The sequence below is a fragment of the Leclercia sp. UBA2479 genome, assembly GCF_002341985.1.
Taxonomy (GTDB): domain Bacteria; phylum Pseudomonadota; class Gammaproteobacteria; order Enterobacterales; family Enterobacteriaceae; genus Enterobacter; species Enterobacter pneumoniae.
The window spans coordinates 1-55,260 of sequence record NZ_DDPB01000003.1 but is presented as its reverse complement, the minus strand read 5'-3'; the positions used below and the strand labels follow the sequence as shown (position 1 = coordinate 55,260).

The window sequence follows — 55,260 nt, the reverse complement described above, 5'->3', positions numbered from 1 at the left end:
AATACAGATGACAGGTTGGTTTCGAGAATATCGTCCCACTCATCATCTTTCATTCGCATCAGCAGGTTATCGCGAGTGATACCGGCATTATTTACCAGAATATCGACTTCGCCAAACTCTGCGCGAATATTTCCCAGAACAGATTCGATAGATGCAGGATCGGTCACATTCAGTACCAGACCTTTCCCGTTATCACCCAGATAGTCGCTGATGGCCTGTGCGCCATTCTCGCTGGTTGCAGTACCGATAACTTTCGCGCCACGGGCAACGAGCGTCTCAGCGATTGCGCGACCGATACCGCGGCTTGCGCCGGTGACCAGTGCGATTTTTCCTTCAAAACTCATGGTTTTCCTCTTTTATTGCGAGAGTGCCGCTGACATTGCTTCCGGCTCATTAATGGCCGAGGCAGTCAGGGTATCAACAATACGTTTAGTCAGGCCGGTGAGGACTTTACCCGGGCCAACTTCATACAGGTGCTCAACGCCCTGCGATGCCATAAATTCAACGGTTTTGGTCCACTGAACCGGGCTGTACAGCTGACGTACCAGCGCCTGGCGGATCGCTTCAGGTGCGGTTTCAGCCTGCACGTCAACGTTATTCACCACCGGAACAGACGGTGCGTTGAAGGTGATTTTTTCCAGTTCCAGCGCCAGCTTATCTGCGGCGGGTTTCATCAGTGCACAGTGAGAAGGTACGCTGACAGGCAGAGGAAGTGCGCGTTTCGCGCCTGCTGCTTTACAGGCTGCACCTGCACGTTCCACTGCTTCTTTGTGACCTGCGATCACGACCTGGCCCGGAGAGTTGAAGTTAACAGGCGATACAACCTGCCCTTCGGCTGACTCTTCACAGGCTTTGGCGATAGACGCATCGTCCAGACCAATAATGGCCGACATACCGCCGGTCCCTTCAGGCACGGCTTCCTGCATGAATTTGCCACGCAGTTCAACCAGACGCACCGCATCCGCAAAGCCGATCACCCCGGCACAGACCAGTGCGGAGTATTCGCCAAGGCTATGACCAGCCATCATGACAGGGGCTTTCCCGCCCTGCTGCTGCCACAGGCGCCAGAGCGCGACGGAGGCGGTCAGTAACGCAGGCTGCGTCTGCCAGGTCTTGTTCAGCTCTTCAGCAGGACCCTGCTGAGTCAGTGCCCAGAGATCATACCCCAGGGCATCAGAAGCTTCACGGAAAGTCTCTTCAATAACCGGGTTGCTTGCTGCTAAATCAGACAACATGCCAACGGCCTGAGAGCCCTGACCCGGAAACACAAATGCAAATTGCGTCATTTTATTAATCCTTTTTAGAAACGAACCAGTGCAGAGCCCCAGGTGAACCCGCCGCCGAAGGCTTCGAGCAGCACCAGCTGACCCCGTTGAATTCGCCCATCGCGTACCGCTTCGTCAAACGCGCAAGGTACGGATGCCGCAGAGGTGTTGCCGTGACGATCAAGGGTCACCACAACGTTATCCATCGACATGCCTAACTTTTTGGCCGTGGCGCTGATAATGCGCAGGTTAGCCTGATGTGGCACCAGCCAGTCGAGCGCCGTGCGCTCCAGGTTATTGGCCTGCAGCGTCTCATCAACGATATGCGCCAGCTCGGTTACCGCGACCTTGAACACTTCGTTTCCGGCCATAGTCAGGAAAATCGGGTCGTCCGGGTTAACGCGGTTGGCGTTCGGCAGCGTTAACAACTCACCGTAGCTGCCATCGGCATGCAGGTGAGTAGAGATGATGCCCGGCTCTTCAGACTGACCAAGCAGTACCGCGCCGGCACCGTCGCCGAAGATAATAATCGTGCCGCGATCGTTAGGATCGCAAGTGCGTGCGAGAACATCAGAACCGATCACCAGCGCATTTTTAACTGCACCAGATTTCACGTATTGATCGGCGATGCTCAACGCGTAGGTAAAGCCTGCGCAGGCGGCCGCAACGTCAAAGGCCGGGCAACCTTTAATGCCCAGCATGTTCTGAACCTGACAGGCTGCACTTGGGAAAGCATGGGTCGCGGACGTCGTTGCAACGATAATCAGACCAATGTCGTTTTTATCGACGCCAGCCATGTCGAGCGCACGCAGAGCAGCTTCATAACCCATGGTAGAAACGGTTTCATCTGGCGCGGCGATACGACGCTCGCGGATACCTGTGCGTGTGACAATCCACTCGTCAGAGGTATCAACCATTTTTTCCAGATCGGCGTTGGTTCGCACTTGTTTGGGCAGATAGCTGCCGGTACCTAAAATCTTCGTATACATGTACGCTCAGTCACTTTTTGCTAATACAGATTCCAGGCGAGCGGCAATCCGCTGAGGAACTTGTCGCTGCACCGCCTGCACTGCCTGTTCAATCGCGACGGTAAAGGCTCGCTGATTGGCAGCACCATGACTCTTAATCACGATGCCGCGCAATCCTAACAGACAGGCGCCATTATACTGGTCGGGGTTGAGGTGACTGAATCGCCGCGTCAGGCTTTTTTGTAACCAACGCTTTAATAAAATCAGCCACCAGGACCGTTTTTTACCCTCGCCCTGCGATTTCAGCAGCGAGAGAAACATTCTGACGACCCCTTCCATGGTTTTTAACGTGACGTTTCCAGTAAAACCGTCACACACCAGTACATCCGTTTTTCCGGTCAATAATTCGTTGGCTTCGAGATAACCAATATAGTTGATGGTCGGAACAGTTTTAAGTCGCTCGGCGGCCTCGCGGATATTATCAAGACCTTTGGTCTCTTCTTCCCCGATATTCAGCAAGGCGACGCGCGGATTGGTGATGCCTACCACCTCTTCGGCCAGCACCGAGCCCATCACGGCGAATTGCGCTAGCATCACACCATCGCAATCGACGTTAGCACCTAAATCAAGCACCACCGTTTTGCCTTTCTGTTGATGCGGTAAAACCGTCACCAACGCCGGGCGCTCAATCCCCTCGATGGGTTTGAGCAGTAATTTGGCCAGCCCCATTAGCGCGCCGGTATTTCCCGCGCTCACGCAAGCCTCAGCTCGCCCTTCTTTTACCAGCTCCAGCGCCACTCGCATTGAACTGCCCCGGCTATTACGAATAGCCTGCGACGGGCGGGCATCACTGGCAATAACTGACTGCGCAGGAATAATCTGCAGACGTGAACGTTGTTCAAAGTCAGCTTTTGCAAGTAATGGCGTGATTGTGTCGGGATTGCCGACTAAAAGAAGTGTGAGTTGCGAATTAGAGTTCAGTGCCTGCAATGCTGCAGGCACTGTCACGGAAGGGCCAAAATCTCCCCCCATGACATCTAACGCCAGGGTTAGACGTGTCAAGGTATCGTCACAGCCTGGTTTGGTGTTTCCCCAGTTGCCCGGGGAAATCCTCACTAAGCTTCATCACGCTTGCGCGTGATTACTTAGTGATTACCTTGCGGCCACGGTAGAAACCGTCAGCAGTGATGTGGTGACGCAGGTGTTTCTCACCAGAAGTCTTATCTACAGACAGGCTGGTAACTGCAGTCAGCGCGTCATGGGAACGACGCATGCCACGTTTGGAACGGGTTGGTTTATTCTGTTGTACGGCCATGGACCTTACTCCTCAATTACTTACGCTTTAAGCTGGCTAATACGGCAAATGGGTTTGGTTTTTGCGCTTCATCAGGCAGTTCCCCAAAGACCATGTCCGCCTCGGACACTTCACAGTGTTCAGAATCATGCACCGGAACGACTGGCAAGGTGAGGATGATTTCATCTTCAACCAACGCCAGAAGATCGATTTCACCGAATTCGTTAACCTCAATCGGCTCATACGCTTCCGGGAGTGCTTCAGCCTGTTCGTCGGAACGAACCGGGCTAAAACAATACGTTGTGTGAACATGCTGTACAAACGGTTTCCCGCAACGCTGACATTCGAGCGTTACCGTCACCTTTGCATCACCGGTTAAAACGGCAAGGCGCTGGTTGTCGATAGCGAACGACATGGAGCATTCTACATCACTGTCCACACTGACTACGGATTCGGCAATACGCTCTGCCTGATCGGAAGAATAGATTCCTTCGTAATCGAGGCGTTTTTGAGCCGTACGGACCGGATCAAGAGTCAGGGGTAATTTTACCTTTTGCATAGGGCGCGCATATTAACTTTGTAACGTCATAGAGTCAAAGAAAAAGGCAACCAGAGCTGCCTTTTGCCAATTATTCGCACACATTGCGGCCTGTAGTTTAAAATGGCTGGCATCGATACGCTATATCTGGTGAAAAAAATATGCCGAATCTCATTCTTGCCTCCACATCTCCCTGGCGCCGCGCGTTGCTTGAAAAACTCGGTCTACCGTTTGAATGTGCCGCACCGGACATCGATGAGACCCCGCAGCCGGGTGAGTCCCCCCGCCATCTCGTTCTTCGTCTGGCACAGGAAAAAGCGCAGTGCCTCGCCGCACGTTATCCTAACCATCTGATTATAGGATCCGATCAGGTTTGCGTCCTGGATGGCGAGATTACCGGTAAACCTCACACGGAAGAGAGAGCACGCCAGCAGCTCATGAAAGCGCGCGGCAACATCGTCACCTTTTATACGGGGCTGGCGCTGTATAACACCGCGACGGGCCATCTACAGACAGAGTGCGAACCCTTTGACGTCCACTTCCGTCATCTTAGCGAGCAGGAGATCGACGACTACGTGCGCAAAGAGCGCCCGCTGAGCTGCGCTGGCAGTTTCAAAAGCGAAGGGCTGGGGATTGCGCTGTTCGATCGGCTGGAGGGGCGCGATCCCAATACGCTGGTCGGGTTGCCGCTCATTGCGCTCTGCCAGATGCTGCGTCGGGAAGATTACAACCCGTTAATGGCGTAAAAAAACCGGCCAATGGCCGGTTTCTTCTTTTAGCTCGCGTCCCGCAATACCTTGAGGCAACGTTTGAGCTGGTCGTCAAGCGGCGCTTCAACGCGCATGACCTCCCCCGTATTAGGGTGGGTAAACTTCAGTGCCGCTGCGTGCAGAAACAGGCGTGAAAGCCCGGTACCCGCCAACTGTTTATCAAATTCGCGATCGCCATAGCGATCATCAAAGGCAATCGGGTGGCCTGCGTGCTGGGTATGGACGCGAATCTGGTGAGTACGTCCCGTCACCGGGCTGCAACGCACCAGCGTTGCAAAGGCGTAACGCTCTTCAACCTTAAAACGGGTCTCAGACGGTTTACCTTCCTGGCTCACGCGCACAATACGCTCACCGCTTTGCAGAATATTTTTCAGCAGTGGCGCTTGAACCACTTTCACGTGAGATTGCCACTGGCCACGGACCAGCGCGAGATAATCTTTCTGCATCCCTTTTTCACGCAACTGTTCATGCAGGGAGCGCAGCGCGGAGCGTTTCTTTGCCACCAACAAGATGCCAGAAGTGTCGCGATCGAGGCGGTGTACCAGTTCAAGGAAGCGCGCTTCCGGGCGCAGGGCGCGTAAACCTTCGATCACGCCAAAGCTCAGCCCACTGCCGCCATGTACGGCAGTGCCTGAAGGCTTGTTCAGCACCAGGATATGATCGTCTTCATATAAAATCACATCCGTTAGCGCCGCGACTTTGTTGAGATGCGGCGAGACCGCCTGCTCTTCCCGCTCGGCGACGCGGACCGGCGGGATGCGGACTTCATCTCCCGCTTCAAGTTTGTATTCAGGTTTGATGCGCTTCTTATTTACTCGCACCTCACCCTTACGCAGGATGCGGTAGATCATGCTCTTTGGCACGCCCTTCAGTTGGGTGCGCAAAAAGTTGTCGATACGTTGCCCCGCTTCATCTTCGGTGATGGCAACGATTTTTACTGATGGAGTCTCTGTTTTCATGGTGGGCGATTCTAATTATCAGTCGCGGTTAGCGCCACTCATTTTTCTATGCTTATATATACCTTTGACCGGTTACTCTTTGCTTTACGCAATCGATTTGATGGTTATTAAACCGATCCTTTCGAAGAAGTGAAAAAACTGTGAGTAACCGGGTGATAAATGGTAAAAGTCAACTTGCTATAACCCAGGAAGCAATGGAATAATGTTGCTGTTTTCCGTGTTAAATCCTGGTTAAGTAAGGATAACGACGGAATGACCAATTTTGTCTGACCGATCATCCACGCAGCAATGGCGTAAGACGTATTGATCTTTCAGACAGTTAGCGGGCTGCGGGTTGCAGTACTTACCGGTAAATGGAATCTTCTCTGGAGAATTTTACCCAGGCTGTTCCCCTGATAATTGCGCTGTGTTTCCGTATGAAATACAGGCAACCGACACTTTGCGCCTCTTAAGCGAGCGACAACCGTGAGGTTGGCGACGTGAATAGACACGAGGCCATCGGTTCATACCCCGGAAAGCGTCATCTTGCCCGCAGCTTAGTCGTCAATGTAAGAATAATGAGTAAGTTACGATGAAAAGAATGTTAATCAACGCAACTCAGCAAGAAGAGTTGCGTGTCGCCCTTGTGGATGGGCAGCGTCTGTACGATCTGGATATTGAAAGCCCAGGCCACGAACAGAAAAAAGCGAACATTTACAAAGGCAAAATTACCCGCATTGAACCCAGCCTTGAAGCTGCATTTGTTGACTACGGTGCTGAGCGTCACGGTTTCCTCCCACTCAAAGAAATTGCCCGCGAATATTTCCCGTCCAGCTATAACGCCCATGGTCGTCCGAACATCAAAGACGTTCTGCGTGAAGGTCAGGAAGTTATCGTTCAGATCGATAAGGAAGAACGGGGTAACAAAGGCGCTGCGCTAACAACCTTTATTAGCCTGGCAGGCAGCTATCTGGTGCTGATGCCAAACAACCCACGCGCTGGCGGCATCTCTCGTCGCATCGAAGGTGATGATCGCACTGAGCTGAAAGAAGCACTGGCAAGCCTTGAGCTGCCAGACGGCATGGGCCTGATTGTTCGCACCGCGGGCGTCGGCAAATCTGCCGAAGCGTTGCAGTGGGACCTGAGCTTCCGCCTTAAGCACTGGGAAGCGATTCAGAAGGCTGCAGAAAGCCGCCCTGCCCCATTCCTGATTCACCAGGAAAGTAACGTCATTGTTCGTGCTTTCCGCGACTATCTGCGTCAGGACATCGGCGAGATTCTGATTGATAACCCTAAAGTGCTTGAGCTGGCTCGCCAGCATATCGCCGCGCTGGGTCGTCCGGATTTCACCAGCAAAATTAAACTGTACACCGGTGAAATCCCGCTGTTCAGCCACTACCAGATTGAATCCCAGATTGAGTCCGCCTTCCAGCGTGAAGTGCGTCTGCCGTCAGGCGGTTCTATCGTTATCGATACTACCGAAGCCCTGACCGCAATCGACATCAACTCCGCGCGTGCAACCCGCGGTGGCGATATCGAAGAGACGGCCTTTAACACCAACCTGGAAGCGGCAGATGAGATTGCACGTCAGCTGCGTCTGCGTGACCTTGGTGGTCTGATCGTTATCGACTTTATCGATATGACCCCTGTTCGCCACCAGCGCGCCGTTGAGAACCGACTGCGCGAATCCGTGCGTCAGGACCGTGCGCGTATCCAGATCAGTCATATTTCGCGCTTTGGCCTGCTGGAGATGTCTCGTCAGCGTCTTAGCCCGTCTCTGGGTGAGTCCAGCCATCACGTCTGCCCACGCTGTTCCGGTACGGGTACCGTGCGTGACAACGAATCGCTGTCCCTCTCCATTCTGCGTCTGATTGAAGAAGAAGCGCTGAAAGAGAACACCAAAGAAGTTCACGCCATTGTTCCGGTGCCGATTGCGTCTTATCTGCTGAACGAAAAACGTGCCGCAGTGAGCGCCATCGAAACGCGTCTGGGCGGCGTTCGTTGCGTGATCGTGCCAAACGATCAGATGCAGACGCCGCATTACTCCGTTCTGCGCGTGCGTAAAGGCGAAGAGACGGCCACCCTGAGCTACATGCTGCCGAAGCTGCATGAAGAAGCGATGGCCCTGCCGTCTGAAGAAGAGTACGCCGAACGTAAACTGCCAGAGCAGCCTGCGCTGGCCGCTTTCGTGATGCCTGAAGCACCGCCAGCACCTGCACAGGAAGAGGCAACCGCCAAACCTGCGGCGAAGAAACCAGCCGTTGTAGCAAGCACAGCCCCTGCTGAGCAAGGCCTGCTGAGCCGCTTCTTCAGTGCGCTGAAGAAGATGTTTGCCGGTGAAGAGGCGCAGCCTGAACAGCCGAAAGTCGAGAAAAAAGAAGAGAAGCAGGAACGTTCTCAGGAGCGCCGTAAACGTCAAAACAACCGTCGCGATCGTAATGACCGTGGCGATCGTAACGACCGTGGCGACCGTGGCGACCGCAATGAACGTCGCGACAACCGTGCTGACAACAACGAAGCGCGTGAAGGCCGCGAGGAGAACCGTCGTAATCGCCGCGAGAAATCGCAGCAGAACGCGGAAGAGCGCGAAATTCGCCAGTCTACCGGCACCGAAGCGGAAAAAACCCGTAACCGTGACGAGCAGCAGCCGCGTCGTGAGCGCAACCGTCGTCGTAATGACGAGAAGCGTCAGGCACAGCAAGAAGTTAAAGTGCTGAACCGCGAAGAGCAGCCAGAGCAGGAAACCGAGCAGGAAGAACGCGTTCAGGTGATGCCGCGCCGTAAACAGCGCCAGTTGACCAAATCTGTACGTATCCAGTCTCAGGCAGACGAAGCCGCAGCCGTAGAAACCGTTGAGGCACCTATTGCCCCGGCACAGAGCACCGAACTGGCGAAAGTGGATCTGCCAGCCGTGGTGGAAAACGTGCAGGAGCAGGACGACAACGGCGAAGCGCGTGATAACGCCGGTATGCCGCGTCGTTCACGTCGTTCCCCGCGTCATCTGCGTGTAAGTGGTCAGCGTCGTCGTCGTTACCGTGACGAACGTTACCCGCTGCAGTCGCCGATGCCACTGGCCATTGCCTGCGCCTCCCCAGAGATGGCGTCCGGTAAAGCCTGGATCCGTTATCCGGTTGCTCGCCCGCTGGAGCAAGAAGCGCAGATCGATGAGCAAACCAATGCCGTTGAACCTGTTGTGACCGACGCCACTACTGTTGCACCGGAAGAGGTGAATACCGCTGCAGTGATTGCTGTTGAGTCGCAGGTTGCGCCGGTGGAGACAACCCATCCGGAAGTGATTGCCGCGCCTGTTGCTGAACAACCGCAAATTATCGCCAATGAAGATGTCGTGGTCGCTAAAGAGGTGATTGAAGACGTCGCAGTAGCAGAGCCTGTTGTGGCTGAAGCATCCGAAGCGCCTGCTCAGGAAGCCCCTGCTGTCGCAGCCGTGGCCGACGTTGAACCGGAAATTGCGCCTGTTGTTGAAGCAGAGCCTGTGGTTGAAGCAGAGCCGGAAGTGAAAGCTGAGCCTGAAGTGAAGGCGGATGTCGCTGTAGAGAAAGCGCCAGAAGTCAACGCAGCGCCAGCCGCGAAAGCTGACACCTCACTGCACCATGCGACTGCTCCTATGACCCGCGCTCCTGCGCCGGAATACGTCGCAGAAGCACCGCGCCATAGCGACTGGGTACGTCCAGCCTTCAACTTCGAAGGTAAAGGATCTGCCGGTGGCCACAGTGCAACGCATCAGGCCACTGCGCCTGCAACGCGTCCGCAGTCTGTTGAATAAACACGCCGCGTAATAAAAAAGCCGACTTTAGGGTCGGCTTTTTTTTACCTTTTTTGCGCCAGCGGCTTACGCATACCGGCTATTTCTGGCATCACTTCACGCATCATTTCCAGAAAACGTCTTAAGCGCGCAGGATAATAGCGCGACCACGGATAGACCAGGTGCACGGGCAGTGCTGCAGGCTGCCATTCCGGTAAAAGATGCACCAGCCTCCCTGCCCGAATATCTTCCTCCACCGTCCAGCTCGACACCACCGCTACCCCCAGCCCGGTAAGTGCGCTTTTACGCGTCACGTACAGGCTGTCAGTGCTTAAGCGGGGAGAGATAGGGATACGCAACGGTTGCGTCTCTCCGTCGGTGTAGAGCTCGATATGTTGACGATAAAAGCTGTTCAATGCCACCCAGGGCAATGCGGATAGCGCCTGAGGTGACTGCACAGGATCGAAGCGAGCCAGGAGTTCCGGCGCGGCCACAATGCAGCGCGGCACCTCCGCCAGCAGGATTGAAACCGTTGCCGGATCGATCTCCGCCCCGACCCGAATCGCGCAGTCGATATTTTCACTCATAAAATCTGCCGAACGGTCATTCAGCATCCACTCGACCGTCAGCCGCGGGTAGCGATTCAGAAACTGTGTTAATGGCTCCAGTAACTGCTCCTGACCGAAGGCGTGCGGCGCCCGCACACGCAGCACACCAACGGGTTCATCTTCCGCATGGCCCATCTCATCTTCCAGCGCCAGCCAACTGTCTATCACCCTACCCGCGTGCTGATAGCAGCGTTCGCCGTCATCGGTCAGTTTCATGGCATGCGTGGTGCGTAAAATGAGTCGCACACCCAGCAGTGATTCAAGCGATTGCAAACGGCGGCTGACCGTCGCCTGGGTGGTTTCAAGTTGTTTCGCCGCCGCAGACAGCGAGCCTGCCTCAACAATGCGGACGAAGGTTCGCATCAACTCCACCCTATCTATACGCTCTGAACGCTGCATCTCACCCTCTGTTATACGTTTAACGTATAGGTGTTTTAACACCAGGCTGGCTACCACCGCAAGCGTGGGTGCGAAAGAATAGCCTCACATCCTGATTGAGGTACACACTATGAACACTACCCTCCCTGCCCACGCCATTAGCCGCTGGGTCATTTTACTGCTCGCCATTGGCGCTGGCTTTAGCGTCGCCTCGATTTACTACGCCCAGCCTTTGCTGCCGCTGATGGGCAGCGACCTGCACCTGAGTATTGAAGGGATGGGGCTGGTACCTACCCTGACCCAGGCCGGCTATGCCATCGGCATTCTGTTTCTGCTGCCGCTTGGCGATCGCCATGATCGTCGAACCCTGATTCTGCTGAAAAGCACGGCCCTGGCGCTGGTTTTGCTGGCCAGTAGCCTCGTCACGGAACTGCACAGCTTACTGATTGTTAGCCTGCTGATTGGTATGGCAGCCACCATGGCGCAGGATATCGTTCCGGCGGCGGCCATTCTTGCCCCTGAGGGCAAACAGGGGAAAACCGTTGGTACGGTGATGACCGGTCTGCTGCTCGGGATTTTGCTCTCCCGTACCGTTAGCGGCATCGTTGGCGAAGCCTTTGGCTGGCGCGTAATGTATCAACTGGCGGCGGCCAGTATTGCCCTCATCGGTTTGGTGATGTGGGCTGTTCTGCCCCGCTTCGCTATTCATTCCACGCTTAGCTACCCCGCATTAATGCGCTCGATGGCGCACCTGTGGCGCCGCTACCCCGCATTGCGTCGTGCCGCGCTGGCGCAAGGGTTCCTCTCAATCGCCTTTAGCGCCTTCTGGTCAACGCTGGCGGTGATGCTGCTGGAGCGCTATCAGTTGGGCAGCGCGGTGGCAGGAGGATTCGGTATTGCAGGGGCAGCCGGTGCGCTGGCGGCTCCGCTGGCCGGTGGGCTGGCTGATAAGCTGGGCGCAGGTAAAGTCACCCAGCTAGGCGCCGCACTGGTCACCGTCTCTTTTGCCCTGATGTTCCTGATGCCTATGCTGGGCGTTCATGGTCAACTGATTCTGATTGCCGTATCGGCGGTGGGGTTTGACCTGGGTCTGCAATCCAGCCTGGTAGCCCACCAGAACCTGGTTTATAGCCTTGAGCCGCAGGCGCGCGGGCGTCTGAATGCCCTCCTCTTTACCGTGGTATTTATTGGTATGGCGCTGGGCTCTGCGCTGGGTACTAAGGTGTATGCCCTTGCTGGCTGGCCAGCCGTAGTGGCCCTGGCTACCCTTACTGGCGCTATCGCACTGGTGATTCGCCTGACCGAGCGCACCGCAACGACCACCGCCGCTGCGCAAAACGGATAAAAAAAAGCCCAACCCGGGATGACGGGTTGGGCAGACAAAGTATGACCAGTTTCAAGCCATACTCTAAAGGTCAAAAATGTTATCTATTCAGCTGAAACAGAGACATTCCCTGCATATCACTGAACGCTTTATACGAAGCCTGAAGCGCCGCTTGCTGCATGGTGTAGGACGAAATGACCGAGTTCCAGTCAACATCAATCAGATCGCTCATCTGCTTAGTCTGTCCAAGCGTGCGTTCTGCGCCGAGGTCGTCCAGCTTGTCCAGTTCGTTCAGGCGGGTCCCCAGTTCGGCACGCACGGTCAGAATGTTATCCTGAACGTTACGCAGTCCCCGGTTAGCCACATCAATGCTCTCTTTCAACGCTGCACTCTTCGCGCCATCATCCCCAATGGGATCGTTCAGCGCTGTGATGGCGGTATCCAGAATCTTAAACAGGTTCGCTTCCCCGAGGGTGCCATCGGGCTCTTTCATCGCATTGCTGGTGAATTTGGCGAAGACATCACTGCCGATATGGCTCACTTCCATGTTACGCGCGGCGTCAACCTGCTGGCTGATTGGCGTAGTGCCACCATTATAGGTACCGGTGGCGCTATCAAACGCCGGCGCTTCGGTGTTGTAGCCCGCAAAGATATAGCGTCCGTTACCGTCGGTGCTGTTCGCCAGGTTCATCAGCTGATCGCGAAGCCCTTTCAGGTCAGTCGCCAGCGAGGCACGGTCATTGTCGGTGAAGGTCCCGTTACCCGCAGCAACGACTTTTTCCAGAGAGCTTTGCAGGGCGGTAGTCACCTGCCCCAATACACTCTCTTCCAGCGAGACTTTGGTGGTCGCAAAGCTACGCGCCAGCTCATATTGACTGTTCTGAGACTGCGCCTGAGAGAGCACCACCGCCTGAGACGCTGCAATAGGGTCGTCGGAAGGGCGATTGACGCGCTGACCGGTAGACATCTGCTGGCCATAGTTCAGCCACTTGCTCTGGGAATTGGTGATGCCCTGCATTTGCTGCTGGTACATCATCTGGGTGCTAATACGCATCGATTACCTCGTCCTTAGCGAATGTTAATTAACGCATCAAAGAGCGTACTGGCGGTCTGCAGTACCTGTGCGTTAGCCAGATAGTACTGCTGGTAACGTTGCAGGTTGCCGTACTCTTCATCAAGGTTAACCCCAGAGATGGACTGCTGTTGATTGCTCAACTGCGTGACCACGTTGGCTTTCGTTTGGCTGCTGGTCTTAAGGGAAGCCGTTGAGCTGCCCACGGTGCTCACCAGAGAGGCGTAAGCATCGTTAAAGGACTTGTTACCGCCTACCAGCTTACTGTTTTGCAGATCCAGCATCGCCTGGCCGTTACGGTTGTCGCTCTTGCCACCGCCGGTGGCTGAGGCCATCGCCAGCTTCGACTCATCTTTGACCAGCATGTTCATGTTGACGATCACATCCTGAACCGGTTTCAGGATGAAGCTGTCTTTCACGTTGGCGTCAGCATTATTGCTCACGTTGACGGTCAGGCCATCGAAGTTCATATCGCCGTTCGCGTCCGGCGTGACGGCGAAGCTGGTCTTGTCCGCAAGGCGGGTCACGGTCCAGCCGGAAGCAGTTTTTTCCAGCTGATAATCCGTTGCCTGAACTTTGGTGGTGTCATCAAAGGTCGCCGTGACGATCGCCGTTCCGGTGTTTTTGGCGTTGCTGGTGACCGCAGGCTTCCCGAAGGAGAAGAGCTCTGTGCCCGTGTCACCATTCGCGTCCAAACCCTGCTTTTGCTGATTGTTCATCGCATCGGCAAACGCCAGCGCCATCTGGTTCAGGTTATTACGCACCTTATCCAGATCCTGGGAACGGAAGGTCAACAGGCCGCCTAAAGAGCCGGAGTTCAGCTGCTTTTCCTGAATCTCTGATGTGCCGGTTGCGTCAACAAACGCGACCGCCACGCGGGACGGATCGGCGCTGGATGACACCGCCGCCAGCTGGTTCGAATTGCTACCCTGAACCAGGGTATAACCGTTACCAATAGAGATGTTATAGGTACCGCTATCCTGGACGGAGACTTCAACGCCAACGATCTGGTTTAACTCACTCACCAGCTGGTCACGCTGGTCAAGCAGGTTGTTTGGCGAAGCACCCGCGCCCACACCGGTCAGACGGGAGATCTGATCGTTGAGATTGGCAATCTGTTTCGCATAACCATTAATTTGATCAACGCTGGTGGTGAGCGCGATGTTGATCTGTTTTTCCTGGTCACGCAGATACTGGTCGGTCACTTTGAACTGGTTTACCAGGCCATCGGCTTTACCCAGTACGGTCTGACGCGCCGCTGGATCTTCGGCGTTACTGACCAGCGTTTGCAGGCTTTTAAAGAAGTCTTGCAGCGTGGTAGAGATAGAGTTAGTGGTATCAGAGAGCACGTCATCAATTTTTGACATCTGCTGATAGCGCGTCGTTAGCCCACTGCTGTCGGTTTGCGCCGCACGCAGCTGGTTGGTGATGAACGCGTCATATTCACGCTGTACCCCAGAAACATAAACGCCGTTTCCTACCCAGCCACCGCCTGTGAGGGTGCTGTTCGATGCGCCCAGCACTGTAGTCTGGCGGGTATACCCTGCCACGTTGTAACTTGAAATATTATTACTGACGGTATTCAGCGCTGCCTGTGCAGCACCGAGGCCACTCATGGCGCTGTTAATCAAACTGGACATGGGGGTTCCTTTTACACTTTCAGACACGAGTCCTGATGATGATTATCGGCAGACACCATCAGGACTTGAGAACTTTCAGAACAGATTTTCAAGATCTGTGCTATAGGCTTTACTGACTTTTTCACCCATTGCTTTTAGCTGCTGGATCATGCTGGTGAGCTTGCGGGCGTAGTTCGGATCGGTGGCATACCCTGCGCTCTGAAGCGCCTGTGCACCCTGCTCCGCCGTCGCCGCCTGGGTCACCGCAGCGTAGCGCGGATTGCGGGTGAGCAAGCCAACGTAATCTGAGAGTGCCTCCAGATAGGAGCTGTAAACGCGGAACCTGGCTTTAACCTTTTTCGCCTCACCGTTTTCGAACTCGGTGGTGGTGATCTCGGTCGTCGGCCCTTTCCAGCTGCCAGACGCTTTCACACCAAAGATGTTAAAGCTCGGCTCGCCGTTTTCCCGACGGATCTGGCGCTGGCCCCAACCCGACTCAAGCGCCGCCTGGGCCAGAATCAGGTGATGCGGCACGCCGCTCTGCTCGCTCGCCAGGCGTGCGGGCAGAGAGAGCTGCGCCAGGAAGTCTTTGCTGTCGCCGGATAACGGCTCATCGTTGCTCTCCGGCGCTTTCGGCACGGCCTTACGCACCATCTGGGTTAGCGCCTGGTTTTGATAACTGGTCACCGTTTGCAGGTCGAACTTCATCGGCACCTGCTGAGGCTGATCTTCCGGCTTAACTCCTTGTGCGGCTTCCATCTGCTTGACGATCATATCGGCAAGGCCAAGCCCCTTGCCGGAGGTCATCTGCTGGGCAATCTGTTGGTCATACATGCTGGTGTACAGCCGGGTTGAGTCGCTGCTGAAGATGCCATCTTTCGGTAGCGCTTCACGCATGCTTTTCAACATCATCTGCACAAACATCCCTTCAACCTGGCGGGCAACCGGGCGGAGATTCGCCGCCGGGTCTTTACCTGCACTGGTTTTCAGCTCGTTGAGCGACTGGGCATCCCAGGCCGCACTTGCCATCAGTTTGCTATCGCCGAGCATTAGATAATTTCCACTTTCGCGCGCAGGCAGCCTGCGGTCTGCATGGATTGCAGAATCGACATCAGCTCCATCGGCGTGGCGCCCAGCGCGTTAAGCGCACGTACCACATTGTTGAGATTGGCGCTGGAACGTACGCTCTGCAGTGACCCCCCCTCCTGGCGCAGATCGATCTGCGTCTGCGGCGTCACCACCGTCTGGCCGCCACCGAATGGCGTATCAGGCTGGCTGACGTTCGCCTGGCGGTTAACCGTTACCGAGAGGTTCCCCTGCGCCACGGCGCAACTATCCAGGGTCACTTCGCGGTTCATTACCACCGAGCCGGTACGGGAGTTGATAATCACTTTCGCATCCTGCAACGGTACGTTGACTTCCATATTCTGGATATCGGCCAGCATCCGGACCTGATTGCTGCCGCCGCTGGAGGTGCGAATCTGCACGGTACGCGCGTCAAGCGCTGTCGCACTGCCAAAGCCACGGCTGCGGTTGATGGTGTCGGCAATCTGCTGCGCCATGGTGAAATCTTCATTATTCAGCTGCAGATTGATGGTATTACCGGAACCAAACTGAGACGGGAGCTCACGTTCAATGATGGCGCCGTTAGTGATGCGCCCGCCATTGAGCTGGTTAACCTGCACGCTGCTGCCACCCGCGGAGGCGCCTGCGCCGCCAACCAGAATGTTACCCTGGGCCAGCGCGTAGACCTGGCTGTCCACCCCTTTCAGCGGGGTCATTAACAGCGTACCGCCGCGCAGACTTTTGGCGTTACCCATGGAAGAGACCACCACGTCAATGGTCTGCCCCTGACGCGCAAACGCGGGGAAGCTCGCGGTAACCATAACGGCCGCCACGTTCTTCAGCTGCATGTTGGTGCCAGTGGGTACAGTGATCCCCAGTTGCGAGAGCATGTTGTTCAGGCTCTGGGTGGTGAACGGGGTTTGCGTCGTCTGGTCACCGGTACCATCCAGCCCCACGACCAGGCCGTAGCCTATCAAGGAGTTTTGTCGTACGCCCTGTACGCTGGTGAGATCGCGGATACGGTCAGCCTGGGCAAAGCTTGCCACCAGCACCAACGCGATACCCAAGAGGGATTTAAACATAGGTCACCTCGCTTACATCGGCGATAAATTAAGGAAGAAACGCTGCAGCCAACCCATATTCTGCGCCTCGTTGATGTAGCCGTTACCGACGTACTCAATGCGCGCATCCGCCACCTGGGTGGACGGTACGGTGTTAGTGCCGCTGATGGTGCGAGGGTTAACCACACCGGAGAATCGAATGAACTCAGTGCCCTGATTGATGGCAATCTGTTTTTCACCCACAACATGTAAATTACCGTTCACCAGTACCTGATCGACGGTCACCGTCAGGGTGCCGCTAAAGGTATTGCTGGCGTTGGCGCCGCCCTTACCATTAAAGGAGTTGCCGCCAGAGGTCTCGACATCGGCACGTGCATTACCAAACAGCCCTTGCAGGTAGCGTGGCACGGTGTCAAAGCCAAAATTCGTTTTGCCATCGCGGCTGGCGTTCGCCGACGAGCTCTTGCTCGCACTGACGTTTTCCTGCAGGACGATGGTGAGTGTGTCACCCACGTTACGCGGACGACGATCTTCAAACAGCGGCTGATAACCGTAGTTAATAGGCTGCGCGGTCTGGAAAATAGAGCCGTTAACGACCGGCGCGGGGCCGGGAACGGGTTGGGCGGTGGTCGCACCCTGCACCAAAGGTTTAGACGGGATCCAGGCGCAACCGCTCAGGGTCACGGCCAGCAGAGTCACTATAGGATAACGATTCGCCGCGTGTTTTTGCATTGCCTTCATCTTCGAAAACAGGGAGCCGGTGCGGGGATTACCGCACCGGGCTACACCTTAGAGTTGCGTCAGTTTCTGCAGCATCTGGTCGGTCGTCGACACTGCTTTACTGTTAATTTCATACGCACGCTGAACCTGGATCATATTCACCAGCTCTTCCGCGACGTTAACGTTAGAGGTCTCAACGTACCCCTGATAGAGCAAACCTGAACCATTCAAACCTGGCGTGCTCTCGTTAGGCGCGCCGGAAGACTGGGTTTCGATGTACAGGTTCTCACCGATGCTTTCCAGACCGGTGTCGTTCATAAAGGTGGTGAGGTTGAGCTGGCCAACCTGCACAGGTGCCGCCTGGCCCTGCTGGGTCACGCTCACGACCCCGTCACGCCCGATAGTGATGCCGAGGGCGTTGGCCGGAATGGTGATCGCTGGCTGTACCTGGAAACCGCCTGCGGTGACCAGCTGACCGTTCTGATCCACCTGGAACGAACCATCACGGGTATAGGCGGAGGTGCCATCTGGCAACTGTACCTGGAAGAAACCCTGCCCTTTGATGGCCACATCTTTACTGTTGTTGGTCTGAGACAGGTTACCCTGGCTATGCAGACGCTCGGTCGCTACCGGACGAACGCCGGTACCAATCTGCAAACCGGACGGCAGCGTTGTCTGTTCAGACGACTGCGCACCTGGCTGGCGGATGGTTTGATAAAGCAAATCTTCAAAAACGGCGCGTTGACGCTTAAAACCATTGGTGCTTACGTTCGCCAGGTTGTTGGCGATCACATCCATATTGGTTTGCTGCGCATCCAGGCCAGTTTTTGCGATCCATAAAGAACTGATCATAGGAAGTCCTGTTAAGTCATTGCCAACAGTTGGTTAGCTTTGCCCGCGTTCTCATTCACGCTGCTGATAACTTTCATCTGCATCTCGAAACGACGTGCGCTGGCGATCATATCGGTCATGGCTTCAACCGGTTTGACGTTACTGCCCTCCAGTACACCAGACATAACGCGAATGGTTGGGTCAGCCTGCAGGGCTGCGCCTCGGGTTGCCTGAGCCGCCTGCGTCAGACGGAAGATACCGTCGTCGCCACGCTGCACTTCGTTACCCTCGGCCTTTACCAGCTTCAGACGGCCGACCGGCGCCACCGTATTCGGCGGATCGCCCGGATTAAGTGCAGAGATGGTACCGTCTGCGGCAATAGTGACCTCAGAGCCTTCCGGCACGGCGATCGGACCTGCTTCGCCAATCACCGGACGCCCCTGAATCGTCAATTGTCCCGCCGCATTCACCTGAATGTTACCGTTACGGGTATAACCTTCTGTACCGTCTGCGGTCTGTACCGCCAGCCAGCCATCCTGCTGCAGCGCCACGTCCAGCGGACGCGAGGTGTAGTCCATTTGGCCAGGGGTCATATCTGCGCCCGGCGTCGAGGCGGTGACCAGCGTACGCGTTGGCAAGGACAAGCCTTCTACCGGCACCGCACGCAGCGCATTGAGCTGGGCGCGAAATCCGGGTGTCGAGGCGTTAGCCAGGTTACTGGCGGTCACTGCCTGCTGATTGAGCGTCTGACTGGCAGCGCCCATCGCGGTATATATTGCGTGATCCATTAAGCTATCCCGTCAGCCACTTAGCGAAGGTTAACCAGCGTGTTGAGGATCTGGTCCTGGGTTTTGATGGTCTGAGCGTTCGACTGGTAGTTACGCTGCGCAACGATCATGTTCACCAGCTCTTTACTCAGATCCACGTTCGACGCTTCCAGCGCACCGTTGGTCAGTGAACCGAAGTTGCCGGTACCGGCGGTACCCAGCAGCGCCACACCAGAAGACTGGGTCGCAGACCAGACGTTATTACCTTCGGACTGCAGACCTTCGTTGTTGGCGAAGTTCGCCAGCACGATCTGGCCCAGAACCTGGGTCTGTTCGTTGGAGTAGTTACCCACAACGGTACCGTCATCGTTGATCTGGTAGCTGACCAGATCGCCTGGCTTATAACCGTTCTGGTTAGTGGCCACGATGTTGTTCGCACCGGTGTTCTGCTGCATGGAGTTGAGGAAGCTCAGCGTGAACGGGGTTGGCGTCGCACCATTTAATGCGCCGGTGGTGATGGCGATTGACGGTTCCGCATTTTTAGTCCCGCTCAGCACGCCCGCTGCGTCGTAGTTATAGACGCCTTCCAGGTTACCGCTGCTGTCAAAGCTCATCTGCGCCGCTTTGGTCGGCGTAGAACCGTTTACGCTACCGTCCTGGGTATAGAGATCCCATTTGTTGTCCGCTGCTTTCACATAGTAGACATACATGTTGTGGGCATTACCCTGGCTGTCGAAGACCGTCACCGTCCCTTTTTTGTTATAGCTGTCCGGGTTCGGGCTATTGGTCGTAGCGTCGAATGCGACAGATGGCAGTTTGTCAGTCGAGTTCAGGTTAATCTGCTGGGTGGCAGTATCAGTTGGTTTTGCCGACATCAGCGTATTCGGGATGGTGATCGCCTGTGGGTTCGCACCGGTCTGCACCGTTGGTGGTGAGCCCGCGACCGGGTAACCGGTCAGCTGCAGGCCCTGCATGTTCACCAGGTTACGGTTTTCATCCAGGCTGAACTGGCCGTTACGGCTATAGAACACGGAACCGTTGCTGTCGACCATACGGAAGAAACCGTTCTGGCTAATGGCAACATCCAGGCCACGGCCGGTGTTGGTTGTGGTGCCGTCGGTGAAATCCTGGGTGATGCCGGCCACTTTGACGCCCAGACCCGCTTTAGAACCCGCAAACATATCCGCAAAAGAGGCGGTTGAGGATTTAAAACCATAGGTCGCGGAGTTGGCAATGTTGTTACCAATGACATCGAGGTTGGTGGCCGCAGCATTCAGGCCGCTGACCGCTTGAGAAAAGGCCATGACTTACTCCTGATAAGTATTAAGGCTTAGATAATCTGCCGAACTTGGTCGAGCGTGGTGGTACCGTAGGTACCCAAATCCAGTTTGTTGCCATCGCTACCCCGCGTGACGCCCTGAACCAGCGCAAACTGCAGAGGTTGTGCCACCAACTGGGTCGTGCCGCTGCTGGCAGAAATGGCAACGTTATAAGAGCCGTTCGGCGCGGTCGTGCCGTCGGCCAGCGTGCCATCCCAGGTAAAGGTGTGAACACCCGCTTTCAGTTCACCAATATCAATGGTGCGAACGACGGCGCCAGCCTTATCGGTAATGGTGGCTGTCACTTTGTCGGCAGGCTGCTGCAGCTCAACGCCAAACGGCGTTGTCGACGTATTGCTGGTACCATCGGTAGTGTTGGTACCGGCAAGGATGGTGCTACCCGGGATCATCACGCCATGACCAATCAGGCTGCTTGCCTGCAGTGACTGGCTGTTGTCGATCTGGCCGGAGATAGAGCCCAGGGTGGTGTTCAGTTTTTCGATGCCGCTAACGGTACTGATCTGCGCAAGCTGCGTAGTCAGTTCGTTATTCTGCATCGGGTTGGTGGGGTCCTGGTTTTTCAACTGCGCCACCAGTAGCGTTAAGAAGCTGCTCTGCAGATCCGACGCTTTGCTACCCGTCAACGAGCTGGAGCTGGCTGCGCTGGTAGCATTGGTGGTGTCATTCATATTGACTGCAATGGACATGCGAGTCTCCTTTACTGACCGAGAGTAAGCGTTTTGAGCATCATGCCCTTGACGGTATTGAGTACTTCAACGTTTGCCTGGTAGCTGCGGGAGGCAGACATGGTGTTCACCATCTCACCCACGACATCCACGTTTGGCATTTTGACGTAGCCATTGGCATCGGCCAGCGGATTGCCTGGCTCGTACACCAGTTTGTCCGGCGCCTGGCTCTCGATCACATCAGCGACTTTTACCCCACCGGTCGCTGCGCCTGGCGCAGCATTGACCTGGAAAACAACCTGTTTTGCACGGTAGGGTTGACCATCTGGGCCCGTCACGCTGTCGGCGTTTGCCAGGTTACTGGCAGCCACGTTCAGACGCTGGGACTGGGCGGTCAACGCGGAACCGGCGATATCAAAAATATTCAGTAAAGCCAAAATTAATTGCCTCCCTGCAGGACATTCATCATGCCTTTAATTTGTCCACCGAGAACGGTCAGCCCCATCTGGTACTTGAGGCTGTTATCGGCAAACTGCGTACGCTCCCGGTCCATATCTACGGTGTTGCCGTCGAGGGATGGCTGATCGGGAACGCGGTAAAGTAAATCTGTGGTCGGGGTGTTAACGACCTGAGCGGGAATATGGCGTGCAGATGTCAGCGCAAGGGCAACGCCGGTGTTTTCGGCCCGTCCACGCTCCATCACTTTTTTAAGTTCACTGGAAAAATCAATATCGCGCGCCTGAAACCCGGGGGTATCAGCGTTCGCGATATTGGCGGCCAGAATCTCCTGACGCTGGGCGCGTAAGTTGAGCGCTTCCTGCTGAAAACGTAGCGCGGCGTCGAGTTTATCGAGCATGTCTCCTCCGCTGATGGCAAAATTTCAGTTCACAGCTTAAATCTCAACCCGTCACCCTTATCGACGGAATAAGCGCAAAATGCGTCGCTATTTATTGCGTTGATGAGAAAGGACGACAGGTAGAATCCCTCTCATCCTGGAACTGGCGGGTATTTTATGATGCGCATTTTCAAACGTGGTCTTGCCGCAACCTTATTGCTCTGGAGCGCCCTCTCTTCGGCGCAGGATCTGGACGCGCAGCTGACGGCATTTTTTGCCCAGCGGCTGGCCGGCATTAGCGATGAGGTCACCGTGACCATTCGTTCCCCGGCTAACCTGTTGCCGAGCTGTGAGCAGCCCTCATTTAGCGTACCGGGCAGTGCCAGACTGTGGGGCAATCTCAGCGTGCAGACACGTTGCGCCAATGAGAAGCGCTACATTCAGGTTGCAGTTCAGGCAATGGGCAATTATGTTGTCGCCTCCCAGGTGATTGCTCGCGGCAGCGTGTTGCAGCCCGGTAGCGTAACGCTTAAGCGCGGCAGACTGGATCAGTTGCCACCGCGCACCATGCTGGATATCAACCAGGCGCAAGATGCCGTCACGCTTCGCGATGTGGTGCCAGGGCAGCCGCTGCAATTGAGTATGCTGCGTCAGTCATGGCGTATTAAAGCCGGTCAACGCGTGATGGTTGTCGCCAGCGGAGACGGCTTTAGCGTGAACAGTGAAGGCAAGGCGTTGAACAACGCAGCGGTGGCGCAGAATGCCCGCGTGCGTATGGCTTCCGGCCAGGTGGTCAGTGGAACGGTCGGTTCTGATGGGAATATTCTGATTAACCTATAATCTTTTTAAAGATTTTGCGGCGGCTGCCGATAAAGTAGTAACAAATGATGATGTCAGGCACCAACGCCGCGAACCCTCTATGAGGACAACACAATGAGCATTGATCGTACATCGCCCGTAAAGCCGGTTAGCACTGTACAAACTCGCGAAACGAATGACACTGCCACGCCAAAAACTCGCCTTGAAAAAACGGCGTCGGCTAACAGCACCAGCGTGACGCTGAGCGATGCCCAGGCGAAGCTGATGCAGCCGGGTAGCAACGATATTAATATGGAACGCGTTGACGCGCTGAAAACCGCTATTCGTAATGGCGAACTAAAAATGGATACCAGCAAAATTGCTGACGCGCTGATTCAGGAAGCGCAAAGTTTCTTAGAGTAAAAACCGTATGAGTCGTCTCTCGGAAATACTGGATCAAATGACGGTCATTCTTAACGACCTGAAAACGGTAATGGATGCTGAACAACAACAGCTCTCTGCCGGGCATATCAGCGGCAGCGCACTTCAGCGAATTACTGAAGATAAAAGTTCGCTGCTCGCCACTCTGGATTACCTGGAGCAGCAGCGTCGCGCTGAGCAAGTCTCCCAACGTAGTGCGAATGATGATTTCGCCGAACGCTGGCAGACAATTACAGAAAAAACCCAGCAGTTGCGCGACCTTAACCAGCACAATGGTTGGTTACTGGAAGGACAGATTACCCGCAACCAGCAGGCGCTGGAGGTTCTGAAGCCACATCAGGAGCCAGGCCTGTATGGCGCGAATGGACAACAGTCCGCCTCGCGCGGCGGCGGCGGTAAGAAGTTTTCTATCTAATCGCGCCAGCGAGAGAGGAACGGGGAGCACAGTTTGTGACTCCCCTTTTTTCGTTACGCCGTACGGCGGGTGAACTCTTTCACTTTAAAACCGAGAATGGCCAGGGTCGCAAAGTAAGCCACCACGCCGGTCACCACGACCGCCATTAACCGCAGCAGTCGATAGAGCATCGTGCCCTGCGCCCAATCCGGCATCACATGCAGCATGCCCACTAATGCCGCCGCCATCACCAACACCGCTATCACCAGACGCACCAGGAAACGTGCCCAACCCGGCTGCGGAGTAAAGATCTTCTGTTTACGCAATTGCCAGTAGAGCAGAGCGGCGTTAAGACATGCCGCCAGACCGATAGAGAGTGCCAGGCCGGCGTGCTTAAGAGGGCCAATAAACGCCAGGTTCATCAGCTGGGTCATAATTAAAGTCACAATGGCAATTTTGACCGGCGTTTTGATGTCCTGGCGCGAATAGAAGCCCGGCGCCAACACTTTCACGACGATCAGCCCCATCAGTCCTACCGAATAGGCAATGAGCGCCCGCTGGGTCATGGCCGCATCAAACGCGGTAAATTTGCCGTACTGGAACAGCGACACGGTCAGCGGCTTGGCCAGGATCCCCAGCGCCACCGCGCTGGGAAGTGCCAGCAGGAAGCAGAGCCGCAGCCCCCAGTCCATCAGGCGGCAATATTCATCATGATTGCCGCTGGCAAAGCTTTTCGACAGTGACGGCAGCAAGATGGTGCCCAGCGCCACGCCCAGCACGCCAGAGGGAAACTCCATCAGACGATCGGCGTAATACATCCATGAAACCGATCCTGAGGCGAGGAAGGAGGCAAAAATGGTGTTGATAATCAGCGAGATCTGACTAACGGAGACGCCCAGGATGGCTGGCCCCATCTGTTTGACGACACGCATCGCCCCGGCATCGCGCAGGTTGATGCGCGGCAAGACCAGCATGCCAATTTTCTTCAGATGCGGTAGCTGATAAGCCAGCTGCAACACGCCGCCGACGGTCACCGCCCAGGCAAGGGCCAGCACCGGAGGGTTAAAGTGCGGCGCAGCAAACAGCGCAAATCCGATCATGCTGATATTGAGGAACGTAGGGGCAAAAGCTGGCACCGAGAAGCGGTTCCAGGTATTGAGAATCGCCCCTGCCAGAGAGGCGAGCGATATAAGCAAAATATAGGGGAAAGTGATCTGCAACAGCTGGGTGGTGAGAGCAAATTTGTCCGCCGTGTTGGCAAAGCCTGGCGCGGTCACCATGATGACCCACGGCGCTGCCAACATCCCCACCACGGTGACGATGGCCAGCGCCAGGGTCAGCAGACCCGAAACGTAAGAGATAAACACCCGGGTGGCATCTTCGCCCTGCTTACTTTTGTACTCAGCCAGGATTGGGACAAACGCCTGCGAGAAAGCCCCTTCAGCAAAGATACGACGCAGCAGGTTGGGCAACTTAAAGGCGACGAAGAAGGCATCGGTCGCCATGCCTGCACCAAAAACCCTCGCCACAATGGCATCGCGTGCAAAGCCCAGCACGCGAGAAAACATGGTCATCGAGCTGACGGCGGCCAGCGATTTTAATAGGTTCATTAACGTGAATTTCCACAACCACACGGCAAAACGCCTGCAGTGCAGGCGTTGAAAGAAGCGCTTAGTCTACCTGGATTCCGGGGAATTACTATCGGCAGATGTTACAGGGGTTGAACCCGCAGATAACGGTTACTCGCTCATCGCCTCGCGCCACAGCTTCTCGACGATGCGCTGAGCCATAATGGCCTGCTCGCCCGCCGTCTCCGGAATGGTCTGATTTTGCACGCACTCAATAAAGTGATGCGCGCAGCCTGCAAAACCCCGCTGCTCCAGCGTACTCTGCCAGCCCGGTACCGGGCGGTGTACCACCCCCTGCCCTCTCTCTTCTCGCCACTCACGCATATCGGTGACATCCACCAGCGCACCGTCGGTGACGGCCTGAACCCACTCCCGTTGACTGCCCGCCCGCCGATGCATGGCGGTTGTAATCTGCAAATGGTTAATACTGAAATGGTGCTCGGCATAGACCATCTCGCCTTGCTCGTTCGCCAGCAGGGTGCCGCTATCGAGCTGCGCGTTACCGCCTGCCAGCCACAGTGCGGTGTCTACCACGTGCAGATAGTCGTCGAGCAGCGTGAAGCGCAGATCGCCGGGGCCGACGCTGTCAGCGCGGTGCTTATCCATTCGCAGAGAAGCCGCGCCGGAGAGCTGGCTTTTCAGCGACTGATACAGGGGGGCAAAACGGCGATTGAAGCCCACCATCAGGGTGAGTTTTTTCCGCGCGGCCAGCTCAATCAGACGCTCGGCATCCTGAATATTTTCTGCCAGCGGTTTATCTACGCAGACATGCACGCCGACGTTAAGCAGTTCGCTCACCACCTGGTAATGGGTGGCCGTAGAGGTATGAACAAAGATCGCGTCGCACTGCTGGGCCAGTTCGGTCAGCGAGCCGGCATAGGGCATGCGGAAGGTCTCACAGATACGCAGCGCTTTATCCCGCGACGGAGACCAGGCCCCCTGTAGCGTCCAGTCGGTGGCGGCGCTCAATACCGGCAGCCAGGCTTTCTGAGCAATGCCGCCCAACCCTACAACACCCACGCGTAATTTTGTCACAGTTAATCTCCCAGATGTGCCAGCAGCGAATCGAGCCGCTGTTTTAGGTCGGCGACTTCACCTTCCAGCGCCTCGACGCGGGCAAGCAGGCTCTCATCCTCTACCGGCGCCACCGCCTCAACCACGTTTATCAGCGTTTCGACATTGCCGCTAAAGAGATGCATATAACGGCTCTCACGTTTGCCCGGCTCCCGTGGCAGACGCAAGACATAGGGCCCGTCTTCGCGGGAGGCCAGATGTTCCAGCGTTTGCTCAATCTCCTGCATATCGGCAAATTCATACATCCGCGCGGCCCGGCTGCGCAGTTCACCCGGGGTTTGAGGCCCACGCAACAGCAGTGTGGTAATGACCGCCACCTCGGCGGGATTGAGTTTCAGGTCGCCAAATTCAGAGTTGCAGAAACGCTGCTCGTACTTTGTGACGCGGTTGCCGAACCCGCTCACTGTTCGTAGATAGTGGCGCTTGACCAGCGCATCAAGCAGATCCTGAACCTCATGTTCTGCAAGGTTCATCACCGGCTCGCGGTTAGTTTTTTGGTTACAGGCAAGCGTCACGGCATTGATCGACAGGGGATACTGTTCAGGGGTAGTGATCTGTTTTTCAAGCAGGCTGCCGATCACCCGCGCTTCCATAAGCGATAACTGATATTTCATGACATCTCCTTAGCGTCCTGCGCTCCACTCTTTGGTTGTGAGCGCCGTCAGGACATGATCGCGCCACTCGCCGTCTATCAATAGATAATCTTTCGCGTATCCCTCTTTTTCAAAGCCGAGACGCGCCAGCAGATCGCCGCTGCGCTGATTGTGCGGCATATAGTTCGCCATAATGCGGTGAATATGTTGGGTGCGCTGCATATAGCGAATGGCGGCGGAGAGCGCCTCGAACATCAACCCCTGCCCTTGCCACTTCTGGCCAATTGAATAGCCGAGATAGCAGGCATGAAAAGACCCGCGCACCACGTTGGAAAAATTGGCGATGCCGATGATCTCTTTTTCATCGGGATCGAGCAGCGCGAAATAGAATGCCGAGCCCTGCTTATGGAACTCTGCAATCATCCCCAGGCGCGCCTGCCACCCGGAGGGATAACAGTGGCTCTCATCCCGAATGGGCTCCCAGGGTTTTAAAAACTGACGATTCTCGGCGTAATAATCCGCCAGACGCCAGGCATCACGCTCGTGCACCAGACGCACAACCAGCCGGTCGGTCGTCAGGCGCACCTTCGGCACATTACTACGATAGCCAAACATCGATACCACTCCTTCCCGTTACAACCTCGGCCCGTTATCTTTACTATACCTGTGCGGTTGCCGTCTGTGAAAACAGTGACATACCATTTTCGTGACTTTTCACACTTTACGATGAAAAGCGCCAATCAAAGTCTTCGTTTGATAAAAAAATATTGTCGCCGGGACAGTGGGAAAATTGTTCATAACCCCGCAGAATATTAGCGCGCTTACCTTTTAATTTCCCGGAGGGGAAATGTCCCGCATCTCGCAGGCCCGGAACCTGGGTAAATACTTCCTTCTCGTCGATAACATGCTGGTGGTACTGGGCTTTTTTGTCGTATTCCCTCTGATTTCGATCCGCTTTGTGGATCAAATGGGCTGGGCGGCATTAATGGTCGGTATTGCCCTCGGCCTGCGCCAGTTTGTGCAGCAAGGTCTGGGGATCTTTGGCGGCGCGATTGCCGACCGCTTCGGCGCCAAACCGATGATCGTCACCGGCATGCTGCTACGTGCGGCCGGGTTTGCCACCATGGGCATTGCTCACGAACCCTGGATACTGTGGGCCTCCTGCCTTATCTCCGGGCTCGGAGGAACATTATTTGACCCACCGCGCACCGCGCTGGTGGTCAAACTGATTCGCCCGCAGCAGCGTGGACGGTTTTTCTCCCTGTTGATGATGCAGGACAGTGCCGGCGCGGTGATTGGCGCCCTGCTGGGTAGCTGGCTATTGCAGTATGATTTCCGCCTGGTCTGCGCCGTGGGTGCCGTCCTCTTTATCCTGTGCGCGGGCTTCAACGCCTGGCTACTGCCTGCGTGGAAACTCTCCACCGTTAAGGCCCCGGTGCGCGAAGGGATGGGCCGGGTGCTGCGGGACAAACGCTTCGTCACCTACGTGCTGACCCTGGCGGGCTATTACATGCTGGCGGTGCAGGTCATGCTTATGCTGCCCATCATGGTCAACGATATCGCCGGCTCCCCGGCAGCGGTGAAATGGATGTATGCCATCGAAGCCAGCCTGTCGCTGACTCTGCTCTATCCGATTGCCCGCTGGAGCGAAAAGCGGTTTCGCCTGGAGCACCGGTTAATGGCAGGACTGCTGTTAATGTCGATCAGCATGCTGCCGATCGGGATGGTCAGCTCGCTACAGCAGCTGTTTATTCTGATTTGCACTTTTTACATTGGCTCGATCATCGCCGAACCGGCACGTGAAACCCTGAGCGCCCAGCTGGCGGATGCCCGTGCACGCGGTAGCTATATGGGCTTTAGCCGCCTCGGACTGGCGATTGGCGGTGCGCTGGGTTATGCAGGCGGCGGCTGGCTGTTTGATGCCGGCAAAGCATTCAGTCAGCCGGAGTTACCCTGGGTGATGCTGGCGGTGATCGGGGTGATCACCTTCTTCGCGCTGGGCTGGCAGTTCAGCCACAAACGTAGCGCGGGCACCATGCTGGAGCCTGGGGCCTGATTTGTCTCATGCTTTTTTCTCCTCCATACTGACTATTGATGGTCAACAACTGGAGGAGAAACGTGAAACTTTATATTTACGATCACTGCCCGTTCTGTCTTAAAGCCCGAATGATTTTTGGTCTGAAGAATCTACCCGTCGAACTCATCACGCTGCAGAATGATGACGAAGCAACGCCCACGCGGATGATTGGTAAGAAAATGGCCCCCATCCTGCAAAAAGACGACAGCCGTTACCTGCCCGAAAGCATGGATATCGTCCACTATGTCGACCAGCTTGATGGCAAGCCGCTGCTCACTGGCAAGCAAAACCCCGCCGTTGAAGAGTGGCTACGCAAAGTGAACGGTTATGTGAATCGTCTGCTTATCCCCCGCTTCGCGAAATCTGCGTTTGATGAGTTTTCTACACCAGAGGCCCGTGCGTACTTCGTTGAGAAGAAAGAGGCCGCTATCGGCAGCTTTGATGAGCATATGGCCCACACCGCCGGTCTGGTAAAAAATATCAGCGATGACCTGCGGGCGCTGGACAAGCTCATCGTCCAGCCTAACGCCGTCAATGGCGAGTTATCTGACGATGATATTCACCTCTTCCCACTGCTGCGTAACCTGACGCTGGTCGCGGGCATTACCTGGCCAACGCGGGTCGCGGACTATCGCGATAACATGGCGAAGCAGACCCAAATCAACCTTCTCTCTTCCCAGGCACTGTAAGCCCGGACGGGCGGGCACCCTCTGCCCGCCCGTTGATTTCAGCTTTTTCTGCTGGTCTGTAACACTCTCGCCTGACATACTGGCTCGTCGGGCGTTAAGTGCTGACATTATGTTGAGGAAAAACATGAAGAAAATCGTTATTGCCGCTGCGTTTATAGTGAGCGGCCTGCTGGTTGGTTGCAATCAGCTTACTCAGTACACCGTCAGCGAGCAGGAAATTAACCAGGCGCTTCAGAAACATAATAATTTTGCCAAAGATATCGGCGTCCCCGGCGTGGCGGATGCGCATATTGTACTGACCAACCTGGACAGTAAGATTGGCCGGGAAGAGCCAAACAAAGTGATGCTCTCCGGTGATGCCAGCCTGGACATGAACTCCCTGTTTGGCAGCCAGAAGGCCAATATTCAGCTCAAATTAAAAGCGCTGCCGGTCTTCAACAAAGAAGAAGGGGCGATTTATCTGCAGGAGATGGAGATTGCCGATGCGGTCGTCACGCCGGAGAAAATGAAACCAGTACTTCAGACCCTGATGCCTTATCTCAACCAGTCGCTGCGCAGCTACTTCAATAAACAGCCAGCCTATATCCTGAGTGAAGATAAGAGCAAAGGCGAAGCGTTGGCGAAGAAATATGCCAAAGGCATTGAAGTGAAGCCGGGAGAAATCATAATCCCCTTCACTGAGTAAATATAACGGCGCTTCGGCGCCTTTTTTTTGTAAAAAGAGTGCAAACGAAAACGTTTCCGCCTATCCTTTGTGTCCGGCAAAAAACAGCCTTCATGACTGATTCCTACCAAGCCGGAGCATACTAATGACTGCACATCCCCAGGTTCTGAAAATCCGCCGTCCTGACGACTGGCATATCCATCTGCGTGATGGCGACATGCTGGCCACCGTCGTGCCTTATACCAGTGAAATTTATGGCCGCGCGATTGTCATGCCTAACCTGGTACCGCCAGTCACTACCGTTGATGCCGCTATTGCCTATCGCAACCGCATCCTCGCTGCCGTACCGGCCGGGCATGACTTTACCCCGCTGATGACCTGCTACCTGACTGACACGCTGGATCCAGCAGAGATTGAGCGCGGCTTTACCGAAGGGGTTTTCACCGCCGCCAAACTCTATCCGGCAAACGCCACCACCAACTCCAGCCACGGCGTGACCAGCGTCGATGCCATTATGCCGGTACTGGAGCGCATGGAGAAACTGGGTATGCCGCTGCTGGTGCACGGTGAAGTGACCCATGCCGACATCGATATCTTCGATCGTGAAGCCCGCTTTATCGATACCGTGATGGAACCGCTTCGCCAGCGCCTGCCGGGTTTGAAAGTGGTGTTTGAACACATCACCACTAAAGATGCCGCAGATTATGTCCGCGAGGGCAACGAGCGTCTGGCGGCAACCATTACCCCGCAGCACCTGATGTTTAACCGCAACCATATGCTGGTTGGCGGCGTGCGTCCGCATCTGTACTGCCTGCCGATCCTGAAGCGTAATATCCACCAGCAGGCGCTGCGTGAGCTGGTCGCCAGCGGTTTTGACCGCGTGTTCCTGGGTACAGACTCCGCGCCGCATGCACGTCATCGCAAAGAGGCCAGCTGCGGCTGTGCAGGCTGCTTTAATGCGCCTACCGCACTGGCGAGCTATGCCCAGGTCTTTGAGGAGATGAATGCCTTGCAGCACTTTGAAGCCTTCTGCTCGCTTAACGGCCCGAAATTCTACAACCTGCCGGTTAATGATACGTTCGTTGAACTGGTGCGCGAAGAGAGCCAGGTGGTGGAGTCGATTGCCCTGACGGATGACACCCTAATTCCATTCCTGGCGGGTGAAAAGGTGCAATGGACGGTTAAAGGTTAAAAAAATGGTCGCCCCCTGTTGCGTTGGCATCAATAGAACTGTATAAATACACAGTATATTGCACAGGGGGTTATTATGCGTATTGAAGTCACAATCGCCAGAACCACAGCCATGCCTGCCGGCGCGCTGGATGCGCTGGCGGGTGAATTATCCCGTCGTATCAACGATTCCTTTCCCGAGCGCGATGGTGCCGTTACCGTGCGTTATGCTGCCGCCAATAACCTGTCAGTATTAGGTGGTGCCAAAGAAGATAAAGAGCGCATCAGCGAAATCCTCCAGGAGACCTGGGAGAGCGCTGACGACTGGTTTATTACCGATTAAGTTTTACGCCCTCATTGTGTTTTTTGCCGGGTCGCCCCGGCTTTTTTTTCGTTTCGTTTTAAGAAAGTTCCCCGCCCTGCCTGACTTCTTTTAAAATCGTGAGCATCACGGTGATTTATTGTTCGAACATTCCTAAAATGTAACTATTTACGTTGCGATGGTTTCTTTTTCCGATCAGAACCCTTATTTAATGTATACTGAAGTAGCTTCAGAAAAACACGCATTGAACCTCAAAGTCGTTGTCTTCTAACACGTATTAAGGGGGTTAAGATGGAAAAGAATAATGAAGTCATCCAGACCCATCCTCTCGTCGGCTGGGATATTAGCACCGTAGACAGCTACGACGCGCTGATGTTGCGCTTACACTACCAGACCCCAAATCAGGCGGACCGTGAAGAAGCGGAGGTTGGGCAGACTCTGTGGTTAACAACAGATGTCGCACGCCAGTTTATTTCTATTTTAGAAGCAGGAATTGCAAAAATAGAATCTGGTGACTACCAGGAAAATGAGTATCGTCGGCATTAAGAATATGCCCATTTTTCACTCAACAGGCACCTCAGGGTGCCTTATTTATTTCTCCCTTGTATAACCCCGCCATGTTAATTACTCTGCTATGTAAAGTGCAGCGTAAAGAGATTTATATGAAATACGATCTAATCATTATTGGCAGTGGTTCCGTCGGCGCCGCCGCAGGTTATTATGCAACGCGTGCCGGGCTGAAGGTATTGATGATAGATGCCCATATGCCGCCACACACCGAAGGGAGCCACCATGGTGATACCCGCCTGATTCGTCACGCTTACGGCGAGGGCGAGCGCTATGTCCCGATGGTGTTACGCGCGCAGGCGCTGTGGGATGAGCTGGCAGAGATCAGTGGTGAGGCCGTCTTTGAGCGTACCGGCGTGATCAACCTGGGCCCTGCTGATTCTGAATTTCTGACAAATGTCGCCCAGAGCGCGCAGAAGTTTAACCTCAACGTAGAGTCTATGAGCAGCGAGGCCATTATGGCGCGCTGGCCTGAAATTCGGGTGCCTGAGAACTATGTCGGTCTGTTTGAAGGCAGTTCTGGGGTATTACGTAGCGAACTGGCGATTAAGACCTGGATTGCTCTGGCGAAAGAGTCCGGATGCGCGCAGCTGTTTAACTGCCCGGTGAGCCGCATTCAGCATGGTGATGATGAGGTGACGGTAGAAACAGCTGATGGTGCATATAGCGCGCATCGACTGCTGGTCAGTTCGGGGACCTGGGTCTCTAGCCTGGTGCCTGACCTGCCAGTGCAGCCAGTGCGCAAAGTCTTTGCGTGGTTCCAGGCCGATGGCCGCTACAGCAGTAAAAACCACTTCCCGGCGTTTACCGGCGAGTTGCCAGACGGCAATCAGTTCTACGGTTTTCCTGCTGAAAATGATGAACTCAAGATCGGTAAACATAACGGCGGGCAACCCATCACGTCCCAGCAAGAACGCGTCCCCTTTGGTGCCATAGCCAGTGATGGATCGGAGTGTTTTACATTCTTACGGAATGTACTGCCGGGCGTAGGCGGTCTGCTGCATGGAGCAGCCTGCACCTATGACAACACCCCAGACGAAGATTTTATTATTGATACGCTGCCAGGGCATGATAATACGTTGCTGATTACCGGCCTCAGCGGTCATGGCTTTAAGTTTGCCAGCGTACTGGGTGAGATTGCCGCGCAATTTGCCCAGGGTATCACGCCGTCGTTTGATCTGACGCCCTTCTCCTTAGCACGCTTTCGCTGATAATTGTCCCAGGCTTCGGGATGCCGAAGCCTTTAACTTTTCGCAAATGGGAAGTGAATGCGACGCCTGCTTAACTATCTGATCAACAATATTCGTGAGCATCTGATGCTCTATATTGTACTGTGGTCATTATTAGCCGTTATCGATGTCGTTTATATTCTGTTCTATGCGGCATAACCCCTGACACAACCTTACATTTCTTAAAATAACTATAAATTCATCCCAAATAATTTGAATTTTATTAACCCAATGAAACCTGCTGCAGGGCTGCTAAACATTTCATTTTTTACGAAAAAGCTGATGTAAAATCCCTGTCATCATCAAAGTAACTGAAAGATAAAAATTAATAGTCATTATTATTAAATATCATTTGCATTACTATTTCTGACACGTCATGTTGACCGCACATTAATATTATTGCGGTACTGACTATGCAGTTACGTAATTCCCCGACACGCTATGGTGTTATTTCCCTTTTATTACACTGGGTCACGGCCATTGTCGTTTATGCCATGTTTGGCCTCGGGTTGTGGATGGTCACGCTTAGCTACTACGATGGCTGGTACCATCAGGCACCCGAGCTGCATAAGAGCATTGGCATCCTGTTGATGATGGGTCTGGTGATCCGCATTATCTGGCGCCACGTCTCCCCGGTACCGCCGCCGCTGCAAAGCCAGACTCGCCTGACCCGACTGGCGGCCGCCTCGGCCCATATCGCCCTTTACGGCCTACTCTTTGCCATTCTAATTAGCGGCTACCTGATTTCCACCGCCGACGGCAAGCCCATCAGCGTATTCGGCCTGTTTGATGTCCCTGCACTACTGGCAGATGCCGGTACGCAGGCGGATCTCGCGGGTTCACTACATCTATGGCTCGCCTGGAGCCTGGTTGTTCTTTCCGTTTTACATGGCCTCGCCGCCATCAAACATCACGTTATCGATAAAGATGCCACCCTGACACGTATGTTGGGTAAAGCGTCGTCTGACTCTGGAGCATAAGATGAAAAAAAGCCTGCTGGGATTAACCTTAGGAACTCTGCTGTTCACCACCGGCGCCGCCGTTGCAGCAGACTATACAATTGATAAACAAGGGCAGCACGCCTTCGTCAACTTCCGCATCCAGCACCTGGGCTACAGCTGGCTGTACGGCACCTTTAATGATTTCGATGGGTCTTTTACCTTCGATGAAAAAAATCCGGCTGCCGATAAAGTGAATGTCACGATCAATACCAACAGCGTAGACACTAACCACGCTGAGCGTGATAAACACCTGCGCAGCGCAGAGTTCCTGAACGTGTCGAAGTTCCCGCAGGCGACTTTCGCGTCTACAGAAGTCAAAAAAGCAGGTGACGGGCTGGATATCACCGGTAACCTGACCTTAAACGGCGTGACTAAACCAGTGACGCTGGCAGCGAAGCTGATTGGTCAGGGCGACGATCCGTGGGGCGGCAAACGCGCCGGGTTTGAAGCTGAGGGTAAAATCCGTCTGAAGGACTTTAATATCACTACCGATCTGGGTCCGGCATCGCAGGAAGTGGATCTGATTATTTCTGTTGAAGGCGTGCAGAAGAAGTAAGTGAAGTCGGCCCGGTTGCTCGCTGCAGCCGGGCCGGACAGCCGTTATTCCGGGTCAGGAATACCCAGGCGGGTATTGAGACGACCACGCGACTTATTGAAGATTTTATTACCGTTTTCACGTCCCGCGCGGCGACGGCGCTGCTCCTCTTCAGGCAGAGCGCTCTCTTCGCTGCACAGTTCACTACAGCAGCCATTAAACTTCTCAGCACATGCCGGGCACTGAATAAACAGCAGATGACAACCGTCGTTTTTGCAGTTGGTATGCGTGTCGCATGATGTACCGCACTGATGGCAATGCGAGATCACATCCTCCGAAATTCGCTCACCCATCCGCTCATCGAAGACGAAGTTTTTACCGATAAATCGTACCGGCAGGCCCTGCTCACGGGCACGGCGGGCATACTCAATAATGCCGCCCTCAATATGCCACACCTTATTGAAGCCGTTGTGCTTCATCCAGGCACTGGCCTTTTCACAACGGATCCCACCGGTGCAGTACATAACGATCTTTTTATCTTTATGTTCCTGCATCATCTCAACGGCTTTAGGCAGTTGCTCACGGAAGGTATCTGCCGGGATCTCCAGCGCATCCTCGAAATGGCCCACTTCATATTCATAGTGATTACGCATATCGATAAACACCGCATCGGGATCGTCGAGCATGGCATTCACTTCAGCCGCCTTCAGATAGTCACCCACGTCGCTGGCATCGAAGGTCGGGTCGTCAATCCCATCGGCGACGATGCGTTCACGCACTTTCAAACGCAGCACCCAGAAGGATTTACCGTCATCTTCCAGCGCCACGTTCAGACGCAGCCCATTCAGTGCAGGATCGAAGCCGTAGAGATAATCACGTAACGCGTCGACTTTGCTTTCAGGCACGCTAATCTGCGCATTGATGCCCTCTTTGGCCAGATAAATGCGGCCAAATACGTTCAGCGCAGTCAGAGCTTTGTAGAGGGTGTCACGCGTTTCGTGCGGATTGACGATGGTGAAGTATTTATAGAACGAGATAGTCGTGCGCGGCTCTGTTTCGGCCAGCATGCGCGCTTTTAACTCCTCGTTCGAAATGCGGTTGTGTAACACTGGCATGGTGTACGGTTCCTGCAATCGTTAGAGAATCAAATCGGGCCGCATGATATAGCAAACAATGAGAATTTACATCCCTTCATTTTGCGCTACATTTCTGACTCACAAAATTTCGTTTTGCGCTTTACCCGCAACATGAGATCGCTTTTTTTGCAGAAATTTGGGCAATAGATTGAAAAATGCGACAATGCTGCATAAGGACGTTTAAGAACAGGAAAAACATGACCCATTTACCTCAATTTTCCATGGCGCTACTCCATCCACGTTATTGGCCTACCTGGCTGGGGATCGGTTTATTATGGTTAGTGGTAAAGCTGCCCTACCCCATCATCTATCGCCTTGGCTGTGTTCTGGGCCACCTTGCCCTGCGCCTGATGAAACGCCGTGCCCGCATTGCCGATCGCAATCTGGAGCTCTGCTTTCCGCAAATGGACGCAAAGGCACGCCATGAGATGGTGGTTAAAAACTTTGAATCCGTCGGTATGGGGCTGATGGAAACAGGCATGGCCTGGTTCTGGTCTGACAAGCGGATGGCACGCTGGTATGACGTCACTGGTACCGGCATGGGTCCGGTGCATCAACTTCAGGCCGATAAAACCGGCGTGCTGTTGATTGGGGTCCATTTCCTCACCCTCGAAATCGGTGCACGTATGTTTGGCATGCAGGCGCCCGGCATCGGCGTTTATCGCCCCAACGATAATCCGGTGATTGACTGGTTACAAACCTGGGGACGTATGCGTTCCAATAAGAGCATGATTGACCGTAAAGACCTGAAAGGGATGATTCGCGCCCTGAAATCAGGTGAGGTCATCTGGTACGCGCCAGATCATGACTATGGTCGTAACGCCAGCGTCTTTGTCCCCTTCTTTGCCGTAGAAGAGGCAGCGACGACCTCCGGTACCTGGATGCTGGCGCGCATGTCCAAAGCGGCGATTGTTCCCTTCGTACCGCGGCGAAAACCTGATGGTAAAGGTTATGAACTGATGATGCTGGAGCCCGAGCTGGCTCCCCCGCTTGACGATGCCGAGACCACCGCCCGCTGGATGAATGAGGTTGTGGAGAAGTGCATCATGCTGGCACCTGAACAGTATATGTGGCTACATCGTCGCTTTAAAACCCGGCCGGAGGGCGTTCCCTCTCGCTATTAATCTCCCCGGGGCGGCCAACAGGCCGCCTCTCTTTTAGCGATAAAAGCCCTCCTCCATTGCAGCAATCATCACGCAGGCGCATAATTAGCAGGCTTATTACCTCTCATAATATTATTGCGGATTGCTATGTCGCCCTCAGATGCCCCTATAAACTGGAAACGTAATCTCGCGGTTGCGTGGTTCGGTTGTTTTTTAACCGGCGCAGCCTTCAGTCTGGTCATGCCTTTTCTGCCGCTGTATGTCGAACAGCTCGGGGTGACCGGCCATAGCGCGCTGAATATGTGGTCGGGGCTGGTGTTTAGCATTACTTTTCTCTTTTCGGCCATTGCCTCCCCCTTCTGGGGCGGACTTGCTGACCGGAAAGGGCGCAAAATCATGCTGCTGCGCTCAGCGCTGGGCATGTCCATTATCATGGTGCTGATGGGGCTGGCACAAAATGTCTGGCAGTTACTGATTTTGCGCGCTTTGCTGGGCTTACTGGGCGGGTTTGTGCCCAATGCCAACGCGCTTATTGCTACGCAGATACCGCGGCATAAAAGCGGCTGGGCGCTGGGTACGCTCTCTACCGGGGCGGTTAGCGGCGCACTCCTCGGCCCGCTGGCGGGCGGTTTTATGGCCGATATTTATGGCCTGCGGCCGGTCTTTTTTATCACCGCGGTGGTGCTGTTCATCTGTTTTATCGTCACCTTGCTGTGCATTCGGGAAAACTTTACCCCGGTGGCGAAGAAAGAGATGCTCCATGCGCGTCAGGTGATAGGCGCCCTGAAAAATCCGAAACTGGTGTTAAGTCTCTTTGTCACGACCTTAATCATTCAGGTTGCGACCGGCTCTATAGCCCCCATCCTTACGCTCTATGTGCGCGATTTAGCGGGCAACGTGAGCAATATCGCCTTTATTAGCGGCATGATTGCCTCGGTACCCGGCGTGGCGGCGCTGATCAGTGCGCCGCGACTGGGTAAACTCGGCGATCGCATTGGCCCAGAGAAAATCCTGATCGCAGCCCTGATTATTTCGGTGCTGCTGCTGATTCCTATGTCGATGGTGCAGTCCCCCTGGCAACTGGGCGTATTACGTTTCCTGTTAGGAGCTGCTGACGGGGCGCTATTGCCCGCCGTACAGACCCTGCTGGTCTACAACTCCACCAACCAGATTGCCGGGCGGATATTCAGTTATAACCAGTCTTTTCGCGATATTGGTAATGTCACCGGGCCGCTGGTGGGGGCCGGTGTCTCTGCGAGCTTCGGCTTCAGGGCCGTCTTTATTGTGACGGCCTGCGTCGTGCTCTTTAACGCCATCTATTCCTGGCTCAGCATGGCGAGAGCTACGCGCAAATCGCCGCGAAATCCTCCTTCTTCCTCCCCGGCAGTGCGTCATTAAGAAAAATGGCTGACGGCTTTCTGCGCATTCATACTTGCAATTTCAGTGGATAAGCTATCCTTTCCCTGAATGCTATGTCGAAAACAGGGAGACACTTATGACTATGTACGCCACGCTGGAAGAAGCTATTGACGCTGCACGCGAGGAGTATCTCGCCAATAATCCAGGCATTGAGGAAGAGAATGCGAATATTGAGCAACTCAATATTCAAAAATATGTTCTGCAGGATGGGGACATTATGTGGCAGGTCGAGTTTTTTGCCGACGATGGCCAGGAGGGGGAATGCCTGCCGGTATTAAGTGGCGAAGCAGCGCAGGCTGTTTTCGACGGCGATTTCGATGAAATTGAACTGCGCCAGGAGTGGCTGGAGGAGAATACCCTCCATGAGTGGGATGAAGGTGAGTTCCAGCTCGAACCGCCGCTGGATACCGAAGAGGGGCAGACCGCGGCAGACGAGTGGGACGAGCGTTAACTATTCGTACGGCCCGTGATGGGCATCAATGGGCAGGAGCAGCGTATCAAATATCAGCGAGAACGGCAGGTCCAGCACCGTCAGGTAGCGCCATGCGGAATCGCGTACATCCCACTGCACACCGGGATAATATTGATTACCATGCCCCTGTCCAGGGATGGTGCGACTAATGATGCTTCCGCATCCAGTTAGCATCAGGGACATCATGATGACGATGATGACTTTCATGGTTACCTCATAGAAAAAAATACCGGCCCACAGGCCGGTATTTTTTTTACCTCAGGCTTATTTCGCCTTCAGCGCCAACGGATTAAGCTTCAGCGTCTCGTAATGGCTAACCCACGACGAGTATCTCTCCGGGGCTGACCAGACACGATAGTGCAGACGCGACATGGTCACCGGATCGCTCAACAGCACCAGACGACGGTCACGGTTCAGTTTTTCAGGCGTTTCATTCAGCGCCTGTTCCACATGACGATCGCGGGCGATCTCCAGCACCTGGCTTGCCCGGTGACGGGCCGTTGCCATCGCCGTAGAGAGCGCGTTAAAGGATGGGTTAAATACGGCGTGCATAAACCCATCTTCCAGCGAACGGCTACGGTTAAGCTCAAGGAATCTATCAGTGTCAACCAGCACCTGCGGCGGCGAATACTCTTCCGGAATGAGGAACAGTTTCCAGCGCTTGGTACGCAGACCGACCGTTGAACGGCTGGATATAACCGACACAAACGGCGACAGAATCAGCGAGAAGACAATCGGCGCCAGCCAGAAGAGGAAACGCAGATCCAGCCATGCCATACCCACTGCCCAAACCAGACCCAGCAGCAATTGCGAACCATGACGCATAAAGGCTTCGCTCCACGGCGTGGAGTCGTCGTCACGCTGCGGTGAGTTCCAGACCACTTCCCAGCCGAGGAAGGCACTAACCACGAACACGGTATGGAACAGCATACGTACCGGCGCCAGCAGCACCGAGAACAGCACTTCCAGCAGCAGCGAGAGCGTGACGCGGAAGAACCCGCCATACTCCTTCGAGCCTTTACACCAGATGAGCACAATACTCAGCAGTTTCGGCAGGAACAGCAGCACCATGGTTGACGCAAAGAGCGCAATCGCCAGTTCAGGGCGCCACTGCGGCCACACCGGGAAAAGCTGGCGCGGTTGCAGGAAGTATTGCGGCTCGGTGAGCGCATGCACCACCTGGAGCGCCGTGGACAGCGCAAGGAACATAAACCACAGCGGCGCAGAGAGGTAAGACATTACCCCGGTGAGGAACACCGCACGGTGAACCGGGTGCATCCCTTTAACCAGGAACAGACGGAAGTTCATCAGGTTCCCGTGACACCAGCGGCGGTCGCGTTTGAGTTCATCCAGCAGGTTTGGCGGCAGCTCTTCATAAGAGCCTGGCAGATCGTAAGCGATCCACACCCCCCACCCGGCACGACGCATCAGGGCGGCTTCAACGAAGTCATGGGAGAGGATAGAACCGGCAAAAGACCCTTCGCCTGGCAGCGGCGCCAGGGCGCAATGCTCGATAAAGGGTTGAACACGGATGATGGCGTTATGGCCCCAGTAGTGGGATTCACCCAACTGCCAGAAGTGCAGGCCCGCGGTAAACAGCGGCCCGTAAACACGGGTGGCAAACTGCTGGCAACGCGCATACAGCGTATCCATACCCGACGCTTTCGGCGAAGACTGGATAATACCAGCGTTCGGGTTCGCCTCCATCAGGCGCACCAGACCGGTCAGACAGTCGCCCGTCATAACCGAGTCGGCGTCCAGCACCACCATATAGCTGTACTGGTTACCCCAGCGACGGCAGAAGTCATCGATGTTACCGCTTTTACGCTTCACACGACGGCGGCGGCGACGATAGAAGATCTGCCCTTCGCCCTGCACTTCCGCAATCAGTTCCATCCACGCTTTCTGCTCAGCAACGCAGATATCGGGGTTGTAGCTGTCGCTCAGAATATAAACGTCGAAGTGCGCCGCGTTACCGGTGGCTTTCACCGACTCCCAGGTAGCGCGCAGTCCGGCGAAGACGCGATCCACGTCTTCGTTACAAATCGGCATGATCAGCGCAGTACGGTGCTCGGGATTCAGGGGTTCATCCCCCACCGTAGAGTGCGAAATGCTGTATTTGTCACGGCCTATCAGCAGCTGCAGGAAGCCCATCAGCGCGGTCCAGAAACCGGCCGAGACCCAACAGAAGAGTACGGCGAACAGCAGCAGGATGCCGCTTTGCAGAATGTACGGCAGGATCTGCATAAAGGAGACGAGCAGATCCTGATCGAGCATGTCTGCCGGGTTGATCAGTGCCCACCCCTGGTAAGGCAGAATGGTTTTCATGTACCAGGTAGCGACAACGGTTTGCGCCACGGTCAGCAACAGCAAAATATAGCGACGGATGCTGCCTACGGTACGCCATTTTTGCTCGCTCGCCTGCTGCTCTTTCGTGAGACGAGAAAGATAACGCGGCGTAACGTCGCGGCCACGCAGACGATCCCAGAAGCGGCCTACCGGGTTCGTGCGCCACGGATCCGGGAACATGGAAGAACGCGTCGCCTTCGGCATTGCCTCAAGCTGGGTACGCCCTTCGTCATCCTTTATCAGTTGCCCTTCAGCCAGCGAATCGGGCCAGGCCTGCTCAAGGCGAGCCTTGACCGAGCCCAGCGGCGTATCGTCGTCACGGGTATATGGGTGACGTTCTGCATCCAGCGCGGTGTGTACCGCGCGGATATCGTCCTTCGGCAATGCCGCTTTCTCTATGTCAGAGAGCGGCATGGCGTCGATATACTCAGTTGTCTTATTCATTGGCAGGTAGCTGATAGCTCCAGGTTTCACTCAGCGGCTGGTCGGCGTTAACCAGAGCGGCACGCATTTCAGTCGGCTGTTTCGCATCTTTCACTTTCACGCGCAAGGTTAAACGCCACCCTTTAGTGACCGGGTTATAGCGCACACTGTTTTCAACGATTTCACCGTTGTCTCCAATGCTGGCCTGGGCGGTTACAGGGGTATCTGGCGCAAGCGTCTTCATGTTCTGACCGGCAAAATCGACCACAAATGCGATGGTGCCATCGGGCTGACGAATCAGGTTCGACTGCTTCACATCACCGGTAGAGCGACGCGTTTGCATGACATACGCGTTATCCGGAGCATGAAGTTTGTCTTCATCGCGGCTCAGCGTGATGGTGTACTTGAAGTTCATCTCTTTACCGGCTTCCGGCAGCTGATCCGGCGTCCAGTACGCAACGATATTATCGTTGGTTTCATCGTTGGTTGGGATCTCTACCAGTTCAACCTTGCCTTTACCCCATTCGCCCTTCGGCGTAATCCAGGCGCTTGGGCGCAGGTCGTAGCGGTCATCGAGATCTTCAAAACGAGAGAACTGGCGGCCACGCTGCAGCAGGCCGAAGCCTTGCGGGTTTTCCATCGCGAAGCTGCTAACAGCCAGATGTTTCGGGTTATTCAGTGGACGCCAGATCCATTCACCATTACCGGCATGAATCGACAGTCCATTGGAATCATGCAGCTCAGGACGGAAGTTGGTCGCCGGAGAGGGCTGGTTCGGCCCAAACAGGAACATACTGGTCAATGGCGCAACGCCCAGCTTGCCCACTTTATCGCGCAGGTAAACTTTGGATTGAACGTCAACCACCGTATCGCGGCCTGGAATGATCACAAAACGGTACGCGCCGGTCGCGCGAGGGGAATCCAGCAGTGCATAAACCGTCAGACGCTTGTCGGTAGGTTTTGGACGCTCGACCCAAAACTCACGAAAACGCGGGAACTCTTCGCCAGAGGGCAGCGCCGTATCAATGGCCAGACCGCGCGCAGAGATACCGTACACCTGGCCGGCACCGATCACGCGGAAATAACTTGCGCCAAGCATGCTGACGATTTCGTCATTTTTATCTTTGCTGTTAATAGGATAAAGCACCTTGAAGCCAGCAAAGCCCAAATCTTTTACCGTGTCTTTATCGTGCTGTACGTTGCCAAAATTAAAATAATCCGGGCTGTACTTGATTTTACGCACTGCCGTGGCGGTCACTTCATTAATGGTGACTGGCGTGTCGAAATACATCCCCTGGTGATAAAACTCAAGCTTGAACGGGGTCTTAGTGTTGTTCCAGTAAGCTTTGTCGCGGTTAAACTGGATCTGCTGATAGTCCGCATATTTCATGTCGCGGAAAACGGAGGGCAGGTTACTTTTTGGCGCTTCATAGCTCTTGCCCGCCATCGATTTTGCCTGTTTTGCGACGTCGTCGATGGTAAAGGACCAGGCCGATGAGGTATATAGAGACAACAGTACAGCTGCCCCCAACCAACGCATTTTCATCATTTGTGGTTTATGTTTCATAATAAGTAAGCACTTCCCCCTTTGTGTGCTTATATCGATCCGATCCATTTTAATGGAAAATCAGGCATTCCGACAACATAATCACCGCTTTGTTCAGCGCGCTGGCTCATGGATTAAGCAAGTGAAAGTAACCCATTTTCACTTTGCGTGCTTATCCTGGAGACAGTGTGTCGGACTTCGTGTAGGGTTGGCCTCGAATGTAACCACTATGACCCTTAGGGATAAGACGAAAAGTCTGAGAATGCACAACGTTATATGAGCACAGCACCTGCACAACGTGAATATTTCCTCGACTCCATTCGGGCATGGCTCATGCTGTTGGGGATCCCCTTTCATATCTCATTAATCTATTCAAGCCACGTCTGGCACGTGAATAGCGCCGAGCCCTCCTGGTGGCTAACGCTGTTTAACGACTTTATTCACTCTTTCCGGATGCAGGTTTTCTTTGTTATCTCCGGCTACTTCTCTTACATGCTGTTTTTGCGCTATCCGCTGAAACGCTGGTGGAAAGTGCGTGTTGAGCGCGTCGGGATACCGATGCTGACCGCCATTCCGCTCCTCACGCTACCTCAATTCATCATGCTTCAGTATGTGAAGGGAAAAGCGGATGGCTGGCATAACCTCTCCGGGTATGAAAAATACAACACCCTCGCCTGGGAGCTGATTTCACATCTCTGGTTCCTGTTGGTACTGGTGGTATTAACGACCATTAGTCTGTGGATCTTTAGCCGCGTGCGGCATCACCTTGCTACCCGTAGCGAAGGTCTGTTTGAACGAATTACGCTGGGTAAACTGTCGATTGTCTTCCTGCTATTGGGCATCGCTTACGCGGCGGTTCGTCGCACGCTGTTTATCCTCTACCCCCCTATTCTTAGCGACGGCATGTTCAACTTTGTGGTCATGCAGACGCTCTACTATCTGCCTTTCTACCTCCTGGGCGCGCTGGCCTTTATCTATCCTCAGCTGAAGGCGCTTTTTACCACCCCTTCCCGCGGATGTACGCTGGGTGCGGCGCTGGCATTTATGGCTTATCTGTTGAATCAGAAATATGGCAGCGGCGATGCCTGGATGTATGAAACTGAAAGCGTGATCACCATGCTACTTGGGCTGTGGATGGTAAATGTGGTCTTTGCGCTGGGCCACCGCCTGCTGAATTTTAAATCGTCACGGGTGACCTATTTCGTTAATGCCTCGCTCTTCATCTACCTGGTGCACCACCCACTGACGCTCTTCTTTGGTGCATACATTACGCCGCATATCGGTTCGAACCTGTTAGGATTTATTACCGGACTGGTGTTTGTCGTCGGCCTGGCGATTGTGCTGTACGAAATTCATCTGCGCATTCCCCTGCTGCGTTTCCTCTTCTCGGGTAAACCGCAGAACAAGGCTGAAAGCATCAAACACGCCGCAAACTAATAACGGTGCGCCGGATTATGGTCCGGCGCAGCTTTTACAGTAGCCACTCCACCGGCAGCCAGTAAGTGAGGCGGACCAGCACGCGCTGCCAGAAGCGGGTTTTGGGCTCCTTTTTGTGCACAATCTCTTCGCCCTCTTTGTACTCAATCCAGTTCAGACGCCCGAATTTGTCCAGCCGAAGTTGCCAGGCCTCATGACGCTGGCTACGCGAAAAGCGCTTATGTATAAGCTGTGCCAGGGTTTTGCTCTCAATCACAAAGCCCATCTCGGTATTGAGCATCGTAGAGCGGGGATCAAAATTGAGCGAACCAATAAAGACCTTCTCCCCGTCAATGCTAAAGGTTTTCGCATGCAGGCTGGAACCGGAATTCCCGGTTATCCCCCGATCGTGCAGTACCGGCGGCCCTTCCTGGGTCGGTTTTAACTCATATAACTCAATACCGTGTCGCAGCAGTTTCTTACGCCAGCGGGCATAACCTGCATGAACAACCGCCACATCATTGGCCGCTAAAGAATTGGTGAGAATGGCAATCTTCACCCCTTTCCGTACCATTTGCAGCAGCAGCGCCACGCCCGAACGGGTGGGAACAAAATAAGAAGAGATAATATCGATCTGCTGTTCCGGCGAGCCCATTACATCCAGCAAACGCTGCGGCAGTAGAGAGTGTCGCTTTGCCCTACCCTGCCCTTTACCGGGATCGTCACTGAGTAGTCGCGTTTTGGCCCAAATCAGCGGTAGGTCACGGGCTTCGAGGCGAGTGATAAATTCACTCGACGCGAGCTTGTCGAGATAGCGGCGGGTAATATCCCCCTGGTACCAGGTTTCCGGCGGGGTGAGTTTTTCCGCGATCTCCGTCTCGGAAAGCTCTAACACTTGTCGCAAAGTCGAAACCGACGCACAGCGCCAGTACCGCTCAAAATCGTCTGCCACGTCCTTTACCACAGGCCCAACGGCCATGACGTCCAGGTCAGAAAAGAGCGGCTCTTCACCGGCGCCAAAATAGGCGTCACCCACGTTGCGTCCGCCAATGATGGTCGCTTCGCCATCAACCGTGAACGATTTATTGTGCATGCGCCGGTTGAGCCTGGCAAAATCGGTCAGATAGCCCAGCGCACGCAGGCTACGAAAAGAGAAAGGGTTAAAAAGGCGAACAGAGATATTGGGATGCGCATCCAGAAGAGAGAGGATCTCATCCAGGCCCTGGGTGTTATTGTCATCCAGCAAGAGGCGAACCCGCACCCCGCGCGAGGCTGCGGCTAAGAGTACGGAAAACAACAGCCGCCCGGACATGTCGTCTTCCCAGATGTAATACTGCACATCAAGCGAGCGCTCTGCCATCTCGGCCAGCCGGTAACGACAGGCAAAAGCGTCGAGGCTGTCATCCAGCGGGAGTAGACCACACAGGCCGGGATGTGCAGAGCTTACCGGCGCAATGGCGCGGCCTAGCCGCGTATTATGCGTCGGTTTCTTGTCCTCCCTGGGTAAGGAGTCGCTGATATAGCCGGGTATTTTCTTCATCATAACAGACAAAGTATACCCGCTCCGGCAGAGGCTTGCGGGTGAGATAGTCTGAAACCGTAGCGACGGCGATTTCTGCTGCGGCCACGCGCGGAAAACCGTAAACGCCAGTACTGATGGCCGGGAATGCCAGGCTTTGATAGCCATTGGCTGCGGCCAGTTTCAGGCTGTTCAGATAGGCCTCTTCAAGGGTACGGGCTTCATGGTGATCGCCACCATGCCAGACTGGGCCGACGGTATGGATCACCGCTTTAGCAGGAAGATTGCCTGCGAGGGTTATGACCGCCTGACCCGGGGCGCACTCGCCCTGCTGCTGACGCACCTTTTTACAGGCCTCTAGTAATTCCGGACCTGCCGCCCGGTGGATGGCCCCATCCACGCCGCCGCCGCCCATCAGGGAAGGATTGGCCGCATTCACTATGACATCCACCTGCAGCGTGGTGATATCGCCCTGGATAACTTCAATTCGCGCCTGCATAAGTACCTCTGCTTGCGGTTTTCTTTTAATTGTATCGCAGAGGCCACGTAGATAAAGGGAAGATTTTGACCTCTTCCCTGTTTTAATCGAGGCCGGGCCTAGCGGTAATTGACCTCAAGAATGGCCAGTTTTCGCTCTGGAGTCAGGTATTTCATACTTAAATCTGCGACCCCAACATTCACGGTCGCCCCGTCACTGACTGCCTGATAGCTGACGTTGCGGCTGTGCATTTCACCGGCCTGATAGCAGGTAAATTGTACCGTTTGCTGTTGCGGCGAGATGACGCAGGGATCTTCCACAATGCGGCCAACGATTTTGATAACCGCTGCGTTTTCCAGCGTGGCAGAGAGAGCAGGCGCAAGGAAAAGGAGGGTGACAGAGAGACCAGAGAGATATTTGATGGCTGACGTAACCATTAGTGAGACCCTTAATGATATCGTCCTTGATGATGAAACCACCTGCCCAAAATGGACCTGTGGGCGGGTATCGACGACACCCATTACGTCAGCATAGACAGGGGCTCAAACTAATTCCAGAACTATAATATATTGATTTAATGAATGTTTTAAATCAGGATTTCGACGGCGGCCACTGCCGGGACAGGTGAAGCGATTTACCGTCAGATACTGTCACAACCATATTGATGGCATCATCAGGCCCGGCGTTTACGCTGATGCGGCTCAAGTCGACAGTCCTGTTCGCCGGTAGCGTCAGTGTATTACGCTGCTGAGAGGTACTTTGTCCCCCCTGTCCTTTGCGTAACGTGACGATCTGTACCTGGCAAAGACAGGATTCCGTTAGCGTGACCTGCGGAATAATGGTCAGCATGCCGTTCTCCTGAGAGGTTTGAAACGTTATCTGACTGGAGAGCGCAGCAAGAAGTAGCAGCGTATTCATAAATAACCCCCGAAAAAAAACAGGGCAATGGCCCTGTTTTTTTGTAGCACAGATTTGTCGATTAATACTGATGTGCAGTCGCGTTGTTGGCGAAACCAACCTGCTGGACAACGACGTTCGAGCCTGATGCAGTCTGGTCAACTGCGGCGGCGTTGCGACCGCCACTCTGAGAGACGTTGATATCCGCGTTTTTAGCGTTCCACTGGTCGATGGTAGCGTTGTTACCAAAGCCGTGCTGGGTCAGCAGAATGTCGCTGTCGTCAGCACCCTGGCCAACGTCTGCGCCGTTGCCAAAACCGTTCTGACGAATAGTCAGATCTGAATTTCTTGCATCCGTTTGCAGAGCAAGTGCTGCGTTACTGCCGCCACTCTGATAAATGCTCAAATTTGAATTTGGGCCGCCATTATTACCGCCCCAGCCGCCATTACCACCGTGGCCATATTGAGGAACAGAACCTGCCATAGCACTGCCAGAAACTACGATCGCTGCAATAACTGCCACTTTTAAAAGTTTCATGGTAAACCCCCATCGGATTGATTTAAGTGCCGCGCGTGGTTAGCGTTGGATAACGCGAATATCCATTTGCGACTGTCTCTGTACTACAACTGCTGTTTTCTGTGTACCGTACTGCGCAATGCTCGCTCTATTACCAGAACCTTTCTGGATAATCATCGCGGTATTACCGTATGCAGCTTGTTTAATGCTTGCATCATTCGAATTACCGGATTGATCAATATATGCAAGATTGTAACTGCCTGATTGATCTATCCTTGCACGATTATTTCCGCCTTCCTGTGAGACGACAGATAATAATTTCGAGCCGTCCTGCCGAACAGCAGCGTTATTATTAACGCCCTGCTGACCTATAATGGCTGACTGGTTATATGAAGCTTTACTTAATTCATTAACCGCGAAATTATATTCAGAAACCGCTAAATCTGATGTTGCCGCGAAAACTACCCCAGGCGCACCCAGCAATGTTAACATCAATAACATCTTGCTCTTCATGTTGTCACCCTGGACCTGGACTTACGTGAATAACATTGTGTTAACAACAGTGAAAATTTGTTAACGCCGCGTTACGAAGAACAGTATGTCGGGGTAAACAATTTAAATATCTCACCCGCCAGTTGTATTTTTATTCTTGTGGTCACCCCAAAGTATTAATTAATACTCATCAAGGAAGCGATAAGTCTGGTTATCGTTATGTCAGACGGGTCATTTCCCACTTTTAACAATAAAACGTAGAGGATGGCGAACCGGGCGTTACGGCTTCGTTATAGGTGATAAAACAGGATATATTTTTAAGAGCGTGACACAAGGCATCATTTCTTAAGACGTTTACAGATTGTAACCTGAGTCGTAGATTCCGGGCAGGACTCATACCTGATGCGCAAGCCTGTACAAATTAAATTTACATTTAAATTCATCTGGTTATAAATATTTGTATGATTTTTAAAATGTGTGCACCAATATCACTATGTACAACTTTATTATCAAATATAAGCATTTTAAACTCTCTGTTTTTACAAATCGATATTGATTTTTACATCCTGTTACATGTTTAACACTTGCTTTAAAAATCGTAATAGCTAGATTGAAATCAGAAGTTCAGTAGTATTTTTTATTTTACCTCCTTCTGGAGGATATGATTTTCTTCTACACACAGCAGTGCAACATCTGTCAGTACTTCTGGTGCCCTCTTAATATAAGAGGGCAGCTGCCGGATGTCCCGAAAAAAGGGGTTTCATCATGTTTAATGAAGTCCATAGTATTCATGGTCATGCTTTATTGTTGATCACCAAACCTTCGTTACAAGCCACAGCTTTACTACAGCATTTGAAACATACTCTGTCACTGAACGGGAAATTGCATAATATTCAACGTTCTTTTGACGACATTACGACTGGCAGTATTATTCTTTTCGATATGATGGAAGCCGACAAAAAGCTTATCCATTACTGGCAGGATATTTTAAGCAGGAAAAACAATAATATCCGTGTACTTTTATTGAATACTCCTGACGAGTATCCCTTCAGAGATATCGAAAGCTGGCCCCATATCAACGGCGTTTTTTATGTCAGTGAAGACGAGACGCGCGTTATCGATGGGCTGCAAAGCATATTGCGCGGCGAATGCTACTTTTCGCAAAAGCTTGCTAGCTATCTCATCACCCACTCCGGAAATTATCGCTACAACAGTTCGGAATCCGCTTTGCTTACGCATCGCGAAAAAGAGATTTTGAATAAACTTCGCATCGGAGCTTCAAATATTGAAATCGCCCGTTCGTTATTTATCAGCGAAAATACGGTTAAGACTCACCTTTATAATCTTTTCAAGAAGATAGCTGTTAAAAACCGAACTCAGGCTGTTTCATGGGCAAACGATAACCTCAGGCGTTAACGCTATGAAACGCACCATGAGTTGGATTGCCGCAGCAGGTTTTTTACTTGCTGCCGGGGAGCTGCACGCGGTTGAAGTGGAGATCCCCGGATTATTGACCGATCACACAGTTTCATCTGTCGGGCACAGCTTTTATCGTGCATTTAGTGACAAATGGGAAAGTGATTACCCCGGCAACTTAACCATCAATGAGCGGCCCAGCGCACGTTGGGGAAGCTGGATAACCATAACGGTCAATCAGGACGTGATATTTCAGACTTTCTTATTCCCAGGCAAACAAGGTCTCGATGACAACGTGAATGTTGCCCTGGCGCAAACCGAAGAGGCGCTTAATCGTTTGCAAATAGATAAAGCTCTATTGAGCACAGGCGATTTAGCACAAGACGAATTTTAAAAGCATTATTATCCGGAGGCTGTCATGCGTATAAAACATGCAGTGATTGTATTAATGTTTATTTCACCCATTACCTGGGCCGGGAATATGACTTTCCAGTTCCGCAATCCTAATTTTGGTGGAAACCCCAATAATGGCGCATTCCTTTTAAACAGTGCCCAGGCACAGAACTCCTATAAAGATCCCAGTTTTGACGATGACTTTGGCATCGAAACGCCCTCTGCGCTGGATAACTTTACCCAGGCTATTCAGTCGCAAATATTGGGTGGACTGTTAACCAATATTAATACCGGTAAGCCTGGCCGCATGGTAACCAGCGATTACATCGTTGATATTGCTAATAAAGATGGGCAGTTGCAGTTAAACGTAACCGACCGGAAAACGGGGAAAACCTCCACTATCCAGGTTTCGGGTTTACAAACTAACTCAACCGACTTTTAGACAACGTCGTAATAAGGACAATAATCATGCAGCGCTTACTGTTACTTGTTGCAGTGTGCTTATTGAGCGGTTGTTTAACTGCTCCACCTAAAGAAGCCGCAAAACCGACATTAATGCCTCGGGCCCAGAGTTATCGTGATTTAACGCATCTGCCGATGCCGACCGGGAAAGTTTTCGTCTCGGTCTATAACATCCAGGATGAGACCGGACAATTCAAACCTTACCCGGCGAGTAACTTCTCTACTGCAGTACCGCAAAGCGCCACGGCAATGCTGGTGACGGCGTTAAAAGATTCTCGCTGGTTTGTGCCGCTGGAACGTCAGGGACTGCAAAACCTGCTGAACGAACGTAAGATTATTCGTGCCGCGCAGGAGAACGGAACCGTTGCCATCAATAACCGTGTTCCGCTCGAGTCGTTAACTGCAGCAAACGTCATGGTGGAAGGTTCGATTATTGGTTACGAAAGTAACGTGAAATCTGGCGGCGTGGGGGCCCGGTATTTTGGTATCGGCGGCGATACCCAGTACCAGCTGGATCAGATAGCGGTTAACCTTCGTGTTATTAACGTTAGCACGGGTGAGATCTTATCTTCGGTCACCACCAGCAAAACGATCCTCTCTTATGAGGTTCAGGCAGGGGTCTTCCGCTTTATTGATTACCAGCGCCTGCTTGAGGGTGAAATTGGCTACACCTCGAATGAACCGGTCATGCTCTGCCTGATGTCTGCTATCGAGACAGGGGTTATTTTCCTGATTAACGACGGTATCGATCGTGGTTTATGGGATCTGCAGAATAAAAATGATGTGAAAAACGATATCCTTGTTAAATACCGTCAGATGTCGGTACCGCCGGAATCCTGATTGCTAATGGCGCATCAAAAAAGGCGAGACAGATGTCTCGCCTTTTTTATTCATTTAACGCCGCTACGCGTTGCGATCGTTCTCGCCTGGCGGCAATCCACAGCCCGCTATTTTTCATGGCATACCCAAATACCAGCCCCAGCAGCAGAGACGGCACCACCAGCGCCCAGTTTCCCTGCCCTGCGAAGGTAGCGCACGCACCGATAAAGGTGCCCGGTACGAACGAAAGCAGCAGATGTTTTGCCTGTATGCACATCAGAAACGCCACTATACCGGTCATAACGTAGCCTGCCAGCTCCATATGCGGTGCCAGCGCGCTGCCGTGAATGATGATTAACGCCCATGCAACACCGCTCATCAGGGTGCAGCCGGAGATAAAGAGCCCCTTAAGTCCGCCCTGCGGGCAGGCGAAATAGGCCGTACATCCCAGGAAACCGGCCCAGCTCAGTAGCCCTAATGAGACGGCAACCCATCCCCAGATACCGGAGAGGATGCCTGTCGTGATTGCGATAGAAAGGAGTATGTTCATGGCGCGCATCTTAGCAGATACGCGCCAGTGAAATGCGATCAGAAGCACATAATATGTAAAATGAGATTCACCGTTACATTATTTATGTGACAGATATCACTCTTCGTTCTCTTCCTGAAGTTCATCCCACATGGCTGCGATAGCGTCACGGGTCAAGGGCGCCATGGTCCGCCAGAATGGAGAGGCCGCATGGGCTTCAACTTTCCCCAGGAAGGTGTCACACCACGGCAGAATGTAATCCGCAAAGAGCGTTTCAAGCGCCTCGTTTTCGTCGTCCCCGGCATGATCTTCAATCCACGATGCTGCCAGCAGCAAGGTACCGATGTGATCCGCCGGCGTATCAGACAGGGGCATACCGCGCTCTGAAAGAAAAGCCCGTACCTCGGCCTCTGTTGCCCCCTCTTCCCAGGCGGAACGATAAGGTGACACGCGGCACTCCTCGCCAACAAACAGAGCGTTGTAATCTGCGGCAATTTGCTGCATATCGCAGCTATTCTGCAGACGCTGTAACTGCTCATCCTGCTCCAGCGGCCAGCTCTGCGCCAGTTTGCCTTCACGAATCAGGGTGAAGAGCGGCACCAGCAGCGGATCCTGAGGCTGACGGTAGTACAAAGAACCCAGCACGCGGCAGAGGATGGAAAACTCATTCATTTATTTAGTCCATTACACAGTTAAAATTCAGCAAATTCAGGGATAGGTTCCATCCCCCGCGACGCCAGGAAGTCGAGCATGCGTCGAGGCGTCACGTTCAGAATCTGATCTTCCGGGAAGTCGACCTCGTCGAGGATTTTACGGCACTCGCTAAAATCACCCAGCGTGAACGCGGTGTGGGAGTCGGAACCCAGCGCCACCATCCCTCCGGCGTCTCGTACCGCCGCCGCGACAGCCCGGCAGTTCGCCTCACTGCCCTTACGCGAGTGAACGAATGATGAGTTGTTGATCTCCAGCGCCACGCGGTGTTCGGCCGCGGCCTGCGCCACTGCCTTAATGTCGATAGGATATTTTGGATTGCCCGGATGGCTGATGATATGCACATTGCCGCTGGCAATGGTGGCAATCATCGCCTCGGTATTTGTGGCCTGATCCTGAGGGGCAAATACCGGTTCATGGAACCCGGCCAGAATCAGATCCAGAGAGGTGAGCATCGGGCCGGTACAGTCAATCTCACCCTGGGTGTTTTTGATATTCGCCTCAATGCCGCGCAGGATCCCGACGCCGTCTACCACGCGTGGCCAGATACGCATATTCACAAAGTGCCAATAGTGCGGAGCATCTGCCATATCAGGGCCGTGATCGGTAATCGCAAAGAGTTTGATGTTCTTAAGCTTTGCTTGTGCGATGTAGTCATGAAGGTTGCTGTAGGCGTGGGTGCTGGCGACAGTGTGCATGTGCAGGTCAACGGGATACATCATTCTCTCCTCTCATCTTTCCCAAAGGATAGCAGTTATCGTCTGCGAATATTAGCAAAAACCCGGCAAACGCCGGGTTTAACTCAGTAACCGCGCTGGCGGTCTACCTGTCCGCTGACGGGTTTTCCCGCTTCCAGCTGTGTGATAGTGCGGGCAATATAATCGACGGCTTCTGCCGGACGCGTGACGGCGGCAATATGCGGCGTCATGGCCACGCGCGGATGCGCCCAGAGCGGGCTTTCAGGCGGCAGCGGCTCTTTACTGTAGACATCCAGCATGGCCCCTTTCAGTTTTCCGCTCTCGAGGGCAGCCAGCAGGTCAGGTTCAATCACGTGCACGCCGCGAGCCAGGTTGATGAGATAACTTTGATCGGGCAGTTGTCTGAGCAGCGCCCCATTGATAATGCCCGCCGTCTCTGCCGTATTGGGCAGCAGGTTTATGAGCACGCGGGTCTCTTTGAGGAAATCTGGCAGCTCTTCCACACCGGCATAGCTGGTTACGCCTGGTAACTCTTTACGACTGCGACTCCAGCAGCGCAGCGGGAATCCCCAGGGTGCCAGCGCTTCGGCAACTTTCGAGCCCAGCACGCCCGCCCCCATGATCCCAATGGTAAAGTCTTCACGCTGATAATCCGCTAACGGTTCCCAGTGCGCCTGTAACTTGAAGGCCTGATAATCATCGAATCGGCGGAACCAGTGCAATACCTGGCTAACGGCATACTCCTGCATCTGCTCGCCCATCCCGGTATCTTCCAGGCGGAACAGGGGGATATGTTCAGGCAACATCTCTGGATGGGCTTTTAGCTTGCTGAGAATCGAATCAACGCCGGCGCCGAGTGCAAACACTGCTTTCAGATCGCGTCCCTGGAGCATTTCGACGGGTGGATGCCAGACCAGGGCGTAATCCGCATGATCTTTATCTCCCCGCTTCCACTCGCGGACCCGCGCGCCCGGCAATGCTGCTGACAGGGCATTAAGCCAATAAGCGGTATCAAATGTAGGGTGATAAAAGATGATATCCATAATTTCTCCTGCTTTTCTGCGCTGTTTTATTTTCATTTTCAACTGGATTGCCAGCATAACAAATAAATGCGGCTGCTGCGTTGCTGATAAAAGAGACGCTTTCAGAACAATTAGGAATCATATTGCTTGAAGTTTGTATGAACGCGCTAAATTACTGAAAAAGTGAGTTGACGACCGTTCGGGTTTTCCTTACATTAGCGCCCGTCCCAGCAACAACGGGATGACAATATGGTGAGGTGTCCGAGTGGCTGAAGGAGCACGCCTGGAAAGTGTGTATACGGCAACGTATCGGGGGTTCGAATCCCCCCCTCACCGCCATATTTTGAGAAAGAGCTCGTACGCAAGTACGGGCTTTTTTTTCGTATATTGCACGCCTGCGGGGGGGGATGAGAACCCCCGACCGGGGTTCGACAACTGGC

61 protein-coding genes and 1 tRNA gene (1 of these 62 only partly in view) are annotated in these 55,260 nt (G+C 53.9%); 25 read left to right on the top strand and 37 right to left on the bottom strand.

Annotated features, from left to right (window positions below; all coding sequences use genetic code 11):
- The 6 genes from fabG to yceD form a co-directional block, all read right to left on the bottom strand.
- Positions 1-344, bottom strand: partial view of a 3-oxoacyl-ACP reductase FabG gene (gene fabG, locus B3B59_RS02065; RefSeq protein ID WP_263616313.1) — the 5' end (the start) only. The gene continues 391 nt to the left of window position 1, outside the view; 344 of the gene's 735 nt are visible here — the first part of the coding sequence; its start codon is at positions 342-344; its stop codon lies off the left edge, out of view.
- A 12-nt stretch (positions 345-356) separates the two neighbouring features.
- Positions 357-1,286: an ACP S-malonyltransferase gene (fabD, locus tag B3B59_RS02060; RefSeq protein WP_207293473.1), complete on the bottom strand. Its 930-nt coding sequence runs from the start codon at positions 1,284-1,286 to the stop codon at positions 357-359.
- 14 nt (positions 1,287-1,300) lie between these two features.
- The gene (locus tag B3B59_RS02055) at positions 1,301-2,254 is read right to left on the bottom strand and encodes a beta-ketoacyl-ACP synthase III (protein ID WP_046885700.1); all 954 of its coding nucleotides are present in this window, start codon (positions 2,252-2,254) and stop codon (positions 1,301-1,303) included.
- 6 nt (positions 2,255-2,260) lie between these two features.
- Positions 2,261-3,295, bottom strand: coding sequence for a phosphate acyltransferase PlsX (gene plsX / locus B3B59_RS02050; protein WP_154298858.1), 1,035 nt, complete (start codon positions 3,293-3,295; stop codon positions 2,261-2,263).
- Positions 3,296-3,374: 79 nt separating this feature from the next.
- Positions 3,375-3,548 (bottom strand): 50S ribosomal protein L32, encoded by a 174-nt coding sequence (gene rpmF, locus B3B59_RS02045; RefSeq protein ID WP_003857964.1) that lies wholly within the window; start codon positions 3,546-3,548, stop codon positions 3,375-3,377.
- 16 nt (positions 3,549-3,564) lie between these two features.
- Entirely contained in the window at positions 3,565-4,086 is a 522-nt protein-coding gene (gene yceD, locus B3B59_RS02040; RefSeq protein WP_006174678.1) for a 23S rRNA accumulation protein YceD, read from the bottom strand.
- A 140-nt stretch (positions 4,087-4,226) separates the two neighbouring features.
- On the opposite strand from yceD, the gene B3B59_RS02035 reads away from it, so the two are divergent.
- Positions 4,227-4,811 carry a Maf family protein gene (locus tag B3B59_RS02035; protein WP_212478644.1) on the top strand — a complete coding sequence of 195 codons (585 nt, stop codon included), beginning with the start codon at positions 4,227-4,229 and terminating at the stop codon, positions 4,809-4,811.
- Between the two features lie 29 nt (positions 4,812-4,840).
- Here the strand turns inward: B3B59_RS02035 and rluC are convergent, their stop codons facing one another.
- On the bottom strand, positions 4,841-5,794 hold the full coding sequence (gene rluC / locus B3B59_RS02030; RefSeq protein ID WP_040076159.1) for a 23S rRNA pseudouridine(955/2504/2580) synthase RluC: 954 nt from the start codon (positions 5,792-5,794) through the stop codon (positions 4,841-4,843).
- A gap of 571 nt (positions 5,795-6,365) precedes the next feature.
- Between rluC and rne the strand changes: the two genes are divergently transcribed.
- Positions 6,366-9,557 (top strand): ribonuclease E, encoded by a 3,192-nt coding sequence (gene rne, locus B3B59_RS02025; RefSeq protein WP_286807994.1) that lies wholly within the window; start codon positions 6,366-6,368, stop codon positions 9,555-9,557.
- 44 nt (positions 9,558-9,601) lie between these two features.
- Here rne and B3B59_RS02020 read toward each other — a convergent pair whose 3' ends face one another.
- Positions 9,602-10,543: a LysR family transcriptional regulator gene (locus B3B59_RS02020; protein WP_040076162.1), complete on the bottom strand. Its 942-nt coding sequence runs from the start codon at positions 10,541-10,543 to the stop codon at positions 9,602-9,604.
- 109 nt (positions 10,544-10,652) lie between these two features.
- Between B3B59_RS02020 and B3B59_RS02015 the strand changes: the two genes are divergently transcribed.
- Positions 10,653-11,867 (top strand): MFS transporter, encoded by a 1,215-nt coding sequence (locus tag B3B59_RS02015; protein WP_286807993.1) that lies wholly within the window; start codon positions 10,653-10,655, stop codon positions 11,865-11,867.
- A 79-nt stretch (positions 11,868-11,946) separates the two neighbouring features.
- Here B3B59_RS02015 and flgL read toward each other — a convergent pair whose 3' ends face one another.
- The 11 genes from flgL to flgB form a co-directional block, all read right to left on the bottom strand.
- Positions 11,947-12,900 (bottom strand): flagellar hook-associated protein FlgL, encoded by a 954-nt coding sequence (flgL, locus tag B3B59_RS02010; RefSeq protein WP_286807992.1) that lies wholly within the window; start codon positions 12,898-12,900, stop codon positions 11,947-11,949.
- Between the two features lie 14 nt (positions 12,901-12,914).
- The gene (flgK, locus tag B3B59_RS02005; RefSeq protein WP_046885705.1) at positions 12,915-14,558 is read right to left on the bottom strand and encodes a flagellar hook-associated protein FlgK; all 1,644 of its coding nucleotides are present in this window, start codon (positions 14,556-14,558) and stop codon (positions 12,915-12,917) included.
- A 75-nt stretch (positions 14,559-14,633) separates the two neighbouring features.
- Positions 14,634-15,587: a flagellar assembly peptidoglycan hydrolase FlgJ gene (gene flgJ / locus B3B59_RS02000; protein ID WP_040076168.1), complete on the bottom strand. Its 954-nt coding sequence runs from the start codon at positions 15,585-15,587 to the stop codon at positions 14,634-14,636.
- The gene (locus tag B3B59_RS01995; protein WP_040076169.1) at positions 15,587-16,684 is read right to left on the bottom strand and encodes a flagellar basal body P-ring protein FlgI; all 1,098 of its coding nucleotides are present in this window, start codon (positions 16,682-16,684) and stop codon (positions 15,587-15,589) included. The genes flgJ and B3B59_RS01995 overlap by 1 nt, the downstream gene beginning before the upstream one ends.
- 12 nt (positions 16,685-16,696) lie before the next feature.
- Positions 16,697-17,395 (bottom strand): flagellar basal body L-ring protein FlgH, encoded by a 699-nt coding sequence (gene flgH / locus B3B59_RS01990; RefSeq protein ID WP_040076170.1) that lies wholly within the window; start codon positions 17,393-17,395, stop codon positions 16,697-16,699.
- 57 nt (positions 17,396-17,452) lie between these two features.
- Positions 17,453-18,235, bottom strand: coding sequence for a flagellar basal-body rod protein FlgG (flgG, locus tag B3B59_RS01985; protein ID WP_040076171.1), 783 nt, complete (start codon positions 18,233-18,235; stop codon positions 17,453-17,455).
- An 11-nt stretch (positions 18,236-18,246) separates the two neighbouring features.
- Positions 18,247-19,002 carry a flagellar basal body rod protein FlgF gene (locus B3B59_RS01980; RefSeq protein WP_046885706.1) on the bottom strand — a complete coding sequence of 252 codons (756 nt, stop codon included), beginning with the start codon at positions 19,000-19,002 and terminating at the stop codon, positions 18,247-18,249.
- A 20-nt stretch (positions 19,003-19,022) separates the two neighbouring features.
- Positions 19,023-20,285 (bottom strand): flagellar hook protein FlgE, encoded by a 1,263-nt coding sequence (flgE, locus tag B3B59_RS01975; RefSeq protein WP_286807991.1) that lies wholly within the window; start codon positions 20,283-20,285, stop codon positions 19,023-19,025.
- 26 nt (positions 20,286-20,311) lie between these two features.
- The gene (gene flgD, locus B3B59_RS01970) at positions 20,312-21,007 is read right to left on the bottom strand and encodes a flagellar hook assembly protein FlgD (RefSeq protein ID WP_040076174.1); all 696 of its coding nucleotides are present in this window, start codon (positions 21,005-21,007) and stop codon (positions 20,312-20,314) included.
- 11 nt (positions 21,008-21,018) lie between these two features.
- Positions 21,019-21,423 (bottom strand): flagellar basal body rod protein FlgC, encoded by a 405-nt coding sequence (flgC, locus tag B3B59_RS01965; RefSeq protein ID WP_040076175.1) that lies wholly within the window; start codon positions 21,421-21,423, stop codon positions 21,019-21,021.
- A 2-nt stretch (positions 21,424-21,425) separates the two neighbouring features.
- Positions 21,426-21,842, bottom strand: coding sequence for a flagellar basal body rod protein FlgB (gene flgB / locus B3B59_RS01960; protein ID WP_046885708.1), 417 nt, complete (start codon positions 21,840-21,842; stop codon positions 21,426-21,428).
- Positions 21,843-22,001: 159 nt separating this feature from the next.
- Between flgB and flgA the strand changes: the two genes are divergently transcribed.
- The 3 genes from flgA (at position 22,002) to flgN (ending at position 23,475) form a co-directional block, all read left to right on the top strand.
- Positions 22,002-22,661, top strand: coding sequence for a flagellar basal body P-ring formation chaperone FlgA (flgA, locus tag B3B59_RS01955; RefSeq protein ID WP_286808072.1), 660 nt, complete (start codon positions 22,002-22,004; stop codon positions 22,659-22,661).
- Positions 22,662-22,754: 93 nt separating this feature from the next.
- A complete protein-coding gene (gene flgM, locus B3B59_RS01950; protein WP_040076177.1) occupies positions 22,755-23,042 on the top strand; it encodes a flagellar biosynthesis anti-sigma factor FlgM in 288 nt (95 codons plus the stop codon).
- A 7-nt stretch (positions 23,043-23,049) separates the two neighbouring features.
- Complete coding sequence (flgN, locus tag B3B59_RS01945; protein ID WP_040076178.1) at positions 23,050-23,475, top strand: flagella biosynthesis chaperone FlgN; 426 nt, start codon at positions 23,050-23,052, stop codon at positions 23,473-23,475.
- A 53-nt stretch (positions 23,476-23,528) separates the two neighbouring features.
- Here flgN and murJ read toward each other — a convergent pair whose 3' ends face one another.
- The 4 genes from murJ to rimJ form a co-directional block, all read right to left on the bottom strand.
- A complete protein-coding gene (gene murJ / locus B3B59_RS01940; protein ID WP_040076179.1) occupies positions 23,529-25,064 on the bottom strand; it encodes a murein biosynthesis integral membrane protein MurJ in 1,536 nt (511 codons plus the stop codon).
- A gap of 129 nt (positions 25,065-25,193) precedes the next feature.
- Positions 25,194-26,117 carry a Gfo/Idh/MocA family protein gene (locus B3B59_RS01935; RefSeq protein ID WP_286807990.1) on the bottom strand — a complete coding sequence of 308 codons (924 nt, stop codon included), beginning with the start codon at positions 26,115-26,117 and terminating at the stop codon, positions 25,194-25,196.
- Positions 26,118-26,119: 2 nt separating this feature from the next.
- The gene (locus B3B59_RS01930) at positions 26,120-26,770 is read right to left on the bottom strand and encodes a YceH family protein (RefSeq protein WP_040076181.1); all 651 of its coding nucleotides are present in this window, start codon (positions 26,768-26,770) and stop codon (positions 26,120-26,122) included.
- A 9-nt stretch (positions 26,771-26,779) separates the two neighbouring features.
- Positions 26,780-27,364, bottom strand: coding sequence for a ribosomal protein S5-alanine N-acetyltransferase (gene rimJ / locus B3B59_RS01925; RefSeq protein ID WP_040076182.1), 585 nt, complete (start codon positions 27,362-27,364; stop codon positions 26,780-26,782).
- Between the two features lie 232 nt (positions 27,365-27,596).
- Between rimJ and mdtH the strand changes: the two genes are divergently transcribed.
- The 10 genes from mdtH to B3B59_RS01875 all read left to right on the top strand — a co-directional run bounded on the left by mdtH (position 27,597) and on the right by B3B59_RS01875 (position 35,024).
- Positions 27,597-28,805 carry a multidrug efflux MFS transporter MdtH gene (mdtH, locus tag B3B59_RS01920; protein ID WP_046885711.1) on the top strand — a complete coding sequence of 403 codons (1,209 nt, stop codon included), beginning with the start codon at positions 27,597-27,599 and terminating at the stop codon, positions 28,803-28,805.
- A 62-nt stretch (positions 28,806-28,867) separates the two neighbouring features.
- Positions 28,868-29,515, top strand: a complete 648-nt coding sequence (grxB, locus tag B3B59_RS01915) for a glutaredoxin 2 (RefSeq protein WP_286807989.1) — start codon at positions 28,868-28,870, stop codon at positions 29,513-29,515.
- A 124-nt stretch (positions 29,516-29,639) separates the two neighbouring features.
- Positions 29,640-30,200, top strand: coding sequence for a lipoprotein (locus tag B3B59_RS01910; RefSeq protein WP_046885713.1), 561 nt, complete (start codon positions 29,640-29,642; stop codon positions 30,198-30,200).
- Between the two features lie 124 nt (positions 30,201-30,324).
- Positions 30,325-31,371 carry a dihydroorotase gene (gene pyrC / locus B3B59_RS01905; protein WP_286807988.1) on the top strand — a complete coding sequence of 349 codons (1,047 nt, stop codon included), beginning with the start codon at positions 30,325-30,327 and terminating at the stop codon, positions 31,369-31,371.
- Positions 31,372-31,446: 75 nt separating this feature from the next.
- Complete coding sequence (gene dinI / locus B3B59_RS01900; protein ID WP_046885715.1) at positions 31,447-31,692, top strand: DNA damage-inducible protein I; 246 nt, start codon at positions 31,447-31,449, stop codon at positions 31,690-31,692.
- Positions 31,693-31,962: 270 nt separating this feature from the next.
- Positions 31,963-32,217 carry a biofilm formation regulator BssS gene (gene bssS, locus B3B59_RS01895; RefSeq protein ID WP_040076189.1) on the top strand — a complete coding sequence of 85 codons (255 nt, stop codon included), beginning with the start codon at positions 31,963-31,965 and terminating at the stop codon, positions 32,215-32,217.
- A gap of 116 nt (positions 32,218-32,333) precedes the next feature.
- Positions 32,334-33,449, top strand: coding sequence for an N-methyl-L-tryptophan oxidase (gene solA, locus B3B59_RS01890; RefSeq protein ID WP_233803854.1), 1,116 nt, complete (start codon positions 32,334-32,336; stop codon positions 33,447-33,449).
- A gap of 57 nt (positions 33,450-33,506) precedes the next feature.
- Positions 33,507-33,626 (top strand): YceO family protein, encoded by a 120-nt coding sequence (locus B3B59_RS01885; protein WP_046885716.1) that lies wholly within the window; start codon positions 33,507-33,509, stop codon positions 33,624-33,626.
- Positions 33,627-33,880: 254 nt separating this feature from the next.
- Entirely contained in the window at positions 33,881-34,447 is a 567-nt protein-coding gene (locus B3B59_RS01880; RefSeq protein ID WP_207293461.1) for a cytochrome b, read from the top strand.
- A gap of 1 nt (position 34,448) precedes the next feature.
- Positions 34,449-35,024 (top strand): YceI family protein, encoded by a 576-nt coding sequence (locus tag B3B59_RS01875; protein ID WP_040076191.1) that lies wholly within the window; start codon positions 34,449-34,451, stop codon positions 35,022-35,024.
- 44 nt (positions 35,025-35,068) lie between these two features.
- Here B3B59_RS01875 and B3B59_RS01870 read toward each other — a convergent pair whose 3' ends face one another.
- Positions 35,069-36,118 carry a rhodanese-related sulfurtransferase gene (locus B3B59_RS01870; protein WP_046885718.1) on the bottom strand — a complete coding sequence of 350 codons (1,050 nt, stop codon included), beginning with the start codon at positions 36,116-36,118 and terminating at the stop codon, positions 35,069-35,071.
- Between the two features lie 218 nt (positions 36,119-36,336).
- Between B3B59_RS01870 and B3B59_RS01865 the strand changes: the two genes are divergently transcribed.
- The 3 genes from B3B59_RS01865 (at position 36,337) to B3B59_RS01855 (ending at position 39,112) form a co-directional block, all read left to right on the top strand.
- A complete protein-coding gene (locus B3B59_RS01865; RefSeq protein WP_046885719.1) occupies positions 36,337-37,263 on the top strand; it encodes a Kdo(2)-lipid IV(A) acyltransferase in 927 nt (308 codons plus the stop codon).
- Between the two features lie 126 nt (positions 37,264-37,389).
- The gene (mdtG, locus tag B3B59_RS01860) at positions 37,390-38,640 is read left to right on the top strand and encodes a multidrug efflux MFS transporter MdtG (protein WP_286807987.1); all 1,251 of its coding nucleotides are present in this window, start codon (positions 37,390-37,392) and stop codon (positions 38,638-38,640) included.
- Positions 38,641-38,737: 97 nt separating this feature from the next.
- Positions 38,738-39,112: a MysB family protein gene (locus tag B3B59_RS01855; RefSeq protein ID WP_040076196.1), complete on the top strand. Its 375-nt coding sequence runs from the start codon at positions 38,738-38,740 to the stop codon at positions 39,110-39,112.
- Here the strand turns inward: B3B59_RS01855 and B3B59_RS01850 are convergent, their stop codons facing one another.
- From B3B59_RS01850 to mdoG, 3 genes are read right to left on the bottom strand one after another with little or no spacing between them, the layout of a single operon-like run.
- Positions 39,113-39,340, bottom strand: a complete 228-nt coding sequence (locus B3B59_RS01850; RefSeq protein WP_040076197.1) for a YceK/YidQ family lipoprotein — start codon at positions 39,338-39,340, stop codon at positions 39,113-39,115.
- A gap of 57 nt (positions 39,341-39,397) precedes the next feature.
- A complete protein-coding gene (mdoH, locus tag B3B59_RS01845) occupies positions 39,398-41,926 on the bottom strand; it encodes a glucans biosynthesis glucosyltransferase MdoH (RefSeq protein WP_046885721.1) in 2,529 nt (842 codons plus the stop codon).
- Positions 41,919-43,454 (bottom strand): glucan biosynthesis protein G, encoded by a 1,536-nt coding sequence (gene mdoG / locus B3B59_RS01840; protein WP_207293457.1) that lies wholly within the window; start codon positions 43,452-43,454, stop codon positions 41,919-41,921. The genes mdoH and mdoG overlap by 8 nt, the downstream gene beginning before the upstream one ends.
- Positions 43,455-43,727: 273 nt before the next feature.
- On the opposite strand from mdoG, the gene mdoC reads away from it, so the two are divergent.
- Positions 43,728-44,888 carry a glucans biosynthesis protein MdoC gene (gene mdoC, locus B3B59_RS01835; protein WP_286807986.1) on the top strand — a complete coding sequence of 387 codons (1,161 nt, stop codon included), beginning with the start codon at positions 43,728-43,730 and terminating at the stop codon, positions 44,886-44,888.
- Positions 44,889-44,922: 34 nt separating this feature from the next.
- On the opposite strand, the gene B3B59_RS01830 is transcribed toward mdoC, so the two are convergent.
- From B3B59_RS01830 to csgB, 6 genes are all read right to left on the bottom strand, one after another.
- Positions 44,923-46,407: a phospholipase D family protein gene (locus B3B59_RS01830; RefSeq protein WP_212478670.1), complete on the bottom strand. Its 1,485-nt coding sequence runs from the start codon at positions 46,405-46,407 to the stop codon at positions 44,923-44,925.
- Positions 46,343-46,885 carry an O-acetyl-ADP-ribose deacetylase gene (ymdB, locus tag B3B59_RS01825; protein ID WP_040076201.1) on the bottom strand — a complete coding sequence of 181 codons (543 nt, stop codon included), beginning with the start codon at positions 46,883-46,885 and terminating at the stop codon, positions 46,343-46,345. The genes B3B59_RS01830 and ymdB overlap by 65 nt, the downstream gene beginning before the upstream one ends.
- A gap of 98 nt (positions 46,886-46,983) precedes the next feature.
- On the bottom strand, positions 46,984-47,301 hold the full coding sequence (locus tag B3B59_RS01820; protein WP_286807985.1) for a type 1 fimbrial protein: 318 nt from the start codon (positions 47,299-47,301) through the stop codon (positions 46,984-46,986).
- Positions 47,302-47,455: 154 nt separating this feature from the next.
- Positions 47,456-47,782 carry a curli assembly chaperone CsgC gene (gene csgC, locus B3B59_RS01815; protein ID WP_046885727.1) on the bottom strand — a complete coding sequence of 109 codons (327 nt, stop codon included), beginning with the start codon at positions 47,780-47,782 and terminating at the stop codon, positions 47,456-47,458.
- A gap of 61 nt (positions 47,783-47,843) precedes the next feature.
- Positions 47,844-48,299 (bottom strand): curli major subunit CsgA, encoded by a 456-nt coding sequence (gene csgA / locus B3B59_RS01810; protein WP_040076204.1) that lies wholly within the window; start codon positions 48,297-48,299, stop codon positions 47,844-47,846.
- A gap of 39 nt (positions 48,300-48,338) precedes the next feature.
- Entirely contained in the window at positions 48,339-48,791 is a 453-nt protein-coding gene (gene csgB / locus B3B59_RS01805) for a curli minor subunit CsgB (protein WP_046885728.1), read from the bottom strand.
- A gap of 744 nt (positions 48,792-49,535) precedes the next feature.
- Between csgB and csgD the strand changes: the two genes are divergently transcribed.
- Genes csgD through csgG form a run of 4 tightly spaced genes read left to right on the top strand, consistent with a single transcriptional unit; the run spans position 49,536 to position 51,881 of the window.
- Entirely contained in the window at positions 49,536-50,186 is a 651-nt protein-coding gene (gene csgD, locus B3B59_RS01800) for a biofilm master transcriptional regulator CsgD (RefSeq protein ID WP_046885729.1), read from the top strand.
- Between the two features lie 4 nt (positions 50,187-50,190).
- Positions 50,191-50,580 carry a curli production assembly/transport protein CsgE gene (gene csgE / locus B3B59_RS01795; protein WP_040076209.1) on the top strand — a complete coding sequence of 130 codons (390 nt, stop codon included), beginning with the start codon at positions 50,191-50,193 and terminating at the stop codon, positions 50,578-50,580.
- Between the two features lie 24 nt (positions 50,581-50,604).
- Complete coding sequence (csgF, locus tag B3B59_RS01790) at positions 50,605-51,021, top strand: curli production assembly/transport protein CsgF (protein ID WP_040076210.1); 417 nt, start codon at positions 50,605-50,607, stop codon at positions 51,019-51,021.
- Positions 51,022-51,047: 26 nt separating this feature from the next.
- A complete protein-coding gene (csgG, locus tag B3B59_RS01785; protein ID WP_040076211.1) occupies positions 51,048-51,881 on the top strand; it encodes a curli production assembly/transport protein CsgG in 834 nt (277 codons plus the stop codon).
- Positions 51,882-51,927: 46 nt separating this feature from the next.
- Here csgG and B3B59_RS01780 read toward each other — a convergent pair whose 3' ends face one another.
- The 4 genes from B3B59_RS01780 to ghrA form a co-directional block, all read right to left on the bottom strand.
- Entirely contained in the window at positions 51,928-52,410 is a 483-nt protein-coding gene (locus tag B3B59_RS01780; protein ID WP_286807984.1) for a DUF1097 domain-containing protein, read from the bottom strand.
- A gap of 96 nt (positions 52,411-52,506) precedes the next feature.
- A complete protein-coding gene (locus B3B59_RS01775) occupies positions 52,507-53,061 on the bottom strand; it encodes a TorD/DmsD family molecular chaperone (RefSeq protein ID WP_212478666.1) in 555 nt (184 codons plus the stop codon).
- Positions 53,062-53,081: 20 nt separating this feature from the next.
- Positions 53,082-53,819, bottom strand: coding sequence for a phosphatase (locus B3B59_RS01770; RefSeq protein WP_233803868.1), 738 nt, complete (start codon positions 53,817-53,819; stop codon positions 53,082-53,084).
- Between the two features lie 83 nt (positions 53,820-53,902).
- Positions 53,903-54,841 (bottom strand): glyoxylate/hydroxypyruvate reductase GhrA, encoded by a 939-nt coding sequence (ghrA, locus tag B3B59_RS01765; protein WP_286807983.1) that lies wholly within the window; start codon positions 54,839-54,841, stop codon positions 53,903-53,905.
- A gap of 230 nt (positions 54,842-55,071) precedes the next feature.
- Between ghrA and B3B59_RS01760 the strand changes: the two genes are divergently transcribed.
- Positions 55,072-55,159: transfer RNA gene (locus tag B3B59_RS01760), tRNA-Ser, on the top strand.
- Positions 55,160-55,260: the final 101 nt, after the last annotated feature.

Coding starts and splice junctions, on each gene's coding strand:
- fabD (WP_207293473.1), bottom strand. CDS start 1,286: ATGACGCAATTTGCATTTGTGTTTCCGGGTCAGGGCTCTCAGGCCGTT.
- B3B59_RS02055 (WP_046885700.1), bottom strand. CDS start 2,254: ATGTATACGAAGATTTTAGGTACCGGCAGCTATCTGCCCAAACAAGTG.
- rpmF (WP_003857964.1), bottom strand. CDS start 3,548: ATGGCCGTACAACAGAATAAACCAACCCGTTCCAAACGTGGCATGCGT.
- yceD (WP_006174678.1), bottom strand. CDS start 4,086: ATGCAAAAGGTAAAATTACCCCTGACTCTTGATCCGGTCCGTACGGCT.
- B3B59_RS02035 (WP_212478644.1), top strand. CDS start 4,227: ATGCCGAATCTCATTCTTGCCTCCACATCTCCCTGGCGCCGCGCGTTG.
- rluC (WP_040076159.1), bottom strand. CDS start 5,794: ATGAAAACAGAGACTCCATCAGTAAAAATCGTTGCCATCACCGAAGAT.
- rne (WP_286807994.1), top strand. CDS start 6,366: ATGAAAAGAATGTTAATCAACGCAACTCAGCAAGAAGAGTTGCGTGTC.
- B3B59_RS02020 (WP_040076162.1), bottom strand. CDS start 10,543: ATGCAGCGTTCAGAGCGTATAGATAGGGTGGAGTTGATGCGAACCTTC.
- B3B59_RS02015 (WP_286807993.1), top strand. CDS start 10,653: ATGAACACTACCCTCCCTGCCCACGCCATTAGCCGCTGGGTCATTTTA.
- flgL (WP_286807992.1), bottom strand. CDS start 12,900: ATGCGTATTAGCACCCAGATGATGTACCAGCAGCAAATGCAGGGCATC.
- flgK (WP_046885705.1), bottom strand. CDS start 14,558: ATGTCCAGTTTGATTAACAGCGCCATGAGTGGCCTCGGTGCTGCACAG.
- flgJ (WP_040076168.1), bottom strand. CDS start 15,587: ATGCTCGGCGATAGCAAACTGATGGCAAGTGCGGCCTGGGATGCCCAG.
- B3B59_RS01995 (WP_040076169.1), bottom strand. CDS start 16,684: ATGTTTAAATCCCTCTTGGGTATCGCGTTGGTGCTGGTGGCAAGCTTT.
- flgH (WP_040076170.1), bottom strand. CDS start 17,395: ATGCAAAAACACGCGGCGAATCGTTATCCTATAGTGACTCTGCTGGCC.
- flgG (WP_040076171.1), bottom strand. CDS start 18,235: ATGATCAGTTCTTTATGGATCGCAAAAACTGGCCTGGATGCGCAGCAA.
- B3B59_RS01980 (WP_046885706.1), bottom strand. CDS start 19,002: ATGGATCACGCAATATATACCGCGATGGGCGCTGCCAGTCAGACGCTC.
- flgE (WP_286807991.1), bottom strand. CDS start 20,285: ATGGCCTTTTCTCAAGCGGTCAGCGGCCTGAATGCTGCGGCCACCAAC.
- flgD (WP_040076174.1), bottom strand. CDS start 21,007: ATGTCCATTGCAGTCAATATGAATGACACCACCAATGCTACCAGCGCA.
- flgB (WP_046885708.1), bottom strand. CDS start 21,842: ATGCTCGATAAACTCGACGCCGCGCTACGTTTTCAGCAGGAAGCGCTC.
- flgA (WP_286808072.1), top strand. CDS start 22,002: ATGCGCATTTTCAAACGTGGTCTTGCCGCAACCTTATTGCTCTGGAGC.
- flgM (WP_040076177.1), top strand. CDS start 22,755: ATGAGCATTGATCGTACATCGCCCGTAAAGCCGGTTAGCACTGTACAA.
- flgN (WP_040076178.1), top strand. CDS start 23,050: ATGAGTCGTCTCTCGGAAATACTGGATCAAATGACGGTCATTCTTAAC.
- murJ (WP_040076179.1), bottom strand. CDS start 25,064: ATGAACCTATTAAAATCGCTGGCCGCCGTCAGCTCGATGACCATGTTT.
- B3B59_RS01930 (WP_040076181.1), bottom strand. CDS start 26,770: ATGAAATATCAGTTATCGCTTATGGAAGCGCGGGTGATCGGCAGCCTG.
- rimJ (WP_040076182.1), bottom strand. CDS start 27,364: ATGTTTGGCTATCGTAGTAATGTGCCGAAGGTGCGCCTGACGACCGAC.
- mdtH (WP_046885711.1), top strand. CDS start 27,597: ATGTCCCGCATCTCGCAGGCCCGGAACCTGGGTAAATACTTCCTTCTC.
- B3B59_RS01910 (WP_046885713.1), top strand. CDS start 29,640: ATGAAGAAAATCGTTATTGCCGCTGCGTTTATAGTGAGCGGCCTGCTG.
- pyrC (WP_286807988.1), top strand. CDS start 30,325: ATGACTGCACATCCCCAGGTTCTGAAAATCCGCCGTCCTGACGACTGG.
- dinI (WP_046885715.1), top strand. CDS start 31,447: ATGCGTATTGAAGTCACAATCGCCAGAACCACAGCCATGCCTGCCGGC.
- bssS (WP_040076189.1), top strand. CDS start 31,963: ATGGAAAAGAATAATGAAGTCATCCAGACCCATCCTCTCGTCGGCTGG.
- solA (WP_233803854.1), top strand. CDS start 32,334: ATGAAATACGATCTAATCATTATTGGCAGTGGTTCCGTCGGCGCCGCC.
- B3B59_RS01885 (WP_046885716.1), top strand. CDS start 33,507: ATGCGACGCCTGCTTAACTATCTGATCAACAATATTCGTGAGCATCTG.
- B3B59_RS01880 (WP_207293461.1), top strand. CDS start 33,881: ATGCAGTTACGTAATTCCCCGACACGCTATGGTGTTATTTCCCTTTTA.
- B3B59_RS01875 (WP_040076191.1), top strand. CDS start 34,449: ATGAAAAAAAGCCTGCTGGGATTAACCTTAGGAACTCTGCTGTTCACC.
- B3B59_RS01870 (WP_046885718.1), bottom strand. CDS start 36,118: ATGCCAGTGTTACACAACCGCATTTCGAACGAGGAGTTAAAAGCGCGC.
- B3B59_RS01865 (WP_046885719.1), top strand. CDS start 36,337: ATGACCCATTTACCTCAATTTTCCATGGCGCTACTCCATCCACGTTAT.
- mdtG (WP_286807987.1), top strand. CDS start 37,390: ATGTCGCCCTCAGATGCCCCTATAAACTGGAAACGTAATCTCGCGGTT.
- B3B59_RS01855 (WP_040076196.1), top strand. CDS start 38,738: ATGACTATGTACGCCACGCTGGAAGAAGCTATTGACGCTGCACGCGAG.
- B3B59_RS01850 (WP_040076197.1), bottom strand. CDS start 39,340: ATGAAAGTCATCATCGTCATCATGATGTCCCTGATGCTAACTGGATGC.
- mdoH (WP_046885721.1), bottom strand. CDS start 41,926: ATGAATAAGACAACTGAGTATATCGACGCCATGCCGCTCTCTGACATA.
- mdoG (WP_207293457.1), bottom strand. CDS start 43,454: ATGATGAAAATGCGTTGGTTGGGGGCAGCTGTACTGTTGTCTCTATAT.
- mdoC (WP_286807986.1), top strand. CDS start 43,728: ATGAGCACAGCACCTGCACAACGTGAATATTTCCTCGACTCCATTCGG.
- B3B59_RS01830 (WP_212478670.1), bottom strand. CDS start 46,407: ATGAAGAAAATACCCGGCTATATCAGCGACTCCTTACCCAGGGAGGAC.
- ymdB (WP_040076201.1), bottom strand. CDS start 46,885: ATGCAGGCGCGAATTGAAGTTATCCAGGGCGATATCACCACGCTGCAG.
- B3B59_RS01820 (WP_286807985.1), bottom strand. CDS start 47,301: ATGGTTACGTCAGCCATCAAATATCTCTCTGGTCTCTCTGTCACCCTC.
- csgC (WP_046885727.1), bottom strand. CDS start 47,782: ATGAATACGCTGCTACTTCTTGCTGCGCTCTCCAGTCAGATAACGTTT.
- csgA (WP_040076204.1), bottom strand. CDS start 48,299: ATGAAACTTTTAAAAGTGGCAGTTATTGCAGCGATCGTAGTTTCTGGC.
- csgB (WP_046885728.1), bottom strand. CDS start 48,791: ATGAAGAGCAAGATGTTATTGATGTTAACATTGCTGGGTGCGCCTGGG.
- csgD (WP_046885729.1), top strand. CDS start 49,536: ATGTTTAATGAAGTCCATAGTATTCATGGTCATGCTTTATTGTTGATC.
- csgE (WP_040076209.1), top strand. CDS start 50,191: ATGAAACGCACCATGAGTTGGATTGCCGCAGCAGGTTTTTTACTTGCT.
- csgF (WP_040076210.1), top strand. CDS start 50,605: ATGCGTATAAAACATGCAGTGATTGTATTAATGTTTATTTCACCCATT.
- csgG (WP_040076211.1), top strand. CDS start 51,048: ATGCAGCGCTTACTGTTACTTGTTGCAGTGTGCTTATTGAGCGGTTGT.
- B3B59_RS01780 (WP_286807984.1), bottom strand. CDS start 52,410: ATGAACATACTCCTTTCTATCGCAATCACGACAGGCATCCTCTCCGGT.
- B3B59_RS01775 (WP_212478666.1), bottom strand. CDS start 53,061: ATGAATGAGTTTTCCATCCTCTGCCGCGTGCTGGGTTCTTTGTACTAC.
- B3B59_RS01770 (WP_233803868.1), bottom strand. CDS start 53,819: ATGTATCCCGTTGACCTGCACATGCACACTGTCGCCAGCACCCACGCC.
- ghrA (WP_286807983.1), bottom strand. CDS start 54,841: ATGGATATCATCTTTTATCACCCTACATTTGATACCGCTTATTGGCTT.